Below are 57,671 nucleotides of genomic sequence, written 5' to 3' on the forward strand. Positions count from 1 at the left end.
CAGCCGTTTTTGCGCCATGACAACATTCTCCAATATCACTCTTGGAGCTACAACGCTTCAGGTGCTCAAAGGTTGTCATGTTTTACGGAAATATCAATAATCCAACGTGAATTGTGCGCTCACGTATGCGAGCAAACTCTGTAGGCTTTGATTGATATCTGTCATCGATGTATCGAGAACGAGTTCAGGCTCGAGGGGCTCCTCATAGGGTGCACTGATACCCGTGAAAGCGTGGATTTCCCCACGCCTGGCCTTGCCATAAAGGCCTTTCGGATCGCGAGCCTCGCAAACCGCCAGCGGCGCTGCAATATGGACTTCGTGGAACAAGTCGCCGGCGATCGCGCGCACGCGGTCGCGATCGGCGCGATAAGGCGAGATGAAAGCCGTGATCACGATGCAACCTGCTTGCGCAAACAGCTTGGCGACCTCGCCGATGCGGCGGATGTTCTCCGCCCGATCCTCGGCCGAAAACCCCAGATCGGCGCACAGTCCGTGACGAATATTGTCGCCGTCGAGAACAAATGTGCGCCAGCCCTTCTGAAACAGAAGCCGGTCCAGTTCGAACGCCAGCGTTGTCTTCCCCGATGCAGACAGCCCGGTTAGCCACAGAATGCCGCTGCGGTGACCATTGGCCTGACAACGGGCAGCAGTTGTGACGAAGTGCTCTGTATAGAGAATATTGCTGGAACGCACGGAGGAAGCCTTTATTCAGTAAGCATCAGACCTTGGTTGCCGACAAGTGGCACCACGGCTGGAACAAGGTGCCGCGAAACGGCAACCGCCTCCCGTCCGCCGCAGGCACCGTATAGGTGATGAGATCGCCTTCACCGCCGGTGGGCGGCAGGTCGATCGGAAGCGTAAACGGACGGAACACCGGCGTAGCGAACCCCGAACTAGCCAGCAGGGGTTCAACCTTGCCCATGGGGCGAAACCGGAGACGCAGCCCGGCAGGATGGCTTTTCGACATTTCGATGATGTGCAAGTCCTGCGGATAGGGATGGAAGAAATCGAACACGATCATGGTCCCGCCCGGCTTCAAGGCGCCCGCGATGTTTTTTATCGCTATTTCGAACTGGGCGTCCTCCATCATGTAAAGGACGGCATTGATCGTGATGACGTCGTATTCGTTCTTCTCGGGAAGATTCAAGAGATCCAGAATCTTGAAAGCAACGCCGTTGAGTTCCGGGTTGGCCCGGCACTCCTCCAGCGAAGACTCCGCCAGGTCCCCTCCGGTGAGTTCCACCTGGGGGAAAAGCTTTCTCATGTGCAACAGCAGGTTTCCCGTCGAACAGCCGACATCCAGCAGCTTCGGCTTCCCCTTCGCCGGTTCGTGCTTGGCAACGACCTCGCTGACCAGGCCGACCAGCACCTTGTCGCTTTCGCGCATCTGCTTTGCGTATTTCGCCTGATAGCTGTTGTATTCATCGAGGAAAGTCTTGTCGGTGACGTAGTCCTGATACGAAAAATCGTTGCTCATTTTTTTGCCTTTCCAAACAAATGGCTCATGCGCCGCATTGGCGCAGCGAGCCGAGAATACCGTTGAACAAAAAGCATCTGCGCACCAGGGACTCGTCCGGCTCGCTGCCTGTATCGAGCAACATATGGCGAATCATTTCTCCGCCGAAATCAACCAGCAAGTCGCCGCTGTCGCTGCGCCAGGACCCCGTCTCGCGTCCGGCTTCCTCAAGGTAGGCCAGGACTTCATTCGCCTTGGGCGAGGTGATGGGGCGATATGGGGTCAGGGCCATCTCCGGCCCACAAAGATAGTCCGCCGCCTGAACGACGCGGGCCGGCAGAACCTTTCGCCAGCGGTCCACCGTTTCTGCGTATATATCCTTGCCGCCATGGTCGAAGCTGCTGTTTCCTTTCCAGCCATCGGCCGACAGGCGAAGCATTTCCGGATGAAAATCGACATCGAGGGCGTCACAAAGCTGACGGGCCTCGTCTTCGGGGCGGGTGGCGAGCCGCTCGAAGGAGATGCTGCGGAATCGTCCGGCCAGCAAGGGGTCGGCCGCAAACCGGTGCGTCAGCGCTACCTGCTTGCGCCAGTGGCGCAGATACGAGGGTGCGTGAGCCGCCTGGGTCGGATCCTTCTCGGCCATTGCCAATAACGACGCCACGATGGCCCGCGGATCGCGTTCGAGGGCAAAAAAGCGCGCTTCCGGGAAAAGCCGCGCCAGCAGTGGCACGAACTCCAGCACCCAGACTTCCTTGCAGCCTGCCCAGCGCACACCGGTCTTCAAACCGGCGACGAGATCCAGGCCGCTGCGAAACAGTTGCCCGTAGTCCTTGCCTGCCAGTCCGGCCATTTGCGCACCGAGGGTCGGGGATTCCAGGCTCGCGCGTTCCCCTGTCTTCAGACGCAGCGCCTGCAATTCATCCTGGTCGAGCGGAAGGTCCGCTTGTCCGGCGAGCATCAAATCGAGCAGCGCCGGTCCATCGGAATCGAAGTAGTAGTCCTGGAACGGCGCAGACGGGGAAAACCGACGCCGAACCTCTTCCGCAGCCCTGGATGCCACGAGCGCGTTGCGCAGTGAACGGAACAGCGGCAGATAGGGGTCGAGCGCCACGGTTACGTCCGGATGGCGATCGAGCATCCGGGCCAGCAGGTTGGTCCCGGAACGCGCCAGGCCGAATACGAACAGCGGCTTGCAGGTCATGATCAGCGCGCCGGCACCGCCGCGACGATGATGTCGTCGCACTGCCGCCCGCGGTCCAGTGCCTGCTGGATCACCGGGATGAAGTCGGCCAGAACGTCGAACAGCCTGGGATCATCGGCCCTGAGCGCCGCCTGAACACAGGTTTCGTAGGCATCCATGCCGAAGTACCAGGCCGCCACCGGCACGAATCCTTCGTCGACCAATGCAGTGCATAGCGAAGCATCGGTAAAGCCATTGACGTGCGTCGTGGGATCCATGTGCCGCGCGATCACTGCACCCTCCATGCCCTGAACCATCGTGCCGAGCGAGTCGACACGCGGAACTTCGACGATCAGCATGCCGTCGGGACTCAGCCGCCGCAACGCGGCGACAATGAAATCGCGCGGTTGTGCCACGTATTCAAGCAGGCCCCAAAAGGTGATGAGGTCAACCGGTGCACCACCGGCCGACAGGAAATCGTCTTCGCGCAACTCCAGGCCGAAGGCCTCCTGCGCAAAGGCGCGCGACGCGCGCGATTTCTCGAACCCCTCCACCGCCAGCCCGCGGCGCTGCGCCCCGGCCAGGAAATGCCCGCCGCCCGCCCCGACATCCAGGACGGTCCGTGGCGATTTTCCAGTCCGCCGCTGGCAATGCTCCAGGCACCAGTCCAGCTTGGGAGCGATGATCTGGGTCATGCGGGTTTCGATCGCACTGTGATCGATGTAGGTCGACGAATGCGCCTCGGACTCGGCGAAAACTTCGTCCAGCACTTCGGGCTTGGGCCGCGCTCCGACGCCTACATGGCCGCAGCCGCCACAGCGCAGATACGGTACGCCGAACACGGCCAGTTCGACGGCTACCCCGTCGAGAAGCGCATGACATAGCGGACACTGCGTCATGCGCCGGATGTCGGCCCCGGCTCCGTACAGACGGGCCGCAGTAGTCTCGAGGAAGCCCGCATAGTCGCGCACCTCGCCGAGATCGATGCCCTTCAGCTTGAGCACGTCGAGCGGCTTGCCGGCGCGCACCTGCACGTCGAACATTCGGCGGGCGGCATCGCCGTGGGTGTACTCCCAGCGCTCCTCCCATTCGCGCCCGTGGTCCGCGCTGAAAGGGGTATGTCGGTGCCATTGCGTCATGATTTGGTCGCGAAAACGCGCAAGGTGAATTTGCCGCTCGGCTCGCGCAAGCGTTGCGTGAGCAGCGGATTGAATCCCGCGCGGCCGGCAAGCAGCGCCGCGGAGGCCGTGCTGAATACATGGTGATGCTCGATGAAAAACTCTTCGCGTCCGGGTCCCTCGGCGGATGCACTCTCGCCGTCGGGCACCTCGAAATAGACGAAGCCTTCCGGCGCCAGCAGTGTCTGCGCCCTGGCGAGCATCGCCACCGGGTCTTCGACGTGCTCGAGAACCTTGTTGAACGTCACCACGTCGAAAGGTCCGATCGACGACAAGTCGATTTTCATGAAATCGCCCTGGACGGCCTCGATGCCGATCACTTCGCGCGCATGCCGGGCCGCTCGCTCGTCGGGATCGAGAGCGGTGCAGCACCAGCCTGCTTCCTTCATGCGGCAGGGGAAAACCCCCAGCCCGGAGCCGACATCCAGCAGTCGCGGCGCAACGCCGACGGGGAAGTGTCGGGCGGCGAAGTCGACCAGGGCGGCAACGCGCCCCGCATTGTCGGAGCGCTCGGGAGGGAGCGCCAGAATACGCTCGAAGGTCTGGCGCATCCTGTCCCCGTAGGTATTGTCGACATAGGCGCCGCCATACAGTCCGCCGAGATCCATCTCGTTCTTGGAAAACCAGTGACCGCAGAGGCCGCAGCGCGAATAGGCGCGCCGGTAGGCCCCCTCGGCACACTCGAAGGCGGTTTCGCCTGCCGGCGGAGCATCGTACTGGAATGCCGGCTCGAGATGCCGGGATTCGCAGGGGCACTGCAGCGTGGGCTTTACTCTCACTTGGCCTCCAGGCGCGCCGCTAGCCCATCCAGCGCCGCGCTGCTGTCCAGCCAGGCGATCACGGCGAGGTTTTCCTGCTCGCAATAGGCGTCGAACAGGACTTCACGTCCGCGTTCGACCAGCAGGACGAAATAGCGCCCGGTGCCGCGATTGCGGATCAAAACCCCGCGCAGGCCGAACTGTTCCAGGCGACCGTTGAGAGATGGCGTGGCATAGAAGCCCCAGTCCTTGCGGGCGACGTCGTATTCGCCGCCGGACTCGGTGACGAACGTCACCTGTTCGTCCGGTTCCAGGCGGAGGGTGCCGCAGTCCTTCATCGGAAACTTGACGGCATTGCCGACGGCGAAGGTACGCGGTGGATTCTTCTCTTCGAACTTCATGTCCATTTCCATTCCGGTATCAGGAAATCCGGAATATTCCAGCGGCCCTGGCTGTCGCGCTTCCAGATGTCCGTATTGCGAAAGGTCTCGGCAATCGCCATGAAGCGCGATTCGTCGATGCCGGCGAAAGCGCAGAACCTGGCGATATCCGCACGCGGCGTTTCGTCGCCCGCGGCGCGCACGATCGCCAGCGCCTGGTCCCGCGTCATGCGGCCATTGCGAATCTCCAGCGAGAGGTTGTCGAAGGTGCGCGTAAAGCCGAACTTGTACCACTTCAGCCAGTGGTGCAAGGATATGAAATCATCGTCGATATCCGCATAGTCGTAGTAGCCGACCCGTGCACCCTCGGCATTAGCCTGAAAGCCGTGGGCACGCGCAACGGCATTCGTGACGTCCGGATCCCAAGGGAAGTAGTAGCCGAGAAAGACCGCGTTGACTCCGGCCTGGCTCAGGGCCGCCTCGGACGGGCCGAAGTATGCGGTCAGGTCTTTGCGCGTCAGCTTTGCGTCAACCCAATCGGCAGCCGTGGTGCCATGGGTTACGCCATAGTTGCGCAGCCATGCGTCATTCAACTGGAATCCGGTGTGCTCTTCGGTGGCGGAACCGTATTCGAAAGCCGAGTTTTCTCCCCATACCACCAGCGGTATGGCAAAACGGACGGCCAGCGAAAGCGGGATGTTGAACAAGGCCAGATGCATCGGAATTCCGGTCGAACCGAGGCGTTCGAAGGTCTGCAACATGAAGCGAGCTTCGACCTTGGGGTTGATCTGGTAGTCGATGTGGTCGACCCCGAGCGAGATCAGGTTTTCCAGGTTGCGGCGGCCGATCTCGGTCCGGCCCGGGGTCTTCCATGTCACGGCAAGCGGCTTCAGCCCGTACTCCAGGCACTTGATGGTCTGCCACGTGCTGTCCTTGCCGCCGCTGACCGGAATCAGGCAATCGTAGCCGGTGGAGCGGGCCTTCGCCGTTTCGGCCACGCCGCGGAACGCCGCCTCCCGGGCGGACCAGTCGATGTCGCGCTTGGTCGCGTGCGCATGACACGCGTTACACCGGCCGTCCGCCTCGATGCGAAGGTTGGGGCGGGTATCCGGCAGAAGGCAGTTGTTGCACCATTTCATGCGGCAGCCCCTTCGCCAAACTCCTCAAGGAACATGCGGGCATTGAGAAAGTAGAACAGAAACTTGCTCTGGCTGTTGGGCAGGTCCGGCTTGTCGATCAAGTCGGCGATGGGGCCACGGCGGACATGCTCGAAGATGGGACCGTCATCGAGAATCTGGGCGCGGACCTGCGAATCGGCGACATCGAGGTAGTCGAAGATCGGCACATTGAAGCCCACCTTGCGCGGATTGTCTATGACCGCGTCGGGCGCCAAACCGCGGACAGCTTCGCGCAGCACGGCCTTTGCCCTGGCGTCGCGGATCAGATGGCGCGTCGGTATCGACTGGCATACATCGAACAGGCGTCGATCGAGAAACGGCGAACGGTTCTCGATCGAGTAGTACATCGCGTTCAGATCGTCCTCGTGCAGGATCGGAGGGACCGATTCATGGAACAGTTCGTTGTTCATCCGGTTGCGCAGGGCAACCCGGCTGTAATTCTCCTCGGCAAACGCTTCGCTCCAGCGCGGCGACAGAAAACCCGAGAAGGCATCCGCATCCAGGTAGATGTGGTCGCGCAGCGCCGGGTTCTTGACGAAGCAATCCGGATCCTGCAGAAACGGGTTGCGTACGACGGGCGCAATTACCCGTTGCCAGTTGTCACGGGCTTGCGCCTGGGCAACCGGGTCTGCCGCGAGCGCCTGCAGGTAGAAATTCTGGTGATCGAAGTAGCCGCTGAACAGTTCGTCCGCGCCCGTGCCGCTGACGGAAACCTTGTAGCCCTCTTCGGCGACCGCTTTCATCAACTGCCATTGGGCATAGTAGGTGATGGTCGACACCGGAGAATCGTGGTACCTGATCTGCCGACGCAGATTCGACAGAAAGTCCTGGCGGGCAACGGGAATCGTGGTGTGCCGCAGGCCGAGTTCGGCGACAGCCGTTTCCACCATCTCCCGTTCTTCATAGCGCTCGTCGGTGTTCATGATGGTAAAGCCATGAACCTGAAAGCCCAGCTTGCGCTTGGCGATTGCTATGAGCGCATTCGAGTCGACGCCGCCGCTCAGGCAGAACGCAATCGGCACATCCGCGCGCAGGCGGATACGAACGGATTCGACCAGCGCGTCGCGGGCGCTCGCCACTGCATCTTCGAACGTCATCGACTCGTCGGCGACATCGAAGCGGGGTCGCCAGAACCGCTCATCCTGCCGTGCTCCCCGCCTGTCGAAACGCACCAGGGCGCCGGGACGTACCTCGTTCAGCCCGGAAAAGAAGGTGTCGCCGGTCTTGTAGAGAGCCTTGTAGCCATTCACCAGATAGCGACGCAGATGATCGAGATTGACCGGAAGACTGCGCCCGAGCAAGGCAAAAACGAACTTGGGTTCGGACCCGAAGTAAACGCCGGTATCGTCTTCGAATACATACAGCGGCTTTTCGCCGAACCGGTCGCGGCACAGCAGCAGCCCGTTGTCGTCGAGCCAGGCGAAAGCCCACATGCCTTCGCAGTTGTCCAGCCCGGCGACACCTTGTGTCGCCAGCACGCTGGCGAGCACTTCGGTGTCGCTTTCGGTGGTGAATGCCTCGCCCTGCCGCTGCAGCGCCGATCGAAGCTCGAGGTAGTTGTACAACTCGCCGTTGTAGCTGAGATGCCCGCCGCCCCGTGCGAACGGCTGGTTGGCTCGATCGTCGAGATCGAGGATGCGCAGACGCGAGTGCAGCAAATAGCCGTTGCGCTCGCCGCCTGTTACCCGATGGACCTGACCATGGCCATCCGGCCCGCGACGCCCCATGCGGTCGAGGCATTTTGCCAGGGCTTCCGGTGCCAGCGCGCGCGTTCCATAGTAACCGGCAATGCCGCACATGATCAGGCCACCATATCCGGCAGGAGCATTTCTCCGCGCACCACCGGGCGCAGCAGGCGATGCCCGAGAACGACGCTCTCCTGACCCGGCATCAGCCCTCCTCCGGGCCGCAGCCACTCAAGGTCATGCTCCGTCAGGACATGCCCTGCCGGAAGGTCGAGCCGCGCCACGATTGATCGCCGGGCGGCGGCGATCACCGGCGTTTCAGCTTCCTGCGGCGACTTTTCTCCGGTGCCGAGCAGTTCCTGAGCCAGACGAACGCGCCGGACCAGTTCCGTCATTTCGGCAGGATCGGCAGAAAGGGCGTGGTCCCTGAACTCGGACTGTGTCTTGGAAAGCGTGAAGTGCTTTTCGATGATGCGCGCGCCCAGCGCAACCGACAATACGGCCGCCTCGATTCCCAACGTGTGGTCGGAATAGCCGACAACGCGCCCGGTTTCATCGGCAAGAGTGCTGATGGCACGCAGATTGGCTTGCCCGGGTGGCGTCGGGTAGGCGGAAACACAATGCAGCAATGCAATCTGGGCGGAATGGCCACTTTCTTGCGCGGCCTTCTCGATGATCCGGCAGGCCTCACGGATTCCGGTCAGGCCCGTCATCCCCGTGGAGACGAGGACCGGCTTCCCCGTCGCGGCAACGGCGGCAAGCAGGGATGCGTAGTTGTTGTCGCCGGAGGCAATCTTGAAGGCAGGTACCAGTTCATCGAGCCAAGGCACGACTTCAGGCGAGAAGGGCGTGGAGAGAAAGACGGTTCCCGCCGCACGGGCGAACGCTGCCAACTCGGCAAACTGGTCGCGACTGAATGCAAATCGGCCTAACTGCTCCAGCCGTGCCGGCTGACTTGCCGACACGAGTTGATCAGGCTGAATGGTCTGAAACTTGACAGCATGCGCACCGGCGGCGGCGGCGGCGAGGATCATGTCCCTGGCGAGCCCGAAGTCGCCTTCATGGTTATTGCCGATTTCGGCAATAACCATGACTTCGCGCGACAGATCGATGTCACCTATATTCATTCGTGTTCCTTGGCAGCGCCGTGGAAGTGCATGACATATTGTGCGGACGTCAGGCGAAATCCCAATGACTCGTAAAGTCTGACCGATGGCGTATTGGCAGCCTGCGTGCCCACCTTCATTGCTACCGGAACACGGCCGTCACCCGTCCCGTGCAGGGCGGCATGCAAAATCATGTCGCGGCCGATGCCTTGACCCTGCCAGGCGGAGTCGAGGCCGATCAGGTCGACTACCAAGCAACCCGGCTCTGTCCACAGGAGCTGGAGAAAGCCGACGAGGACGCCGTCGCGTTCAGCAACCACCATGCCGTCGCCGCGCTTGCCCTCGAAGTAATTGCCCGCCCAAGAAGACTTGATGCCGTCCGCCAGATGCTTCGGAAAAGACGGATCCAGATGAAAGCGGGAGAAACGGAAAGAACGACTTGCTATCCGTGCCACGGCTTCGCGATCTTCCGGACGGGAAAAGCGGATGCCGGGACCGCGCGGACTCGACTGCGGCCCCGAGACGGGCCTGTCGAACGTGAGTGCGGTATCCACCACGCGGAATCCGGCATCGGCCAGTTGCGATACCTCGGCAATATCTCCGACCTTCAGTTTTGCATAGGCAAAAACGGGATCGCCCGTCCGGAGCTTCATCCAAGCCTCTCCGCCGCCTGACGCGCTCTCAACTCGCCAGGCAGGGCAACCCACTACACCCGACAGCCAGGAATCAGGCTTCAGGACATGGTTCGTTGCGACGTTGCCGGCCTCACTCCTCACGGAACAACTCGGGTTGAGCGGCTGCCAGTTGCTTGTACCACTGGATGTACTGAACGAAGCCTTTGTCCACCGGGTACTGCGGGTCGTAGCCGAGCAGGCGGCGCGCCTTCTCGACGCTCAAAGTCCCGCGCTCCGGCATCAGGGCGTCGCGGGGGTTGTAAGTCACCTGCAGACCGGGGAAATGCTCGATTACCAGATTGGCGAGGTCATTCAGGGCCCGGGCATTGCCATAGGTAATGTTGAATGTCTGATTGCGCGCTTCGGGCCTGGCAATGCAACGCAACACGCCCTGGCAGAAATCCTTTATGTAGGTGAAATCCAGAGCATCCGTGCCATCGCCGTTGATCGTCAGCGACTTGCCGCGGACCGCGTTCTCGATGAATGCCTGTCCGACGCGGCGGCTGACACAGCGCTCTCCATAGAGCGCTGACGGCCGGATGATCGTGTAGGGCAAATTGAACACCTGGTTGTAAGCGATGACCAGCTTCTCCGCACCATACTTCAAGGCGCCGTAGATGCCCATCGGCTCGCAATGCCTGTCTTCGGTAACCGCATCTCCCTCGAAGTTGCCATAAACCATGGACGAGGACAGATAGATAAAGTGCGGCTTTCGGTCCTTTACGGAATCCAGTGCATTTTCGAGCGTTCGCATGCTGTGATCGAAAGTGCTGAAGGGATCCTTGTTGGAACGGTTGGCATGCGATACCGCCGCCAGATGAATGACGACATCCGGTTTGATCGCGTTCAGACAGGGGCTAAGGACGTGATAGTCACGGGCGTCAACAACATGCAGGGGAATCTTCGCCTGACGCAACAAATCCAGCCTCAGATTGACGAACCCCACATACAGGTTGTTGTTCGGGCTCGGGTTGAGGCCGCTCGTGAAAGCACCGAGATTATTGACCTGAAGGCCGTCGATGACATGCGGCTCGGCGCCGAGGGCCTTCAGCTCCAGCGCAAGATTGTGGCCGATGAAACCGGCGCCGCCGACCAGAGCAACTACTTTGCCTTTGAATGCACTCGCGTCAATCATTTGATAGCTCCAAGAACTTGTTTAAGCATCCGGCCAACATAAATCATGTCTTCCTCGTCGAGGTGAGGCCCCACGGACAACGCGATGGACTGGTTGCTGATCCGTGCCGCATTGGGGTACTCCACTCGACCCAGGTCGTATTTGTCCCGGTAATACTTGAGATGCGGTACTGGTCCCGGGTAATAGACGCTCGTGCCGACACCCACGTCGCGCATGCCGTTGATGATGTCGTATCGCTTGTCGGCAACGGCATCACCCAGAACGGCGACGAGGCAGTAGTGTGCGTGTTCGAAATCACCTCCGCCCGGCGCAAGGCATGTGACTTCGTCGATGCCTTCGAGCGCCTTGCGCAAGGCTGCATCATTCGCGGCGCGCTTCGCAAGGAATCCGCCGACGCGCTTCAGTTGCTCGACGCCGATGGCCGCTTCGATTTCATTCATTCGGTAGTTGTAGCCGAGCAGATCGACATCGTACAAACCTGGAACCACCCGCTCGCCGACCATTTTGTCGTAGCCGAAGGCCTTGAGCCGGGCGACTTTGGCCGCCACTTCAGCATGACGCGTGGTAAACATGCCGCCCTCCGCCGTGGTGATGTGTTTCACCGGATAGAACGAGAACGAGCCGACATCACCGATCAATCCGGCGTGCACACCCTTGTAGCGGGCGCCCAATGCCAGGGCGGCGTCTTCCACGACAAACAGATCATGCTTCCTGGCCAGGGCATTTACCTTGTCCATGTCGACCGGCAGGCCAAGATAGTGCACCACGCTGATCGCCTTGGTGCGCGGTGAAATCGCAGCCTCGATTCCGTCGATGTCGATGTTGCCGGTAGTCGCGTCCACATCGACAAACACCGGGCGCGCACCCGTGTACTCGACCGAGTGGGCCGTTGCGACGTGGGTCTGCGCCGGTACGATCACCTCGTCACCGGGGCCGATACCGAGATATACGTAGGCAAGGTGAAGCCCGGCGGTACAGGACGCGACGGTATGCGCATGGCCGCCGCCGATAAAGCCCGCGAAATCCGTCTCGAATTTCTTTGCGAGCGGCCCATGCACAAACTGGCTGCCCTTCAGCACTTCCAAAACAGCATTTCGCTCTTCGTCGCCGATTATCGGCTTCCCGAATGGAATATTTCTCATAATATTTACGATATCAATAAGTTGCTACAACTTCCGGCTTCCCGGTTCTGAGGGACTTGTCGATTGCGAGGCAGGCCGACATCGTCCTGAATACGTCCGCTTCCTCGACCGCCGCCTTGCCCTTGCCGAGAATCGCGTCGATGAAGCCCGGAATCAAGTCGCCCTTCGCCGCTCCGGGATAGGCGGACTGGATGGATTGGGGAGTATCTTGCGGGTCACGGCTGCGAATCAAAACTCCACCTCCAATTCCGTTTTCGAATGTTCCCTCGGTGCCGTAGAGCGCTATCTTGTGGAAATGCGGATAGACACATCCGAAGTTGGCTCCGACTTTGCCGATTGTTCCATCGTCGAAGCGCAACCACGCCATGACCATGTCCGGGGTTTGAAAAGCTGCGCCGACGCTGCAGACCTTGTTGCCAACCGCACTGACTTCGATCACCGCGGATCCCACCATCCAGATCAACAGGTCGACCATGTGAATTCCGCCGCCAAGCATTACCGAGTAGTCGACGATTTCACCCCGCCAACCCGCCTGAATCTTGTGCAGCCGACCATAATTGTAATCCGCCTCGACGCAATATAGCCGGCCGAGCTCGCCGGCCCGGACGCGGCCATGGACATCGCGGAACCGCTCGCTCATGCGAAGAATCGTATTGGTCGACAGGCGAACGCCGGGGTTCCGCTTGAGCGCATCCCGAATCGCGCCGAGCTCGTCCTCATTCATGCATAGCGGCTTTTCCGAGAAGACATGCTTGCCTCCCGAAATTGCGCGAACGACCTGCGCCGCATGGTGATGGTCGTAGCTTGCGACCGAAACAACATCGACATCCGCGGCATCAAGCAGCGCTTCGGCCGATTCGACGATGCGGCACTCCGGATACTTTCTGCTCGCCTCGGCACGTTTGTCCGGGTTCATGTCGCACAGTGCGACCACCTCGACACCGGCGGCCCGATAGCCAAGGATATGCTGTTCGCCTACACCCAGCCCGATAACCCCTGCGCGAAGCGGCTTCATGCGCGGCCTCCATCCAGGCGCTTCTGCGCCGCGACGACTTCCGCCAGGCCGTGGCGCCAATAGGGTTCACCCAAAATGTCGAGCAAGGTTTCGAAGCGCGACATGTCTTCCGCCGAATCTACGGACAACTGCATGTCGCCGAGCGGCTCCGTATGCTCCACATTGACGATACGGGCGCCATCGGAGTGCTTGTAGAAACACTCGGTCACGTGCTCCTTTTCGGTCGCCGTCATCCCGTTTGCAACCCTGGTACGCAGAGCGCCGACGGATATGACCTCGATCGACTGCCCCTTGGGGAAGGTTCGCTTTGCGACGTTCGTGACGAGGTCGGGACGATCAGATTGCCGAAAGACCGATACCAGTCGGTCAACCAATGCGCTGTCGATCAAGGGGCTGTCGCCACTGATGCGCACCAGGCCCTGTGCGCCGGCTTCTTCGGCTGCGCCCAACAGGCGTGCGGCAACATCGTCCAGCGGCCCGCGATAGCACGGCAGGCCCGTTGTTTCGGCGAATGCCACGACCGGGTCATCGCTTTCCTCGTTGGAGGTGGCCAACACTATTCCATCCAGTTGGCGGCAGTGGCGCAGACGCTCCACCAAGTAGGAGAGCATGGGTCTTCCGCGCACGATTTGGAGAATCTTCCCTGGCAAACGCCTGGATGACATGCGCGCCTGGATGACCGAAACGACCTTCATCTCAATTCTGCACCGGAACCATCCGTCGTTCCGCGACGGATAGACGAGCTGCATCAAGAACCCGCCAAACCGATTCGCCATCCGCAAAGGACGGCAAAAGGGGGGAGCGGTCCTTTCCGCTGACCGCCGACACGAAATCCGCGGCGAGTTGCCGAAAACCATCAACGCGTTTGTCTGCGGAATCGATGTCGTCGGCGACAGTCATCGCTGTTTCAGCCTCTCCGGACAACTGCAGCGTCAACTGTCTGGTATCGGAAGTAAATGGGGGCGCATGATGAAAGCGGACGCGCCCCTTGTCTCCGTAGACTTCTACCCTGTGGCCGATTCCGGCAGGCTCTGCGTTCGAGACAACGAAGCGACCGACTGCACCGTTTTCGAAAACGCAGTGCATGTCGCAACTATCAGGCGCCGTCACGGGTTTCATGCCACCGAGGCCATTCGGACGCTGAGGAACCCGGGTAGCCGTCGAGCACCACAGTTCGCGTATGGACTCTCCGGTCATCGCGCGGGCATAGTCGATGACATGGCAGCACCAATCGATCAGAACGCCGCCTGCCGAATCAATGTCATGACGCCACGACCATGTGCGGGCCGGATTCAGGCCGGTCGCCACCAACCAGGTCACATCGATGCGGGACACGCGCCCGATCCGGCCCGCGTGAACCAGTTCGATCATTTCCCGCAAAGCCGTGTCGTATCTGAACTCGTAACCGAGAGCCGTTGTAAGCCCGTTTTCCCTGGCGATGCGATCCAGACCGGAAATATCCTTCAGGCCCGTACCGAAAGGCTTTTCACACAGGACGTGCTTGCCCGACGCAAGGGCCGCACGAACCAACTCCGACTGATGCAAGGCCGGCACGGCAATACTCACCGCATCCACGCCGTCCCATCTGGCCAGCTCATCGCCGCGATTGAAAACCTGCGCGTTCAATCCCAGCTCATCGGCAAGCTTCCGGGCACGGCCCGACCCGCCATCGGCAAGGGCGGTGACAACCACATCCGGATGGTCCATGAACGCAGGAAGATGCACGTTCGCGCCGTAGCCCATCCCGGCAATGCCAAGACGGATCATCGCCGCTCGCAACCGAAATTGTTCGGTTCAATCTTCATAGATGTGGACTTCGGGCAGCGGAACAACAATCTTCGACTTGAGCCCCTTTTCGCGCAGTTTGCGGATTATCGGTTCGGCATAGTGCCAGGAGAGCATCACGGCATAATCCGGCTGCTCGGCAAACATCCTCTTTTCGTCGACAATCGGAATATGCATTCCCGGCAGGAACAAGCCCAGCTTCAAGGAAGTCGACTGCTCGGCAATGTAGGGCATCAGATCGGTGTTGACCCCGGTGTAGTTCAGCAATGTGCTGGCCCGCCCGGGGCAGCCGATTCCTGCCACCGTCTTGCCTTCGCGACGGGCGTTTACCAGCAAGGCCAGCAGATCGCTGCGGACTTTGTGCACCTGGTTCGCAAACTTGTCGTACACCTCGGTCCCGTACAGGCCGGCGGCGGCTTCCTTTGCCAGCAACGCGGTGACATTGTCCGACACCGGAAGATTTTTGCCCTTGCATGCAAAGACCCGGATCGAGCCGCCGTAGTTTTCGATACGTTCGACATCCGTAACGGTGAAGTCATATTGGTCGAACATTCGAATCAGCGACTTCAGCGAGTAGTAGCGGAGGTGCTCGTGGTAGATGGAGTCGTACTGGAAGGTCTCCAGCAGATCCAGCAGGTAGTGCGATTCGGTGACGAAGACGCCGCCATCCTGGAGAAGCCTGCTGACGCCGCGCATGATGCTGCCAAGATCCGAGATGTGGGCAAAGACGTTGGTTGCGGCGATGGAGCCAGCAGGTCCGTGGCTCTTGAGGATCTTTCCTGCCAGATCTTCATTGAAAAAGGCTTGCAGGGTTTCGATCTCCGCTTCATTCGCTATGTTGGCGATGTTCGTTGCCTCGACGCCCAGCACGCGCATCCCCCGCTCCTTGAATGCCTTCAAGACCGTTCCGTCATTGGAGCCGATATCCATGCACAGGGTGCCCGGCGGAAACGGGAAGCGCTTCAACGTCGATACCGCCGTGGTGCTCAGCTTCTCTACCAGGGTCGGCGTGATTCCGCTGCGATAAGGGTACTCGGCGAAAAACAGGACTTCGGGAGCAACGATGTAGTCGATCTGGCCCAGTGAACAATCGCCACAGACCTGGAATCGCAGCGGGTAGGTGCGTTCCATCTCGTCAAGGTGCTTGGGCCACAGCAAGCTGTCGCATGGCGGCTGGTGCCCCAGATCAATTACGTCATGCACGTTCGTACCGCCACAAACTTGACAGTAATTGATCTTGCCCAACGGAAGGTCGTGATGGGTTGTCATTGCTTGACTCCTATGCTTGCTGATGGCTCGACAGTGGATTTGCCTGTTGCGCCGCCGAGGGCTTGCGCAATCATTTCTGCAAACGCCGGGGCCGCCCGATCAGGCGTGTAATGCTCCAGATAGGCTCGCTCGGCGCGGTTGATTATTTCTTCACAGGCCGCGGGCTGCTCGTAAGCGAACCGCATGCGATCCGCAAACTCCTGTGCATCCGTGGCCAACAAGGCAGTCTGCCCATCGAGCAATTCCGGGTTGCCCCGGGCGGCGTTAACGTGGGATACCACCAGGACTCGCTTGGCCCACGCTGTGATGATCCGGCTCCGATTGCCGACCGGCACGTCCAATGGCGTGATCACGGCATGGCATTCGGCCATGCGATGCAACAGGTCGTCGATAAAACCCTCGAACACAAATTCCGTACGCGCAGCGATTTCGCTCACCATCCAGTCTCTCGGCGAAGCGGCCCCACCGACAATGATGGTGAATCCGTTCGCCCCCCACATCGCGATCAAACGCGGGTAGACCTTCTCGAACAGGAAATGCAATGATGAGCGCGACCCGAGTCCAACCAGATTGCCGAAGAACAGGAAGGTAGGCTTTCCGGGCAGCCTGCGCTGGACATCGTGATCCACGGCGCCCTGATTCGGCCAAGGATAGGGGAGGAAGGTCGAATGCAGGCCAAGACTCTGCAATGCCGCCACCGACGAATGCGACGACACCACGACCCGGTGAAATGACTTCAATGCATGCTTATACACTTTCTTCCACTGAAGGCCCTGAAACCACGCATAGGGCAGCCAGCGATACGCTTTCCAGTCCTCGCGCATCGAATATCGATAGTTGTACCAATTCGATTCGAATTGAAGATCACCCAGCCATACCAGCTTCAGAGGAAGCTGCATTGGCGCGACTACCCCGGCCATGGCGACATCAAAAGCGAGTACAGCCTGAGGGTCGAATTCCTCCACGGTGCGCGAAAGCGAGGGAAACTGGTCAAAGCGCTTGATCAGCCCGAACCGCTCGGGAACCAGCGTCCGCTCTCCCTTGAGGCAGACAAGTTGAAACCGACCTGCGGACGCCAAGGGATCGCGGTACTCGGACAAAGACACCGATTCAACATCGTGCGTGGTAATTGCGATGGCGAGGATGTCATGACCCGCCTCGACCAACGCACGGACGTATTGAAAAAAAAGAACCGCACTTGCACCCTTTGTCGGATGCGGAATACCCTCGGTGATCACGACAACACGGCCATTCGAAATCATGCAGCGATCGCCCGTCGCTGCAGATCATCCACCACTCGTCGTGCAGTATGGCCGTCCCATAGAGAAATTGGCGCATTCCGTGGTCGGGCCTTTTCGGAAACCAGGGCGATTGCCACCTCGGCCAGTGCATCTGGTGCAACCAACTGATTGGTACCTTGGCTGATGGTGATTGGGCGCTCGGTAGATGAGCGCAAGGTCAGGCAAGGAATTCCCAGGTAAGTGGTTTCTTCCTGAACCCCGCCCGAATCGGTAATGACGATCGACGCATGCCGCGTCAGCGCCATAAATCGCAGGTATGACAAAGGCTCAAAAAGACGAACTCCCTTTGCCTGCAGGACCTGCGAAAGACCAAAGATATCGAGCAGCTTTCGCGTGCGGGGGTGAACCGGAAACACGAGCAAGGCGTGCTGTGCGACCGCACAAAGAGCGGCCACTATCGACCGCAGAGTCTTTTCGCAATCCACATTTGACGGCCGATGCAGGGTAACAAGTCCATATCCGCCCGGCTCGACGCCTAACTCGGTTTCGATATCCACAGCCTCAATCGTGGGGCGCATCAATTCGAATGCATCGATCATGATGTTGCCGACGCGCGTTATCCGTTCAGTACTGACTCCCTCCGATATCAGGTTTGCATCCGCATCGGATGATGGTGTCCATAGGACATCGGCAATGGAGTCCGTCACAATTCGATTGATTTCCTCCGGCATGGTTCTGTCACCGCTTCGCAAGCCGGCTTCCAGGTGCGCGACCCGTATTCCCGCTTTCACGGCGACCAGCGCTGCAGCAAGAGTCGAATTGACGTCTCCTACAACCACGGTCCAGTCCGGGCGATCATCCGTGCAAACCTTTTCATAGGCCAGCATGACCTTTGCAGTCTGTTCGGCGTGACTGCCGCTCCCGACGTCAAGATAATGGTTCGGTTGGCCCAGACCCAGATCCCTGAGGAATGCCCCGGACATGGAATCGTCGTAATGCTGCCCGGTATGTACCAGGCGCGGATCGCACCAACTGCATGTCCGAAGTGCATGCCAGAGAGGTGCGACCTTCATGAAGTTGGGTCGTGCTCCTGCAATCAAGTGAAGCTTGATGCGGTTCATTGTGCGTGCCGGCGGGGCGGTTTCACAAACGCCACTTTGTCCATCTCTGCGAGTTTGCATCCTCTGCGCCGTCTGGCAGGCAGGACTTCACGTCAATGACGACTCCGGAAGGCCTGAGCGAGCGCAAAAGGTCGTCCGGCGTCCTGGCTATGAATTCCGCATGAGCTACTGCGATCACAACGGCGTCGGCGCACCCTGCAGGGATCGAATCCCAAGAACAAAGGGACACACCATACTCGCGTCGCGCCTCTGCGCTATCCGCAATCGGGTCGTGGACGATTACGTCACAACCAAAGTCCCGCAATTCGCGAATTACGTCGATCACCTTGCTGTTTCGAAGGTCTGGGCAGTCTTCCTTGAACGTAAGCCCGAGTACGATCACTTTGGCGCCCCTGATGCTGGCCCCCTGTTGGATCATGAGCTTGATGGTCTTTTCGGCGATGAATTTACCCATACCGTCGTTGATCCGGCGGCCGGCCAGAATCACCTGTGGGTGATAGCCGAGCATCTCGGCCTTGTGCGTCAGGTAGTAGGGATCGACCCCAATGCAGTGCCCGCCCACCAGGCCCGGCTTGAACTTTAGGAAGTTCCACTTGGTTCCTGCAGCCGCCAGAACATCCGAGGTATCGATTCCGATCCGATCGAAGATTATGGCGAGTTCGTTCATCAAAGCAATATTCAGGTCGCGCTGAGTATTCTCGATGACTTTCGCGGCCTCGGCGACCTTGATGCTCGCCGCCTTATGAACGCCGGCCGCAATGATGCGTCCGTATAGCGCCGCCACCTGATCAAGCGTTTCCCCGGAGTCGCCGGATACCACTTTGGTGATCCGTGTCAGGGTATGTTCCCTGTCTCCGGGGTTGATGCGTTCCGGGCTGTATCCAACATGAAAGTCTTTCTGCCAGCGCAGGCCAGAGTGCTTTTCGAGGACCGGGATGCAAACCTCCTCAGTTGCCCCAGGATAGACCGTGGACTCGTAAATCACAGTCGCCCCCTTTTTCATGTGCTGGCCAACCGTGGTGCTGGCGCCGACAAGAGGGCTGAAGTCCGGGATATGGGCCTCATCGACCGGTGTAGGAACCGCGACGATCAGAAAGTCGGCACTGGCGAGGCGGCGAGGATCGGTCGTCGGTTCAAGCCCTGCGGGGCGAATGGCCGCGATGAGGTCTTCGCTGAGTACTTCGCCGGTAGGATCGACATGCCGATTGTAGGCGTCGATTTTGGTTTCGGAAAGATCAAAGCCGATAGTGTGGAACTTCTTGCCGAACTCCACAGCCAGCGGCAACCCGACGTATCCCAAACCGATAACTGCAACAATCGGTGCTGAATTTGTTTTACCCGCACTCATGTTGCGACCTCTTGCCGAAGCTGCTCGATCTCTTTCCGGATGGATTCGTACTCCTTTTCTTTCCGGGCAAGATAGGTACGCGTCAAGCGAATCTTCTCGGCAACTCCGCTGGGCGTCACCAAATAAAGATACGCCAGTTTGTTGCCATGCCGTCGGAAACCCTCCGCTTTTATCAGGCCCTTTTCCAGCAAGGCCCGAAGCAGGTAATGGGCCTTGCCAAGGCTCACCCCGAGTTCACTCGCCAATCGACGCTGGGAAATATCCGGACTCGCTGCAACGATTTGAAGCAATCGGAGACGGTAGGTATCTGGTTCGGACATGAAGGTCAGGGGAGTCGGGGTCTGTTCATTTGATGAACAGATTCTATCATGAGGGGTCGCGACAGCTATTTTCCTTCCTTCATTTTCGCGGAAGCACCGATCAGCAAGCCCACGATCAATGTGAACAAGGCGAGACGCCAACCGCTAAAGTGTCCATCAAGCAGGCAACGCAAGAAATATCCAGAAACGGTAAGTGCCAACAACAGCGAATAACCATCGCCGAGACAACGAAAACGTCGCCAGCCTGCCGCCACAGTTACGACGCCCAGTGCGATTACTAGCGCAAGACCAGGAACACCTATTCCAAGCGCGATATCGAGCCAACCGCTATGGCTGCTACCCATCCCTGCGTGACCATACTTCTCTGCGATTGCGCGCCCAAAGGCGTCATGACCATAGCCTATGCCCAGAGGCTTCCTCGCGATTGCTTCGACCGCCTGTCGCGCCCAGGCGGCACGGGCATATGCGGATTGTTCCAGCGGATTTCCGGATGGCGTGAAAGGCAACTGATTCGGATCGCCAGTCATCCAGAATAGGTTGTTCGATTCAATACCAATCACCATAGATTCGCTGAACCCTTGCCAACGAACATCATTGCGAACTGACATTCCGCCAAGGAGTACCGCAAATCCAACCACCAAAGCTATTCGCAACCCCCAACGCTTCCTGCACCGGGAGTCCGCTAGCAAGATAGCGACTGCAACAATCAATAGCACAATACATACTACGGTACCGTTGCGCGCCCTCAACAGGACATCGGCGCCCAAAGCGGAAATCAACAGGCCCCAAGCTGGTCCTGCGGAAAAGTTGAGTGGCGCAGTGCCGGCAATCAGCAACGACAACCGATCTGCCAACAGCAGCGCAATCAAGAACCCGTTCAGCGTACTGTGATAGTCGCGCTCAGCAAACGGCATTACCCCGAAAGGCCAGTGGCCAAGCGTCAGCCATTGCCAGCACTGGAAGATCGCTACCAAAACAATGTGAAGGGCAAGTGCTATCACAAGACCGCGCAGTGCGTCTCCGTTTCGAGACCGGATCGCGACGGTGGCGCCGGTTGCCAACAGCAGCAATGGCATTAGCCAATCGACTCGCACCCTGTCCAGTGCCATTGTCGGCAGCGGTGCGATGAGCAATGCGTGGATAACCATCCACACGGTCAGCGCTACGAGCAGCCATGCAGAAGCGGTTAGCCAGGTCGACCGCCGCCATAGAGTCGTTAGCGCTTGGAAGGTCGCACGCCAATGCCACGCCAAACCCAGCAAACCGATCAACAGCAACAAATTGCGTAGCGCAATAGTATGCGGGACAGGGTAAATCGCCACGAGGAGAAACAGCCAAACCGGCCAGATCTTCGAGCCGGAGCCCAAGGTGTTGACGTTCATCAACTGGCGCTCAGTCATGATCGCAGCTCAACTCGTCTCAAAGTCCATCACGTAGCCGCAAATACCTCGGGAAGCGCGGCATCCCGTGCGGCGTCAGTTCGCGATATCGATAGGTAACGAGCGCGCCAAGCGGCGGCGGCTTGCGCCGCAGGTCGTCGCTCAGGCCGCTACCGAGCGCAAAACGGCGGCCGTCGGGCATTTCCATGCGCAGCGCGCCGAGCTTGCCGGCATATTTGCCCTTGCCGGGCAGATGGGCGATGACGCGCGCTTCGGCGTCCAGCCACGGCGTCAGCTTGAGCAAGGCATCGCTGCGGCCGACTTGGTAGGTGGCATCGTCACGATGCAGCATGAGTCCTTCGCCGCCCTGGCGGACGATGTCGCTCAGTTTCTGCTGCAGCGATCCCGCATCTGACAGGCGGAATTGGGCAACGGCCTGCAGCCAGGGCAGCTTCACTGCGGCCGTGACGGCCTTGATCTGTTCGACGCGCTGGGAAAAGTTACCGGGGGCATTCGGCAATTCGAAAATCATGTAGCGCACGCGCCGCCATTCTGCATCGTCGGGCGACTGGCGGCGAACGATGGCCGAAAGTTGATCGAAGCTGCCGCGCCCAAGCCAAAGTTCGCCATCCAGCGGCTGCTTCGGCAGGGTGGCGACAAACCATTGCGGGGCGGGAACGCTGTTGCCGCTGCGAAAGCGGAGAGCCTTGCCATCCCAGACGGCGCGCACGCCGTCGAGTTTTTCGCTGACCCAGTAGTGCGAGACGTCGATCCCGCCGCTATAGCGTTCCGCCAGAAGCAGCGGCGGCGGCTCCTGCTCGGCGCCCGATGCCGAAAGGGACGTTGCGACCCCCGACAGGGCCAGCAGAATCAGGACAAGTCCATGGAATTGCCGCCACGGACTGCGGCCGTCAGCCGGCATGTCGCGCCGCGAAATCCTTATGCGCGAGTGCGATGCCCTCGCGCAATGGCACGCGAGCCTGCCAGCCGATGTCGCGCAGGCGGCTCACGTCGAGCAGCTTGCGCGGCGTGCCGTCCGGCTTGCTCGCGTCGAATACGATACGCCCGGTGAAACCAGTGACGGACATGACGGTTTCGGCGAGTTCCCGGATGGTGACGTCATCGCCGCAACCGACGTTGTAGATACCGTCGGAGACGTCTCGTTCCATCAGAAACACACAGGCATCCGCCAGATCGTCGACATAGAGGAATTCCCGCATCGGTTTGCCGCTGCCCCAGACCACGAGTTCGCTGTCGCCGCGCTGCTTCGCTTCATGCGCCTTGCGAATCAGCGCCGGCAGCACATGGCTGTTGGCCAGGTCGTAGTTGTCGTTGGGACCGTAGAGATTGGTCGGCATGACTGAGAAGTAGCGGGTGCCGAACTGCCGGTTGTAGCTTTCGCAGAGCTTGATGCCGGCGATCTTGGCGATCGCATAGGGCTCGTTGGTCTGTTCCAGCGGACCGGTGAGAAGGTAGTCTTCCCTGATCGGCTGCGGGCAGTCGCGCGGGTAAATGCAACTCGACCCGAGAAAGCACAGCTGCTTGACGCCGGCCTGCCAGGCGCCGTGGATCAGATTGGCCTCGACCATCAGGTTTTCGTAAATGAAGTCGGCGCGCAGCGTGTTGTTGGCGTGGATGCCGCCCACCTTGGCCGCGGCCATGAAAATGAAATCCGGCTTTTCCTGTTGCAGGAAGGCTGCCGTCGCCGCCTGGTTCAGCAGGTCCAGTTCGGCGCGCGTGCGGGTGCGGATGTTGCCGTAGCCGGCCTGCTGCAGGCGGCGAACCAGCGCCGAACCGACCATGCCGCGGTGACCCGCGACGTAGATACGGGCGTTCTTTTCCATGGCCGCTACTCGTTGCGGTCGAAGGCCTTGAAGCCGTGCTTCTTGACCAGCTCGTCGCGTTCGGCGGCCTTCAGGTCCTCGCGCACCATTTCGGCGACGAGTTCGGCGAAGCTGATCCTGGGCGTCCAGCCCAGCTTTTCACGCGCCTTGGTCGCGTCACCCAGCAGGGTCTCGACTTCAGTCGGCCGGAAGTAGCGCGGATCGACCTGGACGATGCAGTTGCCGTGCGCGTCGTAGCCCTTTTCATCGACGCCCGTGCCGCGCCATTCCACGGCGATGCCGATTTCAGCCGCCGCCGCATCGACGAAGTCGCGCACGCTGTACTGCACGCCGGTGGCGATGACGAAATCCTCGGGCTTCTCCTGCTGCAGCATCAGCCACTGCATCTCGATGTAGTCCTTGGCATGGCCCCAGTCGCGCTTCGAATCCAGGTTGCCGAGGAACAGGCACTCCTGCAATCCGAGCTTGATGCGCGCCAGGGCGCGGGTGATCTTGCGCGTGACGAAGGTCTCGCCGCGAATCGGGCTCTCGTGGTTGAACAGGATGCCGTTGCAGGCATACATGCCGTAGGCCTCGCGGTAGTTGACCGTGATCCAGTAGGCATAGAGCTTGGCCACCGCGTAGGGGCTGCGCGGATAGAAAGGGGTGGTTTCCTTTTGCGGTGTCTCCTGCACCAGGCCGAAAAGCTCGGAGGTGCTGGCCTGGTAGAAACGGGTCTTCTTCTCCATGCCGAGTATGCGCATCGCTTCGAGAATGCGCAGGGCGCCCAGGGCATCGGAGTTGGCGGTGTACTCGGGCTCCTCGAAGCTCACGGCGACATGGCTTTGCGCGGCGAGGTTGTAGATCTCGTCGGGTTGCACCTGCTGGATGATGCGCACCAGGCTGGAACTGTCGGTCATGTCGCCGTGGTGCAGCGCGAAGCGCCGGTTGGCGACGTGCGGGTCCTGGTACAGGTGGTCGATGCGGTCGGTATTGAACAGCGAAGTGCGGCGCTTGATGCCATGCACCTCGTAGCCCTTGTCGAGCAGGAATTCGGCCAGATAGGCGCCGTCCTGGCCGGTAACACCGGTGATCAAAGCGATTTTCTTGGTCATTGCTTGCGTCCGTAGTTGTCTTCAAAGCGCACGATGTCGTCCTCGCCCAGATAGCTGCCGGACTGCACTTCGATGATCTCGAGCGGTATCTGGCCGGGGTTTTCCAGCCGGTGCGTAACGCCCAGCGGGATGTAAGTCGATTCGTTCTCGCCGAGCAGCAGTGTCTCTGCGCCGCGCGTCACCTTGGCGGTACCGCGCACGACCACCCAGTGCTCGGCGCGGTGGTGGTGCATCTGCAGCGACAGCGTGGCGCCGGGGCGCACCACGATGCGCTTGACCTGGAAGCGCTCGCCGTTGTCGATGCTGTCGTACCAGCCCCAGGGCCTATGCACCTTGCGGTGCAGATCGGCTTCGTTGCGCCCCGCCGCCTTGAGCCGGCCGACGATGGTCTTGACCTCCTGGGTGCGGGCCTTGGGCGCGATCAGCACGGCATCGGCCGTTTCGACGACGACCATATCCTCGCAGCCGATGCAGGCGACCAGGCCGTGCTCGGCGATGACCAGGTTGCCGTGCGAATCCTCCAGCCAGACATCGCCCTTGACGGCATTGTCGTCGCTGTCGCGGTCTATGGCCTGCCACAGCGCATCCCAGGCGCCGACGTCGGACCAGCCGACATCGAGCGGGACGACGCGGCTGGGGATTCCCAGGTCCATGGCGGCAGGGAGTTTCTCCATCACCGCGTAGTCGATCGAGTCGGCCGGCGACACGGCGAAGGCCGCGGCGTCGAGCCGGACGAAATCGCCGTCGTCTTGCGCCGCTTGCACCGCCCGGCGGCAGGCCGCCAGTATCTCTGGCGCGAAATGCCCGATGGCCTTGAGCCACACCGAAGCGCGCAGCATGAAAATGCCGCTGTTCCAGAAATGCCGGCCGCCGGCGACATAGGTCTGTGCCGTCGCGACATCCGGCTTTTCGCGGAAACCCAACAGGTCCATGGGCGCGCCATGCGCCGTATCGCCAGCGCCAACTCTTGTCTCGATGTAGCCGTAGCCGGTCTCGGGACGATCCGGAACGATGCCGAAGGTCACCACGGCACCCGCCTCTGCCTCGGGCAAGCCGCGCAGCACAGCACCCCGGAAGGCGTCGACGTTGCGCACGTGATGATCCGCCGGCGTCGCCAGCAGCACCGGGTCGGCGCCGTCGCGAGTGGCATACAGCGCGGCGGCCGTCAGCGCCGGTGCGGTATTGCGCCCGCTCGGCTCGAGCAGCAGGGCCCACTGGGGCAGCCCGAGCTGGCGCAGTTGCTCGGCGGTGATGAAGCGGTATTCCTGGTTGCTGACGACGATAGGCGCGCCCAGCGGCAAGCCTTCGAGACGCCGCAGGGTGTTCTGCAGCAGGCTCTCGCCGCCCAGCAGCGGCTGCAGCTGCTTCGGGTGCTTCTCGCGCGACACGGGCCACAGGCGGGTGCCCGACCCGCCGCTGAGCACCACCGGAATAATCCGCGGATCAGGCATGGTAGCTCCGGTACCAGTCGACAAAGCGGCGCACGCCTTCGGTCACCGGCGTTGCCGGCGAGAAGCCGGTGACGCGGTTGAGTTCGGACGTATCGGCGTAGGTCGCCGGCACATCGCCGTCCTGCAGGGGCAGGAAGTTCTTGGTTGCGGTCTTGCCCAGCGCCTGCTCCAGCGCCTCAATGTAGGCCATCAGCTCGACCGGCTGATGGTTGCCGATGTTGAACACGCGGTAGGGCGCCCAGCTCGTTGCCGGATCGGGCACCTGCTTGTCGAAAGAAAGATCGGGTTGCGGCGGGCGATCGAGGACGCGGATCACGCCTTCGGCGATGTCGTCGATGTAGGTGAAATCGCGCCGCATCCTGCCGTGGTTGAAGACATCGATCGGGCGGTTTTCGAGTATGGCCTTGGCGAACAGGAACAGCGCCATGTCGGGCCGGCCCCAGGGGCCATACACGGTGAAGAAGCGCAGGCCGGTGGTCGGCAGCGCGAACAGGTGACTGTAGGTGTGGGCCATCAGCTCGTTGGCCTTCTTGGTCGCGGCGTAGAGGCTGACCGGGTGATCGACGTTGTCATGCTCGGAAAACGGCATGCGCTCGTTGCCGCCGTAAATGCTGGAACTGCTGGCATAGACGAAATGCTCGACGCCGTTGTGGCGGCAGCCTTCGAGAATATTGACGAAGCCGACCACATTGCTATCGACATAGGCATGCGGATTCTGCAGCGAGTAGCGCACGCCGGCCTGCGCCGCAAGATTGATCACGCGCTGCGGGCGTTCCGCCGCGAACAGGGCGGCAATGCCCTCGCGATCGGCGATATCCAGCCGCGACAGCTTGAAGCGCGGACTGGGCGTGAGCCGGGCGAGCCGCGCCTCTTTCAGGGCAACATCGTAATAATCGTTGAGGTTGTCCACCCCGATCACTTCGTCGCCGCGCGCCAGCAGTAGCTGGCAAACGTGCATGCCGATAAACCCGGCAGCGCCGGTGACCAGTACTTTCATGGGGATTTTCGCTGAAAAGTCAGCATTTTCGCATACTTGGCGAAGCTCGCGCCACAGCCGACGAGGATGTGCACCAGGCCGGGAAGCCCGTCGAGCAGGCCCAGGCGCAGGAAATAGAACTTGATGAAGCGCAGTGCCGGCGACAGCAGCAGGCGAAGCACGCTTGCCCGCTCTCCACGCGCCAGCGCGGCATCGGCGGCCAGGCTGCTGTAGCGGTTCTGCTTGGCGAAATAGGTTTCCAGCGACTCCGCCGAATCGTGCAGCAGATCGCCTTGCAGGGTGCCGATCTCGCCGCCGGCGATGACCTTCTCGTGCACCGCGTCGTCCGACCAGCGCGCGGCACGCCGGTCGAACAGGCGCAGGCTCCAGTCGGGATAACCCTCGCCATGTTTCAAATAGCGCCCCATGAATTTGTTGCAGCGGGCAAAGCGCCACGCCGTGCAGCCAGGGGCCTGCAATGCGGCGCGAATGCTCTCCCGCAGCGCTTCGCTGACCCGCTCATCGGCATCGATACAGAGCACCCAGTCGTGCTTCGCCTGTTCCACGGCGAACTGCTTCTGCGGACCGAAGCCGCGCCAGGCGGATTGGATCACGCGCGCGCCGTGGCGCTCGGCAATCGCCACCGTGGCATCTTCGCTGGAGGAATCGACGATGAGCACTTCGTCGCAGAAGGCCACGCTGGCAAGGCAGTCCACGAGCTGGGCAGCCGCGTTGCGGGTGATCAGGACAGCGGAAAGAGGCGTGCGGTGCTTTGTGGTCATGGGCTTTATAATTCAAGTCGGGATGCATTTTACGGCGCAAGGCGTCATCCCTATCCTACCGATGCGCATTCTCCTGATCAAAACCTCCTCTCTCGGCGACGTCGTGCACAACCTGCCGGTCGTCACCGACCTGCGCCGCAGCTATCCCGACGCACAGATCGACTGGGTCGTCGAAGAGGCGTTTCGCGAGATTCCACGGCTGCACCCCGGGCTCCACCGCGTCATTCCGGTGGCGCTCAGGCGCTGGCGCCGCGCTCTGCTGACACCTGCCACATGGCGCGAAATGCAATTCTTTCGCAGCACCCTGCAGGAACAAAGCTATGACTTGGTGATAGACACGCAAGGCCTGCTGAAGAGCGCGCTGCTCGCCCGCCTGGCGCGCGGCAGGCGCTGCGGCTATGGCGCAGCCTCGGCGCGCGAACCGCTCGCGGCGCGCTTTTACGATGTCCGCTTCGCGGTGGGCAAGGACCTGCATGCCGTGGAGCGCAACCGCCGGCTGGTCTCGCTCGCCGCCGGCTACAGCGCATCCTCCGCGCCGGACTATGGCATCGCCGTTGCCTGCCCGCGAAGCGGAATTCCAGGTACACAGAGCGAGCCGGCGCCAACTCCTGCAGGACCAAGCGCGGTGTTGCTGACCGCCACCTCGCGCGACGACAAGCTGTGGCCCGAAGAGCGCTGGATCGCGCTGGGCCGCGCCCTGCAGCAACGTGGGCTGAGCTGCCTGCTGCCGGCCGGCAGCCCTGCCGAGCGGGCGCGCGCCGAACGCCTGGCGCAGGCGATTCCGGGTTCCGTCGCCCTGCCGCCCCTGAGCCTGGCCGAGCTGGCCGCTCAGCTCGCCGCGGCGCGGATCGTGATCGGCGTCGATACCGGCCTGGTCCATCTCGCCGCGGCGCTGGGACGGCCCACGCTGGCGCTGTTCTGCGCTTCCGATCCGGCACTGACCGGCGTCTACGCAACCACACCGGCCCTCAACCTCGGTGCGCGTGGCCAGCCGCCCGGCGTCGAGGAAGTGCTGGCTGCGGCGGCGCCACTGTTCTGATGGCGCGCTTCATCTACACCCTGGCGGTGCTGGCGCTGCTGCCCTGGGCGCTGTTGCACCTGCTTTGGCGCGCAAGGCGGCAGCCGGAATACCTGCGGCACTGGGGCGAGCGCTTCGGACGTTTCGGCGGCGCTGAGGTAACTGCCACTGCCGCACCGACCCTCTGGCTGCACGCTGTCTCGGTCGGCGAAACACGCGCCGCCCAGCCCCTGGTGGCCGCGCTGCGCGAGCGCTACCCGGGGCACCGCATCCTGTTCACCCACATGACGCCGACCGGTCGCGCGACCTCGGAGGCGCTGTTCGGCGACGACGTCGAGCGTATCTACCTGCCCTATGACACGCTCTGGGCCATGCGGCGCTTCCTGCGCCATTACCGGCCGGCTTTCGGCCTGATCATGGAAACCGAGCTGTGGCCAAACCTGATCGCGGCCTGCCGCGAAGCCGGAATGCCGCTGTGCCTGGTCAATGCCCGCCTCTCGCTGCGCTCGGCCAAGCGCTACGCAGCCTTTCCCGCGCTGACGCGCGAGGCGTTGCGAGGCCTGGCGGCGATCGGCGCCCAAACGGCCGACGATGCAGCGCGCCTTGGCGCCCTCGGCGCGCGCGGCGTCACCGTGACCGGCAACATCAAGTTCGACATCGAGGCTCCGTCGGCGCAGCTCGAACTCGCGCGCGAATTGCGCGCCCGCTACGGCAGGCGACCGGTGTGGCTTGCGGCCAGCACCCGCGAGGGCGAGGAAGCGCTGATTCTCGATGCATGGCAGAGAGTTGGCGCTGGCAACACGGCGCTGCTGGTCATCGTTCCGCGCCATCCGCAGCGCTTCGACGAAGTCGCGCGGCTGGCGATGGAGCGTGGGTTTGCACTGCAGCGGCGCAGCGAAAATGCCTCTGTCGCGACGACGACTCAGATCCTGATCGGCGACAGCATGGGCGAGATGTTCGCCTTTTACGCCGCGGCCGACATCGCCTTCATCGGCGGCAGCCTGCTCGATTTCGGCAGCCAGAACCTGATCGAAGCGGCGGCCTGCGGCACGCCGATCCTGATCGGGCCATCGACCCGGAACTTCGCCGAGGCCGCGCGCGAAGCTATCGCCTGCGGCGCGGCGCGGACTATCGCCGGTGCCGACGATCTGGTGCGGCAGGTGCTTGGACTACTGGCCGACGACGCGTCGCGCCGGGCCATGGGCGAAGAGGGTCGCGCTTTCGCCGAGCGCCATCGCGGCGCCACGGCGCTGACGCTGGAGTTGATCAGTCGAGCAGTGCGTTGACGGCGGCAACGTCGTCTTCGCCCAAGCTGCCGGCGGCGGCCTTGAGCTTGAGCAGCGCGGCCAGCGTGTCGAGGCGGGCCTTGGCCAGCTTCTGGCGGGTATCGAACAACTGACTCTGGGCGTTCAGCACGTCGATATTGATGCGCACGCCGACCTCGTAACCCAGCTTGTTCGAATCCAGCGCCGATTGCGACGAAGTCAGCGCCGCCTCGTACGCCTTGACCTGTGCCAGGCCGGAGCTGACGCCCAGATAGGCCTGGCGCGCGTTGAGCGCCGCCGTGCGCCGCGCGTTGTCCAGATCGGCGGCGGCCTTTTCCTTCAGCGCAACGGCCTCGCGGTCGCGGGAAGCAGTCGCGCCGCCGGCAAAGATCGGAATCGACAATTGCAGGCCGAGCGTGCTGGACTTGCCGTCGAAACCGCCGGTAGTGCCGCCGCCGGCGCCGTTGCGACCGTTGGTGGCCACTAGGTCCAGCGTCGGGTAATGTCCGGCTCGCTGCTTCTCGATTTCCCGGGTCGCAATCTCATGCAGGGCCTCAAAGATTCGCACCGAGGCGCTGGCGGACTCGGCCATCTCCACCCATTTGCCGATGTCATCGGGTTGCGGACCCGCGAGCTGCACACCGAGCTTGAGATTCTTGAGGCCTTCCGGTTCCTTGCCGATCACCGTGCGCAAGACCTGGCGCTTGACGTTCAGGTCGTTCTGCGCGGCGATTTCCTGGGCGACGGTCAGGTCGTAGCGTGCCTGGGCTTCATGGGTGTCGGTGATCGTGGCGGTGCCGACTTCGAAATTGCGCTTGGCCGATTCGAGCTGCTCGGCAATCGCCACCTTTTGCGCTTGGGCCGTGGCCAGCGTGTCCTGCGCCAGCAGCACGTCGAAATAGGCCTGTGCCGCACGCACGATGAGTTCCTGCCGCGCCAGCCCGAACTGCGCTTCGGCCTGCGCGACCGCCAGTTCGGACTGCGTATAGGTCACCCAGTTCTGCCAGCGGAACAGCGGTTGGGTCAGGCGCACTTCCCAGCCGTTGCTGTTGTAGTCCCGCGACGTCGCCGTCGCGCCCGTGACGCGGGCAGTGGTTTCGGTGTCGTTCCACGTCGTGCTTGCCGAGAAGCCGACCGCCGGCAGCAGGCCGGCACGACCCTGCGGCAGCTTTTCGCGCCCGGCGTCGAGCGCGGCCCGCGCCGCGGCAAACTGGGCGTCGTAGGCGATCGCATCGCGATAGACTGCCATCAGGTCGGCGCCGTGGGCGAGGTTGGCAAATCCGCCGACAGACAGACAGCCGGCAATCATCAGGGGCACTGCTCTTCTCATCGCGTTCTCCGCGTTACGTCTCGGTTTCATTTCAATAGGTCGGCATCGACGGATCGACATCCCGCGCCCAGGCGGCAACGCCGCCCTGCAGGTTGATGATGCTGTTGAAGCCCATTTGTTCGAGAAACATGCCGGCCTGGAAGCTGCGCGCGCCGTGATGGCAGATCATGACGATATCCTGGTCGCGCCTGAGCTCCTGATATCGGGCGGGCACGCCGCGCATCGGCATCGACAGCGAGCCGGCAATGCGGCAGGTTTCGAATTCCCAAGCTTCGCGTACGTCGAGCAGCACCGGCTTGGCCCGCTGCGGATCGGCGAGCCATTCATTGAGCTGGGATGCGGAAAGCTGGCGCATCGGCTCAGAAGGCGAAAGCCGACGCCGGTTCGGCGTCCGTCAGGGGAGCCACCACGGTTTCGAACACGGCGACGCGCCGGAAGGCATCGCCCACGCGCGCGTACAGCGCCGCCTGCATGGCCGGGGCGGCACCCTCGATGGCGAACAGGCGGCCACCGGGCTTGAGCTGGTCGAGCAGTACCTGGGGCACCTTGGCCACGGCGCCCGAGACCATGATCACGTCGTAAGGGGCGTGGGCGGCCAAGCCTGCCAGACCGTTGCCAACCTCCACCGTCACATTGGTCACGCCGGCGCGACGCAGGTTCTCGCGCGCCGTTGCGGCCAGTTGCGGATCGATTTCCAGAGACCAGACCCGGTCGGCATGGACTCCCAGCAAGGCAGCCATGTAGCCGGAACCGGTACCGACCTCGAGCACGTTCTCGTGCTTTTTCATCGCCAGGGCCTGCAGGGCACGCGCTTCGACGATGGGCGAGAACATGCGGGCAGCGTCCCCGCCGCCGAGCGGAATCTCGGTGTCGGCAAAAGCCAGGCGGCGATGCGCCGGCGGCACAAACTCTTCACGCTTGACCACGAACAACACGTCGAGCACCTCCGGATCCAGCACCCTGGCGGGGCGCAGTTGCTGTTCGACCATGTTGAAGCGGGCTTGTTCGAAATTCATGACATCTCCTGTTTGCAATATTAGCATGCGCTAATATGTAGACAAATCCGACAAAAACAAGATTCTACGCCGCAGACGGCCCGGATTCTGGCGCCTTGACCCTGAACCACGCCGCATAAAGGGCGGGCAGGAACAGGCAGGTCAGCACCGTGGCGACGATCAGGCCGCCCATGATGGCGACCGCCATCGGCCCCCAGAACACCTGCCGGGTCAGCGGAATCATGGCCAGCACCGCCGCCGCCGCGGTCAGCACGATGGGCCGGAAACGGCGCACCGTGGAACCGACGATGGCCTCCCATTCGCTCTTGCCGTCGGCCTCGTCCTGCTCGATCTGGTCCACCAGGATCACCGAGTTGCGCAGGATCATGCCCATCAGCGCGATCACGCCGAGGTTGGCGACGAAGCCGTAGGGCACCCGGAACAGCAGCAGCGCCAGGGTCACGCCGATCAGGCCCAGCGGTGCCGTGAGCAGGACCATGATGGTGCGACTGATGCTCTGCAGCTGGATCATCAGCAGGGTGATGACGCCGACGATCATCAAGGGCACCACGGCCTTGATCGAGTTTTCGCCCTTGGCCGATTCCTCGGTCGAGCCGCCGACTTCGATGCGGAAGCCGGGCGGCAGCTTTGCGCGCAAGCCGGCCAGCTGCAGGTCGATCTGGGCCGAGGCAGCCTGCGGTTGCAGGCTGCCGACCACGTCGGCGCGTACCGTGATGGTCGGCATGCGGTCGCGACGCCAGATCAGGCCTTCTTCCAGCACCGGGACCAGGCGCGCGACCTGGGCCAGCGGGATGTGGCGCCCGCTGGCAGAGACGAGATCGAGATCGGGCAGGCGACTCAGGGTCCGTGGGTCTGCATGGCCGCTCTGGTCGGTTCCGTCGGCGCGCCAGACCACGTCGATCAGTTGGTCGTTCTCGCGGAACTGGGTCACCGTGGCGCCGACCAGCCAGCCCTGCAGCGTCAGCGCCACGTCCTGACTGGACACGCCCAGCGCGCGGGCGCGGGCCTGGTCGATTTCGACCCGCACGGCCTTGACCCGATCGTTCCAGTCGAAGTTCACGTTGCGCAGGTTGGGGTGGGCGCGCATCAGGCTCGATATGCCGTCCGCGTTATCGCGCAGGGCGACCAGATCCTCGCCCATCACGCGGAACTGCACCGGGTAACCGACCGGCGGGCCGTTTTCGAGCCGGACCACGCGCAGCCGCAGGTGCGACCAGGAGCCGTCGGCTGCGTCGAAGGCCGCCTCCAGCCGGTTCTTGACCACCTCGCGCTCCTTGAGGCCCTTGGTCACGATCACCATCTGGCCGAAGTTGTCGGCGAACAGTTGCTGGTCGAGCGAAAGGAAGAAACGCGGCGCGCCGTTGCCGATGTAGGACGACCACGAGGCGATGTTCTCGTCCTTGCCGAGCAGCGCCTCGACGCGCTTGACCTCATGCTCGGTGGCCTTCAGCGAAGCGCCTTGCGGCAGCCAGATATCGACCATGATTTCGGGCCGGCTGGCGGGCGGGAAGAACTGCTTCTGCACGGCCTTGTTGAACAGCACCAGCGAGAGAGCGAAGAAACCCACCGTGGCGAAGATCACCAGCCAGCGATGGCGCAGGCACCACTCGACCAGGGCGCGGATGCGGCGGTAGAAAGGCGAATCGTAGATGTCGCCGCCGTGCTTCTCGGCAATCGCGCGCAAGCGGGCTGGGTCGAGCAGCTTGTAGCCGAGCCAGGGCGTGAACACCACGGCGACGATCCACGACACCAAGAGCGCAATGGTCACCACGGCGAAGATCGAGAAGGTGTATTCGCCGGCACCCGACTTGGCGAAGCCGACCGGCGTGAAGCCGGCCGCCGTGATCAGGGTGCCGGTCAGCATCGGGAATGCGGTCGAGGTATAGGCAAAGGTGGCGGCCTTGAAGCGGTCCCAGCCCTGCTCCATTTTCACCACCATCATTTCCACGGTAATGATCGCGTCATCGACCAGCAGGCCCAGCGAAATCACCAGCGCGCCCAGCGAGATGCGCTGCAGGTCGATGCCGAAGGCCTGCATGGCGAGGAAGGTCATCGCCAGCACCAGCGGAATCGACAGCGCCACCACGGTGCCGGTGCGCCAGCCCAGGCTGAGGAAGGACACGGCGAGGACGATGATCATGGCCTCGCCCAGCGTCTGCACGAAGAGGTTGAGCGAAGTCTTGACGATCTGCGGCTGGTCGAACACCACATGCACGTCGATGCCCACCGGCAGATCCTGCTGCAGCTTGGCCATGGTCGCCGAGAGATTCTCGCCGAGGTCGATGACGTTGCCGCCGCGCGCCATGACCACGCCGAGACCGATCGCGTCGCGACCGGCGACACGCATCCGCGGCTGCGGCGGATCGGCCAGGCCGCGTGTGACGCGAGCGATATCGCCCAGCCGGAAGCTGCGTCCGCCCACCGCCAGCGAAGCTTCACGCAGCGCATCGACGCTGTCGAAGGGGCCGGAAACGCGCAGCCGCACGCGGTCGGTATCGGTCTCGACATGGCCGGACGGCACCACGGCATTCTGCCGCTGCAGCGCATCGAACACCTGGGTCGGCACCAGGCCCATGGCGGCGAGCCGCGCCGGGCTGACGTCGATGTAGATCTTTTCGTCCTGCACGCCGATCAGCTCGATCTTCTTCACATCCGCAACGCGGCGCAGTTCGCGCGCCAGGCGGTCGGCCTCGCGGCGCAGGTCGCCCATGCCGTAGCCGGCCTTGTCGTCACGCGACGTCAGGGCGAAGATCTTGATCTGCACGTCGCCGAACTCGTCGTTGGGGAAGGGCCCCTGCACGCCGGCCGGCAGTGTGTGGCGGATGTCGTCGAGCTTCTTCCTGACCTGGCGCCAGGCCTCCGGCACCTCGGTCTTCGGCGTGTAGTCCTTGAGGATCACGATGGTCAGCGATTCGCCGGGCTTCGATGCGGTGCGCAGCACGTCGACCCAGGGCGTCTCGGCCAGCTTCTTCTCGATGCGCTCGGTCAGTTGCTGCTCGACCTGCTGCGCGTTCGCCCCGGGCCACAGCGTGCGCACCACCATGACCTTGAAGGTGAAGTCCGGATCCTCGGCGCGACCGAGCTTGAGGAAGGCCAGCACGCCGCCGACCATGAACACGATCATCAGGTAGAGCACCATGGACTGGTGCCGCAGCGCCCACTCGGAGAGATTGAGCTGTTTCATCGCGAACTTGCCTGAGCCGCGACGCGAACCTTTTCGCCGGCGGTGAGCAGGTTCACGCCGGCAGCGACGATCTGCTCGCCGCCCGCCAGGCCACCACTCACCACGGCTCCGGCATCCGTGTAGGCCGCGACGCTGACCGCCTGCAGGCTCACCGTGTTGTCAGCACCAACTTTCCACACCGCCGGCTGCTTGCCCTGCTGGAAGATCGCCGTCAGCGGCACGATCAGATTTGCCGCACTGGACACGCCGGAAGGAAAGCGCACCGTCGCGCTCATGCCCAGCGGCAGCAGCGGGTCGGCGTCTTTCAGGCTGACGCGCGCGGCATAGGTGCGGGTGACCGGATCGGCGACGGGCGAGATTTCGCGCACACGTCCGACGAGCGGTTTTCCTGCCGCACCAGCCGCGGCCCAGAAGCTGACTTGCGCCGCCTGGCCGAGCTTGAAGTTGCTCACTTCGCCTTCCGGCAGGGCGATCGCGATTTCGCGTTCGCCGTCCGGCGCCAGGCGAAACACTGCCTGGCCGACGCTGACCACCTGGCCCGGTTCGGCCAGCACCTGGCCGATGACGCCGCTGCGGTCGGCCACCAGGGTCGTGTACGAAGCCTGGTTCTTCGCCAGTGCGGCCTGCGCTTCGGCCGCCTTGAAGGCGGTTTCGCGCGCGTCGAGCGCCGAGGCGCTGATGTAGTTCTTCGCCTTGAGGTCGCGGTAGCGCGCGACGTCGGCCGCTGCCAGCGCGCGCTGGGCCTCGGCCTGGGTCACTTGCAACGCCGCATCGGTCGGATCGAGCCGCGCCAGCACCTGGCCGGCCTTGACGGCCTGGCCGAGTTCGGCGCGACGCTCGACGATCTTGCCGGCGACGCGAAAGCCCAGCGTGGTCTCGATGCGCGCACGCACCTCGCCGCTGTAACCACGCTCGGCGCCTTCGGCCGCCGTAGCGCCAGCGCCAACTTTCAGGGTGCGCACCAGCTTGGGCGCGGCCGGAGGCGGCGGCGCCTCGCTGCAGGCGGCAAGGAACAGGACCAGCACGGCCAGGGTGGCAAACTTATTCATCGGGCAACTCCGGGAAAACGGCGCATGAACATCCAGTAGAGAAGGGGCATGACGAACAGCGTAAGCACCGTCGAGAAACCCAGGCCCCAGACGATTGAGGCCGCGACCGGACCCCACAGCAGCGACTTGCCGCCCAGGCCGACAGCGAGCGAGAACAGGCCACCGATGGTGGTGACCGAGGTGATCAGGATCGGCACCACGCGCCGGCGCGCCGCATACACGGCGGCATGCAGCACGCTCATGCCCGAGGCCAGGCGCTCGTTGGCCGCGTCGATCAGCACGATGGCCGAATTGACCGCGATGCCGGTCAGCGCGATGACGCCGTAGAGGGTGTAGAGCGAGAGCGGAATGCGCGCCACCAGCAGACCGAGGATCACCCCGGTGAAGGCCAGCGGCACCGTGACCAGGATCAGGATGGGCTGCGCATAGCTCTTGAACTGCGCAGCGAGGATCAGGTAGATGAGCCCCACGCCCATCAGGAACAACACGGCCATGGCGTCGAGGCTTTCCTGGATGTCGTCGAGCTCGCCGGAGAAATCGATGTCGGTGTTGGGGAACTGCACCGCGAGTTTCTTCCACTCGGCAGCGATGATCCTGTTCGCCGCCACGGTGTCGGTGACGGTCTTGTCGAGGTCGGCTTCGACCGTAATCGCGCGGCGCAGGTTGTAGTGCTTGATGACGCCCTTGCCGAGGCGCGTCTCCTCAGTCACCAGCGCGCGCAGCGTGGTGCTGCCGCCGGCAGGCAGAGCGATCGGATCGTCGAGCAGGCCGGTGATGTCGGCGCCGACGGTGCCGGCGGACTTGCCGGTTTTGCCATCTCCGGCACCATGTTTCGCGCGTACGCGCAGCTCGACCTTCTCGCCCTTGTCGCGCATCATCGCCACGATCTCGCCGTCGGCATGCAGGCGCAGCAGCCGCGCCACCTTGCCGGCATCGAGGCCGGAGGCGCGCAGGGCGCCGCGGTCCAGCGCCAGCACCAGTTCCGGGCGGCCGGGGATGTCGTCGTCGGCCACGTCCTTGGCGCCGGGCACCGCGCGCACAATGGCCAGCAGCGCGTCGCCGGCGGCACGCAGTTCCTGCGGGTCGTCGCTGCGCACCCGCGCCTTGACCGGCTTGGCCAAGGGCGGGCCGCCCGAGATCATGGTGAAGGTAATCTTGCCCGGCGTCGGCGTGGCTTCCACTTCGGCGCGCATGCTCTCGACGATGTCGGCCACTTCGCGGCCACCGTTCCTCGGATTCAGCGAGACCGTGACCTGGCCGTAGGATTCGCCGTAGAGCGGCTCGGTATCGGAAAACTTGACGCCGGCGTAGGACGCCAGATTGCGCGCTTCATTCGGCTTGAGGTGCTTGCGCACCACGGCTTCCAGACGCTCCGCATTCGCCAGCGTCTGTTCGATCGGCGCGCCGGCCGGCATGTCGACATTGACGTAGAACAGCCGGATCGGATCGAAGGCGAAGAACTGGATGCGCACCAGACCCACACCCACGGCCGCCACCGCGCCCAGCATCAGCGCGACGGCGATGACCAGCGAACGCTTGGGCCGGCGCATGACCCGCAGCAGCCAGCGCGAATACTTGACGCGCAGGAAATGGTTGAAACGGTCGCGCCAGTTGTTGAGGTGGCCGTCGCCGGGTTTGGGCGCCATCACCGCCATGTGCGCCGGCAGCATCCAGTAGGCCTCGAGCAGGCTGATGGTCAGGCCCAGCGTGACGACGAAGGGAATCACGAACATGAACTTGCCGACGATGCCCGGCAGCAGCATCAGCGGCAGGAAGGCGGCGATGGTGGTCAGCACCGAGGCCGTCACCGGCGCGAAGACTTCACGCACGCCTGCGATGGCGGCGGTGTGTACCGGCTCACCGCGCTGCATGCGGTAGTAGATGGTCTCGACCACCACCACGGCATCGTCGACCAGCATGCCGAGCACGATGACCACGCCGAGCAGCACCGAGATATTCAGCGTGTAGCCCAGCGCATGAAGAATGGCGAAGGTTCCGGCCAGCGAAAACGGAATGCCAAGGCCGACCAGAATCGCGATGCGGGTGCCGAGGAACAGCCAGCAGATCGCCAGCACCAGCACCAATCCCTGCAGCGCGTTGCGCTCCATGGTGGTAATCGCCTCGCGCGTCGGCACCGTCTGATCGTCGAGCAGTTGCAGCTGCACGCCGTCGTTGGTGAAGCGCGGATTCTGCTCGGCGATGTAGCTGTCGAGCCGCTCGATAAGTTGCAGCGTATTGGTGCGGCTCTTCTTGGTCACGGCCAGGATTACCGCGCCCTTGCCCTGATAGCTGGCCAGGCTGCCGGCCTTGGCGCGGCCGCGCGAGACCTCGGCGACGTTGCCCAGCGGTACCGGTTCCCTGCGCGTGGCGCTGCTGACCGGAATGCGGGCGATTTCATCCGGATCGGCAGTCTGGCCGACCACGCGCACCAGCCAGGCGGTGCGCTCCTGCTCGCCGGCGGTTTCGACCTTGCCGGCGAAGGTATCGCGGAACCAGGCCATGACCGCATCGGAAGCGTCGGTCGCGGTGAGCCCGCGGTTGGCCAGCGCCACCGGATCGAACTCGACCTGCAATTCAGGATCGCGCAAGCCGGTGGCGAACACCTGGTCCACGCCGGCGATGCGCTCGATGTCGTCCTTGAACTGCCGTGCCCTACCGCGCAGCAATTCGTCGGCGGCCTGGCCGGTGACCAGCACCATGGCCGTGGGGAAGCCGTTCGAGGTGGTGATTTCGAGCACGCGCGGGTCCTTGGCCTCGACCGGCAGCTCGCTCTTGGCCTTGTTCTGGATTTCGCGGCGCAGGTCGTTGATGCGCTTGTCGAAAACGCGCTCGTCGATGTCGCGGAAGCGCACCAGGATCGAGGCGATGTTCTCGCGCGAGGACGACATCACGAAGCGGATGTCGGCAACGCTCTTGATCGCGTCCTCCAGCGGTTTGGTCACGCGCTTTTCGACGTCCTCGGCCGAAGCGCCGGGCAGCACCGTGGTGATCATGACCCAATTGAAGTTGATTTCCGGGTCCTGCTCGCGCGGCATGGCGAGATAGGCCAGCGCGCCCATGACCAGCACCACCGCGAAGGCGATGTTGGCCAGCGGGTGGTTCTGGATCAGCCGCGAGTAGAAGTTCATTTAGCTGCCGGCGCTGGCTCGAGTGTGACAGCCATGCCGTGCTGCAGGGCATGGCGGCCGCGGGTGACGATACTCGCCTCAGGCGGAAAGTCGGCGCTGGCGGGACGCCCCTCCTGGGCCTGCGGCAGCTCGCGGAAGCTCGCCTTGCTGCCGTCGAGCACGAACACGCCGTAGCGGCCATTGCGCCGCAGGATGTAGTCGGCCGGGATGTGCGGTCGCGGGTCGCGCCAGACCAGGCGGCCCTCGCTGCCGGGCGCCGGCGCCGAACCGACGAAGCGATAGCGCGCCTCGACCGTGCGCGCCTCGCGGCTGATCGCGCCGGAGATGCGCAGCGGCGTCAGGGCATGGGTCTGGCCGGCGGCCGCGAACTCGACCTTCGCCGCTGTCGCCAGTCCCTCCGCATCGCGCGCCTGGACCTGGGCCACCACCTGCAGGTCGCTGGTATCGGCCAGGGTCAGCAACGGCGTGCCGGGCGCCGCGAGTTCCCCGACCTGGGCCGTGCGCGCCCTCACGATGCCGCTGAAGGGCGCGGTGATGATGCACTTGTCGACGCCGCGCCGCGCCGAATCGCGGTTGGCGCGCGCCGCCTGCACATCGGCCTGGGTCGCCGCGAGTTCGGTCTCGCGCAGCGTCAGCGCCTCGGCGGAAATGAAGTTCTTCTCGCGCAGGGTTCGTGCCCGCGCCATCTGCGCCTCGGCCTGGGCCAGGCGCGCGGCGCTTTGCGCCAGCCCGGCTGCGGCACGCGCCAGCGCCAGCTCGGCATCTTTCGCATCGAGCCGCACCAGCACCTGCCCGGCCTTGACGGCGTCGCCGCTATCGACCGCAATCGCCACGATGCGCGCGGAAGCCTCGGCAGCCAGTCGGGTTTCGTTCTTGCCCAGCACCGTCGCCGGCGCCTCGCGCTCGGGGTGGAAGCCGAGTTCGCCGAAACGGACGACGCCGACCGCGAGCGTCGCCGCCGCAGCCGGCGGCGCCTCGGCCGGCTTTTCGCCACAGGCCGCCAGCAGCAGCGACAGACTCGATGCAAGCAGGACCAAGGGTTTCACTTTGACGTTCTCCGTTTGCCGGGTGCGTTCGGCGCCGCCAGGCCGCGCAAGGCCAGGTCGAGATGGGTGTTCAGATAGACCTGCGGGTCATGCGCCGTACCGCAACAGGCGCCCAGCGAGTAGCGCCAGATCAGCAGCATCAGCACCGGGGCGAAGATCACGTCGATCGCTGTTTCGACGTCGACCGCACGGAACTCGCCCGTTGCAATGCCGCGCTGCAGGGTACGCCGCATCAGCTCGCGGCCGCGGGTGATCACGGTGTCGTGGTAGTAGATCGCCAGTTCGGGAAAATTGCCCGCCTCGCTGATCATCAACTTGGGCACGCCGGCCAGGTGCGTGCTGCCGATGCGCTGCCACCATTCACGGATCAGGGCGCGCAGCAGGTCCGCGGCGCTGCCCTTGAAGCCGTCGACCAGGCCCGCACCCTGTTCCAGAATCGGCAGGATGCCTTCCTGGATCACGGCCTTGAACAGCGCTTCCTTGCTGTCGAAGTAGAGGTAGAGCGTGCCCTTCGACACCCCGGCGCGCGCCGCGACGTCCTCCAGCCGGGTACCGACGAAGCCCTTTTCGACGAACAACTCCAGCGCCGCCGCCATGAGTTCGGCGGGACGCGCTTCCTTGCGGCGCTGGCGGGGGTGGGTGACGGCTTCCATGCGAAACCTCTAATTACTGACCGGTCAGTCAGTATATCGAAGGATAAGCGGGCGTCAAGCCCTGCGCCCGACACCGGGCGTCGCGCTGCATTTCCGCGGTATGCTCGCCCATGCTGCGTCCACGGTCAGCCCCCGCGCCCCGCCCGCGGCACCCACCAAGGAAGACCCCATGCGTATCGAAGAAGAGCTCAAGCTCGATTTTCAGGACGTGCTGATCCGGCCCAAGCGCTCGACGCTGACATCGCGTTCCGAGGTCGATATTTCGCGCGAGTTCGTTTTCCGCCACTCCGGGCGCCGCTACCACGGCGTACCGATCATCGCCGCCAACATGGATACCGTCGGCACCTTTGAGATGGCGCAGGCGCTGGACAAGCACCAACTGGCCACCGCGCTGCACAAGCATTACGAGGAGGCCGAACTGGTGACCTATTTCCAGGGCCTGCCGGAATCCGCGACGGTGTTCTATTCGATGGGTATGACGCGCGAGGACTACGACAAGTTCTGCCGCGTCAAGCAGCTGGCCGGCGATGCGATTGCGTATGTCTGCGTCGATGTCGCCAACGGCTACACCAAGTCCTTCATCGATTTCCTGCACAAGCTGCGCGCGGCCCATCCGGCAATCACCATCATGGCCGGCAACGTCGTCACCGGCGAGATGGCCGAGGAACTGATTCTCGACGGCGCCGACATCGTCAAGGTCGGCATCGGTCCCGGCTCGGTATGCACCACGCGCAAGATGACCGGCATCGGCTATCCGCAGCTCTCCGCCATCATCGAATGCGCCGATGCCGCCCACGGCCTCGGTGGGCTGATCTGCGCCGACGGCGGCTGCACCTCGCCGGGCGACCTGGCCAAGGCCTTCGGCGGCGGCGCCGACTTCGTCATGCTCGGTGGCATGCTCGCCGGCCACGACGAATGCATGGGTGAGGTCGCCGACGAGGACGGCGTGCGCAAGGTGCGCTTCTACGGCATGAGTTCTCGCACGGCGATGGACAAGCATGCCGGCGGCGTCGCCAACTACCGCGCCTCGGAAGGCAAGGAAGTCCTGCTCGACTACCGCGGCCCGGTGGACAACACGCTGCAGGAAATCCTCGGCGGCGTGCGCTCGGCCTGCACCTACGTCGGTGCGCACAAGCTGCGCGAATTGTCCAAGCGCACCACCTTCATCCGCGTCGCGCGGCAGTTGAATGAAGTTTTCGGCCAATCCTGACCCCATGCATGAAGTGACCCGGATCGCCCGCGGCCTTGCCGCCGTGTGCGTCGTGCTGCTGGCCTTCGCCTGCGGTGGCGACAAGAGGGAAGCAGCTCTCCCATCGGGCAGCAAGGTGCTGGCGCTGGGCGACAGCCTGACCGCGCCGCACGGCGTCAAGCCCGGCGAAGACTGGCCGACGCTGCTGGGGCAGAAGACCGGCTGGGTGGTGATCAACGCCGGCATCAGCGGCAACACCAGCGCCCAGGCCCTCGAACGGCTGCCGGCGCTGCTCGACGAACACCAGCCGCAACTGGTGCTGGTCAGCCTGGGCGGCAACGACATGCTGCGCAAGCTGTCGCAGGCGCAGACGGTGGCCAACCTCGGGCGCATGCTGGACCTGGCCAGGGCCAGCGGCGCCAAGGCAGTACTGCTGGCGACGCCGAAGCCCAGCATCGCCGGCGCGGTGTTCAACAGCCTGTCGCCCGCCGATTTCTACGCCGAAGTGGCCAAGGACAAGAAGGTGCCGCTGATCGCCGATGCCTTGCCCGAGGTGCTGTCCGACACCGCCCTGAAGGGCGACCAGTTGCACCCGAATGCGGCCGGCCATGCCCTGCTCGGCGAGAAGATCCACGCGGACCTGAAGAAAATCGGCTTCGCCCGCTGACGTTTCCACAATTTGTCCTTTCCGCGCGCCGGGTTGCATTCGCGCCGCCTTTCCAGTAGTTTCAGGCCCCTGCCCCACCCCTTCCCGAATCGAGCTTGCCCCATGAACGCCAACGAAAATTTCATCGCCGCGGACGCCCACGTCGACGCCGCCGCCATCGCCCCGCTGCCCAACTCGCGCAAGATCTACGTCGCCGGCAGCCGGCCCGACATCCGCGTGCCGATGCGCGAAATCGCCCAGAGCGCGACCGCCGACACGCCGAACCCGCCGATCACCGTCTATGACTGCTCCGGCCCCTATACCGACCCGACCGCCAGCATCGACATCCGCAAGGGCCTGCCCCAGCTGCGCGCCGCCTGGATCGCCGAGCGCGGCGATACCGAGGAACTGCCCGACCTGTCGTCCGAATACGGCCGCCAGCGCGCCATCGATGCTGAACTCGCTGGCCTGCGCTTCGACCTCGCGCGCCGCCCGCGCCGCGCAATGCCCGGCAAGAACGTGTCGCAGATGCACTATGCCCGCCAGGGCATCATCACGCCCGAAATGGAATACGTCGCGATCCGCGAAAACCAGAAACTCGACGGCCTCGAAGAGCTGCTGCGCCAACAGCATCCCGGCCAGAGCTTCGGCGCCTCGATCCCACGTGTGATCACGCCCGAGTTCGTCCGCGACGAGGTCGCCCGCGGCCGCGCCATCATCCCCAACAACATCAACCACCCCGAATCCGAGCCGATGATCATCGGCCGCAACTTCCTCACCAAGATCAACTGCAACATCGGTAACTCGCCGCTGGCCTCGACCATCCAGGACGAAGTCGACAAGATGACCTGGGCCATCCGCTGGGGCGGCGACACGGTGATGGACCTCTCGACCGGCAAGAACATCCACGAGACGCGCGAATGGATCGTGCGCAACTCGCCGGTGCCGATCGGCACCGTGCCGATCTACCAGGCGCTGGAAAAGGTCGACGGCAAAGCCGAGGATCTGACCTGGGAAATCTTCCGCGACACGCTGATCGAGCAGGCCGAGCAGGGCGTCGATTACTTCACAATTCATGCCGGCGTGCTGCTGCGCTACGTGCCGCTGACCGCCAAGCGCATGACCGGCATCGTCAGCCGCGGCGGCTCGATCCTGGCCAAGTGGTGCCTCTCGCATCACAAGGAGAACTTCCTCTACACCCACTTCGAGGACATCTGCGAAATCATGAAGGCCTACGACGTTGCCTTCAGCCTCGGCGACGGCCTGCGTCCGGGTTCGATCTACGACGCCAACGACGCGGCGCAGATGGGCGAGCTGGAAACTCTGGGCGAACTGACCAAGATCGCCTGGAAGCACGACGTGCAGGTAATGATCGAAGGCCCCGGCCATGTGCCGATGCACATGATCAAGTTCAACATGGACGAGCAGCTGCGCCTCTGCGGCGAAGCGCCCTTCTACACCCTTGGCCCCTTGACCACCGACATCGCGCCGGGCTACGACCACATCACCAGCGCCATCGGCGCGGCGATGATCGGCTGGTATGGCACGGCCATGCTCTGCTACGTGACGCCGAAGGAACACCTCGGCCTGCCGGACAAGAACGACGTCAAGGACGGCATCATGGCCTACAAGATCGCCGCCCACGCTGCCGACCTGGCGAAAGGACACCCAGGCGCCCAGGTGCGCGACAACGCGCTGTCGAAAGCGCGCTTCGAGTTCCGCTGGGAAGACCAGTTCAACCTCGGCCTCGACCCCGACAAGGCGCGCGAATTCCACGACGAGACGCTACCGCAGCACGGCGCCAAGCTGGCCCACTTCTGCTCCATGTGCGGGCCGCATTTCTGCTCCATGAAAATCACCCAGGACGTGCGCGAATACGCTGCCAAGCTGGGTGTCTCGGAGCAGGAGGCGCTGAACAAAGGGATGGAAGTCAAGTCGGTGGAGTTCGTCAAGGCGGGCAGCGAGATCTACAAGGCAAGCTGAGAGTTGGCGCTGGCGCTACGGCAAATAGACGGTAAATAATGGACTGCCGTCCCGGCTGCGGCGCCTGCTGCATTGCGCCCTCGATCAGCACCCTGGACAAGCCCGCCGGCCAGGCCTGCGTGCACCTGACGCCCGACTATCGCTGCACGCTGTTCGGCAGCTCGCGGCGTCCGTTCTGCTGCAGCGGCCTGCGGCCCTCGGCTGAGATGTGCGGCGCGAACCGCGAACAGGCGCTCGCCTGGCTCACCCATCTGGAACAAGCCACCTCGCCCTGACTGATCTGACAACCCAAGCCTGGGTTGCGCGTGGAACTGGAGCTTGCTCCAACCCACCGCGCCTCGCGGTGACTTGAAATTGTCATACATCCAGATAGAATGGCCCTACTAATTTTGGGTGCATTCTGACGGGAGCAAATCGTCGTGGCCGTTTATACCTCCAACTATCCTTCCTGGTCCGATTTTGAGTCACTGCTTGCCGCCACGCATGAGTTCGAATCGAGTGAAAGTTACGCGGCCGCAAAAACTTCCCTGACCTCGCTTCTTAGCAATCTATCCCAGCCCGCCTCGTCTTCGAGTATGGCCGGCAACAGCCTGACACTGTATTACCCTGGCGGAGTCACCGCCTACTTTTCCGGGTACAACTTCGGAACGACAAGCGCCGTCATCACCCATATTCAGGTGCAAGACAGTAGTGCCACCGTCAGTCTTGACGGGGCCCTCACGATAAACGCCAGCACGAATGCGCTCGAGGGAAGCCTTTCGTCGGTTGCATATTCGGGGTTTGGTTACTCTGAATACGGATCGGGCCTCATCCCCCTCGATGGAACGCCCTGGTCTTTGAGCAGTTGGTCGTCGACCGTTCCAACTGTCTTGGGAAATGTCTCGTTTTCCTCAACGGGAACGGCAACCGTAACCGGCGACACGGCACTGAGCACCTATTCATCGACCACGGTTGCGGACAACGCCGGTCACTGGGCGCAGATAACCGGATCGGACTACTCTGTATCCTCGAGCAAGTCGTCACCGGCCGATCCGCTGCTGGTCTTGTACGGAATACTGGCGGGGAACGACACGGCAAACGGCAGCACCGGCGCCGAAGAGCTTCGCACCTATGCGGGAGACGACACCCTCGACGGTAAAACCGGCGCAGACACCATGGTGGGAGGGGTCGGAAACGACAGCTATGTTGTCGATGATTCTGGCGACATCGTCATCGAATTGGCCGGTGAAGGACTTGACGTGATCCAGTCATCCGTGAGCTATACCCTGTCTGGCTATAGTGAAAACCTGACCCTGTCCGGTAGCAGCCATCTAAACGCCACCGGCAACGAGTCAGACAATGAACTCAGGGGGAATTCCGGCGACAACGTCCTGCACGGTAGAGCCGGCAATGACTCCCTTGTCGGCGGCGACGGCAACGACCGCCTCGATGGCGGCCGTGGCGCCGACCGGATGGAAGGCGGTAGCGGCAACGATCTGTATGTCGTCGACCACCGTTTCGACCAGATCACCGAAGTGGCCGACAGCGGATTCGACAGCGTCAGCGCCAAAGCCAGTCATGTCCTCGCCGACCATGTCGAGAACCTCTTCCTCACCGGTTCCGTCACGCTGCGCAGCGGTGGCGTCTTCGGCAGGAAAACCACCACCATCGACCTGAGCATCGACGGCACCGGCAACGAGGCCGACAACCTGCTGCGCGGCAATCGGGGCCACAACCAACTGGATGGCCTGGGCGGCAACGACACCCTGCTCGGCGGCGCCGGGGCGGACGTCCTGCAGGGTGGCACGGGGGCGGACCGACTGGTGGGCGGCGCCGGGGCCGATGTCTTCGTCTTTGCCGCCGGCGATGGCGGCGCCAGCCTGACCGCGGCCGATATGCTTTATGACTTCGAGGACGGCATCGACCGCATCGCGCTGACAGGCGGGCTCGACTTTGCCGACCTCGCCATCAGCCAGGGCAACGGCGCCGACACCGCTGCCGGCAATACGGTCATCGGTACCGATAGTGGGGAATACTTGGCCGTACTGCTCAACACCAGCGCCAGCACCATCACGGCGCTCGACTTCCAGTTGCTGGGCGTGTAGTACAGTTCGCTCGATCTATTCAAATCGACTCAACAAGGGAGAACCAAGGATGCAGGATATTTTTGCCGAACGTCTCGTCAATCTGCAAATTCACCAGGGCATCGCCAGGCTGGATTTCGCCCGACTCGAAACCATAGACGTCGAAAAGAACCAGGCCACCTTCGCGCCGGCATTTCGCCTGGCGATGCCGGTGGACGCATTCATGCAGATGGCCGAGCAATTCCAAAAAGTGCGCGAAACAATCCAGAACCAGGCCAAGGACAGGGCGAGCACACCAGCTGCTCCGTGACCGATTTCGCCGGCACTTGAGGCAGCACGCTTGATTCATTCATCCGAACGCGAAGCGCAATTCCGATGACATGACTACGACTACAGACCCGCTGGAAGGCTTGTTGGCGATTTTCGACGGCTACACGACAGCGCGCTGGAACTTTCCGGCGGCCGTAGGCAGCCAGGATTCCAATCCGGCCGGCATCGGCACGAGCGCAGTCGTCACGTTTTCCTTTCTCGAATCACTTCCAGAGTACGCCGCCGACTATTCATCGCCCATCATCGACTTCGCGGCATTTGACGAGACCTTGCTGGGCATGCGCACCGCAGCCCGGGCGGCATTGGCAAGCATTGCCGATTTCGTCGATGTCGTTTTTGTCGAGGCGCCCGACGGGCAAACCGGGCAAATCACCTTTGGCCTGAACAGCCAGCCCGGGTCGGCTGGCTACGCCTACTACCCGGCCTGGCAGTATTTCTATAACGAGGGCGCGATTCTGGAAGTTGCCGAAGCCGACGTCGGCGGCGACATCTGGATCGAAGGGCATGCCATCGACTGGGTGACGACCGATTTTCTTCCCGGCAACCAGGGTTATGCCGTTTTCTTGCATGAAATCGGCCATGCCCTTGGCCTGAAGCATCCCTTTGAGGGCAACATCACGCTGGACGCGGCGCACGACGTCGAAAGCTTCACGATGATGTCCTACACCGCGACGCCGTCATCGGTCATCGTTTCGAACCTGGAAGGTGGCTTCTACACCTACACCCATATCCCGGTGAGTTCGCTGATGCCGGGAGACATTGCGGCTCTGCAGTATCTCTATGGCGCAAATGAAGGCACGGCTACGGGCGATGACGTGTATAGGTGGGAGAACAACGCGACTTTCTACCAGACGATATGGGATGGCGGCGGCTGGGACACCATCGATTGCACCAGCCAGACCTTGGGCTGCACCATCGACCTACGGCCGGGCAACTACAGCTCGATCGGCATGCGCACCACGGAAACCGAGTTGCTGCTCTCGCAACCGCCCGAACTGAACATGGCTGACATCCTTGAAATGTTCGGCCCTTCGGTGTCCGGAGCCCTCTACGATGGACAGAGCAACCTTGCAATTGCCGCAGGGGTGGTCATCGAGCGCGCAATAGGAGGCAGCGCAGCCGATTCCATCATCGGCAACGACTTCGCAAACAGTCTCCACGGCGGCATAGGCAACGACACCCTGCTCGGCGGCGACGGCAACGACCTGCTCGATGGCGGCCGCGGTGCCGACCAGATGGAAGGTGGCACCGGCAACGATCTGTATGTCGTCGATCATCGCTTCGACCAGATCACTGAACTGGCCGACAACGGCATCGACAGCGTCAGCGCCAAGACCGGTCATGTCCTCGCCGACAACGTCGAGAACCTCTTCCTCACCGGTTCCGTCACGCTGCGCAGCGGCGGCTTCTTCGGCAGGAAGACCACTACCATCGACTTGAGCATCGACGGCACCGGCAATGCGTCCGACAACCTGCTGCGCGGCAACCGGGGCCACAATGAACTGGACGGCCTGGGCGGCAACGACACGTTGCTGGGCGGGGCCGGGGCGGACGTCCTGCAGGGGGGTACCGGAGCGGACCGGCTGGTGGGCGGCGCCGGGGCCGACGTCTTCACCTTTGCCGCCGGCGATGGCGGCACCGGCCTGGCGGCGGCCGACATGCTCTACGACTTCGAGGATGGCATCGACCGCATCATGCTGGCGGGCGGGCTCGATTTTGCCGACCTGACCATCAGCCAAGGCAACGGCACCGACACCGACACCGCCGCGAGCAATACGGTCATTGGCACCAGCAGTGGGGAATACCTGGCCGTGCTGCTCAACACCAGTGCCAGCACCATCACGGCGCTGGATTTCCAATTGCTGGGCGGCTGACCGCCGGGTCAGCGTTCTCCCAACGACTCCGAGAGTGTCTTGGTAATCGGCTTGGTCAGATACTGCAAGACGCTCTTCTGCCCGGTCTTGACCTCGACCATGGCCGTCATTCCCGGCTGAATCAGGATCGGTTCGTTCTTTTTGTTGACCAGGCCCTTTCCTGTGGTCTTGATCTGTACCCGGTAGTACGACTGTTCGGTCCCCTGGATGGTTTCGGTCAGCGTGTCCGCACTGATATAGCTGACTTCGCCATGAAGAATGCCGTAGATCGAATAATCGTAAGCGTCGAGCTTGATCGTTGCCGGCAGGCCCGGTTTGACGAAAGCGATCTCGGCGGGCTTGACCTTGGCCTCGATGATCAAGTCCTCGTCCGCTGGAACGATCTGCATGATTTCTTCGCCCGGTTTGGCCACCCCGCCCAGCGTGGTCAGACGCACATTGCGGACAATGCCATCCATGGGCGAAAGCACCTCGGTGAAACTGAGTTGTTCCTTGCGTTGGGTGACGATCTGCTGCACGCCCGCCAGGTCTTCCTCGGCCTTCACCAACTCGGCCTGGCAGTCCTGCAGGTACTTGTTGCGCTTGTTGGTGATCTGGCTGCGGACATCGACGACCTGCCGCTGCAGCTTGATGATTTCCGCGCGACTGACATCGCCGGCCTGGACCAGCGGCAAATTCATCTCAAGCTCTTCCTTGATCAGGGCTTCGGCTTTCTCCAGTGAGCTGACTTCCTCGCGCAATGCCCCCTGGCGCTTGGCGAACAAGGCGAGCTGGTTGGCACGAAACTCGGGGTATTTGGCCAGTTCGGGCGGAAAAACTGGCGCGCCGCCGAATATCTCGGCATTCAGGCGCGCCACCGTCCCTTTGAGCGCCGCCGACTTGGCCGCGCTTTCCAGATAGCTGGCTTCGGCCTTGGTGTGATCGAAGCGCGCCAACCGTTGCCCGCGCTTCACTACCGAGCCTTCGCGCACCGGGAGTTCCGATAACACGCCACCTTCCATGACCTGAATCACCTGATTGCGCGAACTGGAAATTACCTGGCCGCTGGCACGCGTGATCTGATCCAGTACCGCCCAGTCGGCCCAGACCAGGAAACCGATGATGGCCAGTGCGCTGCCCCAGATCAATATGCGACCGGTTCCCATTTTCAAATGCGTGATCACGCGGATGCCTCCTGAGGCAAAGGTTGCTGAGCGGGTCCCTTGCCGGAGATCCTGGCAAGCACGGCGTCGCGCGGACCGTCGAGTTGCACGCGCCCGCCATGCAGCACCACAAGCCGATCGAGCAGGGGCAGCAAAGCCGTCTTGTGCGTCGTCACCAGCAGGGTCGCGCCCTCGGCAGCCAGTTCGCGCAACAGATTGACCACGCGCGCCTCCGTTGCCGAATCCATCGCCCCGGTTGGTTCGTCCAGAAGCCAAACCTTCGGCTTGGCGAGCAGCATGCGGGTCAGCGCTATCAACTGCTTTTGTCCGCCGGAAACCCCGCGCCCTCCCTCGGTCAATTCAAGCGCCAGGCCGGCGGCTTGCCCCAGAATCAAATCGATCAGGCCGGTGCGCTTCGCCGCAACCAGAATCGCCTCTTCGCCGGGATCGGGCAGGCCGAGCAACAGGTTGTCGCGCAAGCTGCCGCTGAACAGGCGCGTGTCCTGCGGCAGATAGCCGATGACCTCGCGCGCCACGGACGGTGCCAGCGTCGCCAGATCGACGCCGCCGAGAAACACCTTGCCTTCGGCCGGGCGATACATACCGGAAGCCAGTTTGAGCAAGGTGCTCTTGCCCGAACCGATCGGCCCGATCAAGCCGACCCGCTCGCCCGGCTTGATTTCCAGGCGCTCGACTTCGAGCGCCGCGGTCTTGGCCATGCCATAGACGAAGCGTGCCCGCTCGAAACGGAAACCGCCTTCGAGGCTTTGCGGCATCAATGCCGCGTGCGCCTCGTCCGCCTCATTGGGCAACGCGACGATCTGTTCCAGTCCGTCCAGGGCGGCACGGGCAAGCGCCCACTGCACCATGACACCGGGTAGTTGCACAATCGGGGTCATGGCGCGGCTGCCTATGATCGAGCAGGCCAGCAGGCCACCCATGGTCAGCCGATTTTCAGTGACGAAATAAGCGCCTGCTGCCACCAGCGAGATATAGCTCAACTGCTGCAAGGCCACGGTGAGGTTCTGCGACAAGGCCGTATAACTGCGAATATTCTGTTCGGCGTCGCTGGTTTCGGCCACGAGGCGATTCCAGCGTGACTGGATCGCCCATTCGGCGCTGTTCGACTTCAGCGCCTCGGCGCCGTCGACCGCCTCGACCAGCAGGCCGGCCTTGCGGTTGCTGGCGGAAAGATTACGTCGGGTATGGCGCTGGATGGCGCCCTGGAACATGAGGCCGGTGGTCAGCGCGATGGGCAGGAAGATCAGGGGCACGACGACGACCCAGCCGCCGACGGCGGCGATGACCAGCAGGAAAACGATGGCAAACGGCACGTCGGCAAGAACGAAAAGCGAGGTCGATGCCAGGACCCCGCGCACCATTTCGAAACCCTTGACCTGCGAAGCCAGCGTGCCGACCGAAGCGGGCCGGACCTCCATGCGAATACCGAGCATGCGCTTGAAAAACCACTCCGACAATTCGTGATCGATGGTGTTGCAAGTGCGGTCGACGGTATGGCTGCGCACCTGTTTTAGCAGCAGTTCCAGCACCACCGACAGCGCCACGCCCACGGTCAGCACCCACAAGGTGTGGAATCCCTGATTCGGTATGACGCGATCGAAAACCTGCATCGCATAGAGCGACGTAGCGAGCGCCAGCAGGGAAACCAGGCCGGTGGCCAGCACCGCGTCGCCAAACACGCCCTTGCGCTGCCACAGCGCCTGCCGTACAAGTTCCAGCGCGCGCGGCCGGGCCTTCGCCTCGCGCGAGCGAGGTGGCAGTGAAAGACAGCTTGCGTCGGCAAGATCCGCCGAGGAAACGGCTTCACCGCCGATACCTTCGCCACGCCAGCTGCCGTCATGTGCCCGCGCCGTAATCAGGGCCCAGCCAAGGGTTCCGGTATGGATCACAAAAGGCAGGTTGGCGGGAGTCGGCGCGCTGATCGCCTGCGGCACGCCGTCGAGTTCGGCCAGGCGCCACGCCTCGACAAACAATTCCGCGGCAGTTCTGCCGGACGGCGCTCCTACCCGATCCGGCAGCTGGCTGAGGTCGCCCAGCCGGGCGCCCTCGACTCGCTGCCCGGACAGACGTGCCGCCCGATCCACCAGTTGCCCCATACAGCCTTGCGCGACGCCAGCCTGCTCATTGCTCGTTACTGCATTCAATGGGTCGCTCATTTCTTGGTCAGGGTTCCAGCGTGGGCCCGCAGTCGCAAGCCGGCAGCGATGGACTGGGCGCGCGCATCCTCGGCGGAAAATTGTGCCTGGGTGGCTTCGCGCACGGCATTGAGCACGTCGATCCAGGACTTGCGCCCGATCACATACTGGCGTTCATAGGAAGCGAACACCTCGCCCGACATGAAGCTGGACAGGCGCGCCGTTTCCAGCCGCGAACGGGCTGCCGTCCACTCTTCCCAATCCACCGCGATGCGTTCCCTGAGGTCGCGCTCGGCAGCGTCCCGGGCCTGCCGCGCGGCTTCACGCCGGGCGATCGCCGCATCCACCCCCGAGGCCGCAGACAAGCCCGCTCCCGGCTGAGCCAGCAGCACCAGCATCGCCCGGCTGTCGGCGGCCACGCCGCCGCCCGAGCTTCGTTCGAAGCGCAAGGCGACCTGCGGCATGTAGGCCGAGCGCCTCTGGTCGATTTCCGCAGTCGCCGCCTCTTCTTCGTGGCGCAGTCGGCGCAGGGTCGGCGAGGAAGCGAGCGCTGATTCCAGCGCCGCGTCGAATGTGGCCGGCACGCCCTTGTCGTCGAGATCCTGCCAGGAAACTTCCCGCACCGGCTGACCACTCAACTGCGCCAGCTGGGTCAAGGCATTCTTCAAGGACTGGGAAACCAGGGAAAGTTCATTCTTCGTCTGATACAGCCGCGACTCCGCCAGACGCTGGTCGGTCTGCGAACTGACTTCCTGCGTGACGCGACGGCGAATCATGGCAAGCAGCTTTTCATGAGCCTCCACGCCGGACGCGGCATGGCCTTCCCTGGCTTTCTGGCGCAGCGCTTCGAGGTAGGCGGTGATGACCCGCAGCGAGACCTCCAGCGTCGTTTCGTCCAGCCCGGCGCCCGCGGCGTCGAAACGGCTGCCGGCAGCCTCGATGCCCGAGCTGATACGCCCGCCCGTCCACAGGGGCTGATCGATGCGCAGCAGCCCGGCGGCCGGCCGCGCGTCACTGGCGGATGTCGCCTCGACACTGGGCGTCGGATAGCGCGCCCATTCGGCGCCTTCCTTGTCGGCCGAAGCGGCGTCCCGTGCCGAACGCTTGCCGAGAATCGCCGGATGCTGGGTCAGCGATGCCTCAAGGACACGATCGAAGGTTGGCAGCGAATCGGCATGGGCGGCACCGGCCGCCCATGCCAGGATGACCAGGCCTAGCGAAAGAATCTTCATACCCAAGCGACGTGGGTTCAGTGCTTCGTCGGCTGCGCGCCGGGCACGACCTGCGTCGCCGCAGCCTGCTGGGCCGCATGGCGGGCACGCAGGGAGCCGAGCTGTGCCTTGTGGCTTTCGCGCATCCCGTTCAGTTGCATTTCCTGCTGCTTTTTGACGCCGGCCAGTTGCGCTTCCTGCTGCGCAAGCATGGCCTGCAGCTGCTTTTCCTGCTGTTCCAGAACGGTGGCGAGTTCGCGCTCATGCGCTGCCTTCATTGATTCGATTACATCGGCCATGGTGAATGCATCCTTGCAGAATCTCATTAAAACAAGAAGCCGCCCTCTGATACGGGCGGCTCCTGCGGAAGTGCCTGAACGGGAGTTTATACAGGCTGAGTGTTAAGGGTAATGTAGTTGCCGAAAGTCATCAGGCCCGTTGCCGTAATGCCGCTGAGCACGACACCTGACATCGCTGCGCCGGCCGTCGAATCGCCATCATAAACGAGAAGGGTGTCGGCGCCTGCGCCCGCGGTGAACGACCCGGCGCCATAACTGCCCTGCACCACTTCGTACGACGAATCACCGAAGCTGCGGGGACCCTGAGTGGATACCTCCGGCATGTCAATCCAGATCGCGTCGTCCGCACCGAAATCGGTGATGACATCGGCGGCACCACTGGCAAAACTGTAGACGCCATTGTTCAGAGTCACCAGGGGCGAATCCCCCTGGAGGAACGCGAATCCGTCCGGCCCGCTGCCTCCCGTCATCGTGTCGGCGCCCGTACCACCGTCGATCCAATCCTCGTATGCCGAGCCAACCAGGATATCGTTGCCCGCCCCGCCGCTCAGGTCGTAGCCGCCGGTGGCGGTGAATGCACTCAGATCGATGGTGTTGTTGCCGCTGCCACCCTCGGCCGAACCGCCGTAGCCGGGGTCGGGTGTATCGACCATGACATTGCCGAGCACATCGCGGAAGCCATTGCTGATGGTGCTGCCGCTGTAATTGATCAGCACCCAGTCTTCCTGCGTGAATGCCCGATCAGTCTGCACTGTCCAGTTGGACGTACCATCACCAGCAAGGCCGGTGAACACAACGTCGATCGTGCCGCTCAGCTTCATCGTCAGGGCCAAGCTGGTGGGCATATAGGCGTTTTCCGTGAAGTCGAGCTGGAAGCCGGTACCGGTGTTGAGTCCGAAGCCGACCACCTCGGGCCCCTGGGTATCGACAAGCTGCACCACATTGGCACCTTCCGTGGTACCCAGCGTGGCAGCAGCCAGTCCCCTCAGGCCGTAGCCGCCCTGCCCGCTCAGGGTGATCAGCGTGTCAAGCGGGGCGAAGCCGCCTTGCGTGACCAGGGTACCGACGTCCTGGAAGATCACCAGAGAGTCGAGGTTGTCCAGGCTGCCATCGTTATTGAGGTCCACCTTGAAGGCGACGGTGGCGCCAACTTCATGGAAGTTGGTTGCCAGGTAGCCCACGGCGTCGCTCGAGGTGACGCGCACTCCGGCACTGGCGTCCGCCACGTTGTAGACGACACTCAGGAGTGTGCCACTCGCGTTGTAGAAGCTCGCGATGCCTCCGGCAATGCTGTGCGAAGCGATCCCGCCGGCGGAGTCGGTGCCGTCTACCAGCCCCGCCGTATTGCCGGCAATGAGCGCCGAGGGCAGACTCAGCTGGTCGTGCTTGGTCGTATCGCTCGAAACGATATCGAAGCCTGTGTTGCTGGGGGAACTCGCCGAACCGACGACGATGTCCCGGTTGGCGGCGCCGACCACGCTGTCGCCGGGCTGGATATACACCACGTCACGGGAATAGCCCGGCTGGCCGTCGAGCCCGCCGTTCTCGACCAGGACGATGGTGTCCGATCCCTCGCGACCCATCAGCGTATCCGCCCCGCCGCCATCGATCAGGACGTCCATCGCATTGGTACCGAACAGCAGGTCATTGCCGCCGTTGCCGCGGATCTGGATCGGCAGCCATGTGCCGTAGTTGTCCAGGTCGATGGTGTTGGCGACATTGCCCCCAAACCAGACTTCCCCTGAGGTCAGCTCATTGCCTGCGGCATCGCCCATGTTGCCCCAACCTGCGTCGTAGGTAGCCTGCACGACATCGTTGGTGCCCAGCGCTGTCGAGGTCTGGAAGGTGTAGGCATTCCCAGAAACAGTGAAGCCCGTGACCTGGATGCTGGTTCCCTGGTTGCCACTTGCGGGGTCAGGATTCTGGAACAACATTAGACCTTGCGGCTGTGGCGATCCATCCAAGGTGACCAACGCTTCACTGAAGGTCAGCGTGATCGAGTTTGTGGCGAAATTAGCGCCAACCACAGTAGGTGCTGTCGTGTCTCCACTCGGTGGCGGGGTGCCTCCGGTGGTCGTGTTGCTGACGGTCTGGTTCATCAGAACGCCGGCATCGTTTCCGGCCAGATCCTGAATCGGCGTGGTCATCTGCGGCCCCACGCTGTAGTCCACGGTGACCGTCGCTCCCTCGGTCACGGCGGATTGCAGCACGAGAGTAACTGTGCTGCCGCTGATGGCGACGTCGCTGACCATGGCGGGACTACTGTTGACGTTAACCATGAAGGCCATTGCCGGTGGCTCGCTCACGCCGTCCAGTGCCTCATCGTAAGTCAGCGTGAGCGTCGCGCCGTTCACCACTGCGCTTAGCAGTGTCGGCGCCGTCGTGTCGGCCGGCGGTGTGCCGCCACCCAATTGACTGGCCAAGGTAGCCATATTGACGCTCAGCGCCTGAATGCCGCCGGCATCCTGGTCGAACGTCAGATACTCGACGTTGCTCACGAAATCTGTGCCGAAGCCTGTTGCGGTCAAATCGCTCAGGTCGGTAACCGTCCAGATGCTGTTCGCGGCATTCCAGACGATCTGCGCCAGATCAACACCTTCCTGGCTGACCTTGAAGCCGCCGATCGAACTGTCGTAAGCGCCGATAACCGGTGTGGTCGTACCCGATGCATGGACGACGAAACCCGCATAATCCGTTCCCGCACCACCGTCAAGCACGTCGTTACCAGTGCCACCGACGATCCAGTCGTAATTTCCCGCGCCGGCGTTAATCTGGTCGTCACCGGTACCGCCATACAGCAAGTCGCGAGCGGTGCCGCCGTTGAGGCTGTCGTTGCCGCTGCCGCCCATCAGCATATCGTTGCCAAGATTGCTTGCGGCAAGCGTGTCGCTGCCAGCGCCGCCGCTGAGCAATGCGGACACTGTGCCGACGTTGGCAAGGTTATCCGCGCCGCTCGTGCCAAATAGCAGCGGAATGCTGGCGCGGCCGTCCCACTGGTCGAAACGGAACTGCAGCGTTTCCATGTTGGTGGCCGTCATCAGCGTCGCCAGCGTCGTGTAGTCCTTGACGACGATGGCGCCACTGTCGTCCGTGTCGAGGCGATAGGCATTCGTCGTGCCGTTGGCCACGAAGCCGGTCGTGCCCCAGGTTCCGACCTGGCTCTGGATCGCCGGACCCATGATGCGGCCGGCGATGGCCATCTGCTGTCCGCCGAGCGTGAATACGAGATGGTCCGTCCCGGCGCCGCCGTCGGCCACGGTGTTGTTGCCGTTGTTGGCGACGAAGATCGCGTCGTTGCCCGCGCCGGCAGCGATGACATTGGCGCCACCATCGCCGAGAATCGCATCCTTGCCGGCGGAGCCGGTAATGGTGTCATTGCCGGCACCACCTCGCACGGTGTAACGCGCGGCCGCGTCGACGTCGCTCGATAGATCGATCACGTCGGCACCCAGCGAGCCGCGCACGAAGTGCTCGTTGGAGGCCGCTGCATCGGTGTAGGTGGCAACCCCGTTGGCCAGCAGAATATCCGTGGCGTCGGTGTATTGATACGCCGTACCGTCAAAATACATGATGTGGTAGCTAAACTGTT

At 62.9% G+C, this 57,671-nt stretch carries 49 protein-coding genes (1 of these 49 running past the window's edge); 9 read left to right on the forward strand and 40 right to left on the reverse strand.

The window, feature by feature from the left end:
* Window positions 1-93 precede the first annotated feature (93 nt).
* The 27 genes from cysC to RMO95_RS14810 all read right to left on the reverse strand — a co-directional run bounded on the left by cysC (window position 94) and on the right by RMO95_RS14810 (window position 27,500).
* Complete coding sequence (gene cysC / locus RMO95_RS14680) at window positions 94-693, reverse strand: adenylyl-sulfate kinase (RefSeq protein ID WP_310451387.1); 600 nt, start codon at window positions 691-693, stop codon at window positions 94-96.
* A gap of 25 nt (window positions 694-718) precedes the next feature.
* Window positions 719-1,477 (reverse strand): class I SAM-dependent methyltransferase, encoded by a 759-nt coding sequence (locus tag RMO95_RS14685; protein ID WP_310451388.1) that lies wholly within the window; start codon window positions 1,475-1,477, stop codon window positions 719-721.
* A gap of 25 nt (window positions 1,478-1,502) precedes the next feature.
* The gene (locus RMO95_RS14690) at window positions 1,503-2,660 is read right to left on the reverse strand and encodes a sulfotransferase (RefSeq protein ID WP_310451389.1); all 1,158 of its coding nucleotides are present in this window, start codon (window positions 2,658-2,660) and stop codon (window positions 1,503-1,505) included.
* 2 nt (window positions 2,661-2,662) lie between these two features.
* Window positions 2,663-3,682: a class I SAM-dependent methyltransferase gene (locus tag RMO95_RS14695; protein ID WP_310451390.1), complete on the reverse strand. Its 1,020-nt coding sequence runs from the start codon at window positions 3,680-3,682 to the stop codon at window positions 2,663-2,665.
* 92 nt (window positions 3,683-3,774) lie between these two features.
* Window positions 3,775-4,596 carry a class I SAM-dependent methyltransferase gene (locus RMO95_RS14700; protein WP_310451391.1) on the reverse strand — a complete coding sequence of 274 codons (822 nt, stop codon included), beginning with the start codon at window positions 4,594-4,596 and terminating at the stop codon, window positions 3,775-3,777.
* A complete protein-coding gene (locus tag RMO95_RS14705) occupies window positions 4,593-4,976 on the reverse strand; it encodes a hypothetical protein (protein WP_186411613.1) in 384 nt (127 codons plus the stop codon). Before RMO95_RS14705 ends, RMO95_RS14700 begins: the two co-directional genes overlap by 4 nt.
* On the reverse strand, window positions 4,973-6,094 hold the full coding sequence (locus tag RMO95_RS14710) for an N-acetyl sugar amidotransferase (protein ID WP_310451392.1): 1,122 nt from the start codon (window positions 6,092-6,094) through the stop codon (window positions 4,973-4,975). The genes RMO95_RS14705 and RMO95_RS14710 overlap by 4 nt, the downstream gene beginning before the upstream one ends.
* The gene (gene asnB / locus RMO95_RS14715; protein ID WP_310451393.1) at window positions 6,091-7,932 is read right to left on the reverse strand and encodes an asparagine synthase (glutamine-hydrolyzing); all 1,842 of its coding nucleotides are present in this window, start codon (window positions 7,930-7,932) and stop codon (window positions 6,091-6,093) included. The genes RMO95_RS14710 and asnB overlap by 4 nt, the downstream gene beginning before the upstream one ends.
* A 2-nt stretch (window positions 7,933-7,934) precedes the next feature.
* Window positions 7,935-8,945, reverse strand: a complete 1,011-nt coding sequence (locus RMO95_RS14720; RefSeq protein ID WP_310451394.1) for an N-acetylneuraminate synthase family protein — start codon at window positions 8,943-8,945, stop codon at window positions 7,935-7,937.
* Window positions 8,942-9,577: a GNAT family N-acetyltransferase gene (locus tag RMO95_RS14725; protein WP_310451395.1), complete on the reverse strand. Its 636-nt coding sequence runs from the start codon at window positions 9,575-9,577 to the stop codon at window positions 8,942-8,944. Before RMO95_RS14725 ends, RMO95_RS14720 begins: the two co-directional genes overlap by 4 nt.
* Before the next feature lie 112 nt (window positions 9,578-9,689).
* Entirely contained in the window at window positions 9,690-10,733 is a 1,044-nt protein-coding gene (locus tag RMO95_RS14730; RefSeq protein WP_310451396.1) for an NAD(P)-dependent oxidoreductase, read from the reverse strand.
* The gene (locus tag RMO95_RS14735; protein ID WP_310451397.1) at window positions 10,730-11,875 is read right to left on the reverse strand and encodes a DegT/DnrJ/EryC1/StrS family aminotransferase; all 1,146 of its coding nucleotides are present in this window, start codon (window positions 11,873-11,875) and stop codon (window positions 10,730-10,732) included. Before RMO95_RS14735 ends, RMO95_RS14730 begins: the two co-directional genes overlap by 4 nt.
* A gap of 13 nt (window positions 11,876-11,888) precedes the next feature.
* Window positions 11,889-12,890 (reverse strand): Gfo/Idh/MocA family oxidoreductase, encoded by a 1,002-nt coding sequence (locus RMO95_RS14740; protein WP_310451398.1) that lies wholly within the window; start codon window positions 12,888-12,890, stop codon window positions 11,889-11,891.
* A complete protein-coding gene (locus tag RMO95_RS14745; RefSeq protein ID WP_310451399.1) occupies window positions 12,887-13,585 on the reverse strand; it encodes a cytidylyltransferase domain-containing protein in 699 nt (232 codons plus the stop codon). Before RMO95_RS14745 ends, RMO95_RS14740 begins: the two co-directional genes overlap by 4 nt.
* Window position 13,586: 1 nt before the next feature.
* Complete coding sequence (locus RMO95_RS14750) at window positions 13,587-14,657, reverse strand: Gfo/Idh/MocA family oxidoreductase (RefSeq protein WP_310451400.1); 1,071 nt, start codon at window positions 14,655-14,657, stop codon at window positions 13,587-13,589.
* Between the two features lie 27 nt (window positions 14,658-14,684).
* Window positions 14,685-15,944 (reverse strand): class I SAM-dependent methyltransferase, encoded by a 1,260-nt coding sequence (locus tag RMO95_RS14755; RefSeq protein ID WP_310451401.1) that lies wholly within the window; start codon window positions 15,942-15,944, stop codon window positions 14,685-14,687.
* Window positions 15,941-17,206 (reverse strand): glycosyltransferase, encoded by a 1,266-nt coding sequence (locus RMO95_RS14760; protein ID WP_310451402.1) that lies wholly within the window; start codon window positions 17,204-17,206, stop codon window positions 15,941-15,943. The genes RMO95_RS14755 and RMO95_RS14760 overlap by 4 nt, the downstream gene beginning before the upstream one ends.
* Entirely contained in the window at window positions 17,203-18,306 is a 1,104-nt protein-coding gene (wecB, locus tag RMO95_RS14765) for a non-hydrolyzing UDP-N-acetylglucosamine 2-epimerase (protein WP_310451403.1), read from the reverse strand. The genes RMO95_RS14760 and wecB overlap by 4 nt, the downstream gene beginning before the upstream one ends.
* A gap of 22 nt (window positions 18,307-18,328) precedes the next feature.
* A complete protein-coding gene (locus RMO95_RS14770; RefSeq protein WP_310451404.1) occupies window positions 18,329-19,654 on the reverse strand; it encodes a nucleotide sugar dehydrogenase in 1,326 nt (441 codons plus the stop codon).
* On the reverse strand, window positions 19,651-19,974 hold the full coding sequence (locus RMO95_RS14775; protein WP_310451405.1) for a MarR family EPS-associated transcriptional regulator: 324 nt from the start codon (window positions 19,972-19,974) through the stop codon (window positions 19,651-19,653). Before RMO95_RS14775 ends, RMO95_RS14770 begins: the two co-directional genes overlap by 4 nt.
* A gap of 65 nt (window positions 19,975-20,039) precedes the next feature.
* Window positions 20,040-21,374, reverse strand: a complete 1,335-nt coding sequence (locus RMO95_RS14780; RefSeq protein WP_310451406.1) for an O-antigen ligase family protein — start codon at window positions 21,372-21,374, stop codon at window positions 20,040-20,042.
* 19 nt (window positions 21,375-21,393) lie between these two features.
* Window positions 21,394-22,275 carry a DNA ligase gene (locus tag RMO95_RS14785; protein ID WP_310451407.1) on the reverse strand — a complete coding sequence of 294 codons (882 nt, stop codon included), beginning with the start codon at window positions 22,273-22,275 and terminating at the stop codon, window positions 21,394-21,396.
* Entirely contained in the window at window positions 22,265-23,197 is a 933-nt protein-coding gene (locus RMO95_RS14790; protein ID WP_310451408.1) for a GDP-L-fucose synthase, read from the reverse strand. Before RMO95_RS14790 ends, RMO95_RS14785 begins: the two co-directional genes overlap by 11 nt.
* A gap of 5 nt (window positions 23,198-23,202) precedes the next feature.
* A complete protein-coding gene (gene gmd / locus RMO95_RS14795) occupies window positions 23,203-24,291 on the reverse strand; it encodes a GDP-mannose 4,6-dehydratase (RefSeq protein WP_310451409.1) in 1,089 nt (362 codons plus the stop codon).
* Window positions 24,288-25,742, reverse strand: coding sequence for a mannose-1-phosphate guanylyltransferase/mannose-6-phosphate isomerase (locus RMO95_RS14800; RefSeq protein WP_310451410.1), 1,455 nt, complete (start codon window positions 25,740-25,742; stop codon window positions 24,288-24,290). The genes gmd and RMO95_RS14800 overlap by 4 nt, the downstream gene beginning before the upstream one ends.
* Entirely contained in the window at window positions 25,735-26,739 is a 1,005-nt protein-coding gene (locus tag RMO95_RS14805) for an NAD-dependent epimerase (protein WP_310451411.1), read from the reverse strand. The genes RMO95_RS14800 and RMO95_RS14805 overlap by 8 nt, the downstream gene beginning before the upstream one ends.
* Window positions 26,736-27,500 (reverse strand): glycosyltransferase family 2 protein, encoded by a 765-nt coding sequence (locus RMO95_RS14810; RefSeq protein WP_310451412.1) that lies wholly within the window; start codon window positions 27,498-27,500, stop codon window positions 26,736-26,738. Before RMO95_RS14810 ends, RMO95_RS14805 begins: the two co-directional genes overlap by 4 nt.
* A gap of 61 nt (window positions 27,501-27,561) precedes the next feature.
* On the opposite strand from RMO95_RS14810, the gene waaC reads away from it, so the two are divergent.
* Window positions 27,562-28,539: a lipopolysaccharide heptosyltransferase I gene (gene waaC, locus RMO95_RS14815; protein ID WP_310451413.1), complete on the forward strand. Its 978-nt coding sequence runs from the start codon at window positions 27,562-27,564 to the stop codon at window positions 28,537-28,539.
* Window positions 28,539-29,804: a lipid IV(A) 3-deoxy-D-manno-octulosonic acid transferase gene (gene waaA, locus RMO95_RS14820; protein ID WP_310451414.1), complete on the forward strand. Its 1,266-nt coding sequence runs from the start codon at window positions 28,539-28,541 to the stop codon at window positions 29,802-29,804. Before waaC ends, waaA begins: the two co-directional genes overlap by 1 nt.
* On the opposite strand, the gene RMO95_RS14825 is transcribed toward waaA, so the two are convergent.
* The 8 genes from RMO95_RS14825 to RMO95_RS14860 form a co-directional block, all read right to left on the reverse strand.
* The gene (locus RMO95_RS14825; RefSeq protein WP_310451415.1) at window positions 29,785-31,113 is read right to left on the reverse strand and encodes a TolC family outer membrane protein; all 1,329 of its coding nucleotides are present in this window, start codon (window positions 31,111-31,113) and stop codon (window positions 29,785-29,787) included. The two genes, waaA and RMO95_RS14825, sit on opposite strands and share 20 nt — an antisense overlap.
* A 31-nt stretch (window positions 31,114-31,144) precedes the next feature.
* Window positions 31,145-31,468 carry a rhodanese-like domain-containing protein gene (locus RMO95_RS14830; RefSeq protein ID WP_310451416.1) on the reverse strand — a complete coding sequence of 108 codons (324 nt, stop codon included), beginning with the start codon at window positions 31,466-31,468 and terminating at the stop codon, window positions 31,145-31,147.
* A gap of 4 nt (window positions 31,469-31,472) precedes the next feature.
* Complete coding sequence (locus tag RMO95_RS14835; RefSeq protein WP_310451417.1) at window positions 31,473-32,129, reverse strand: protein-L-isoaspartate O-methyltransferase; 657 nt, start codon at window positions 32,127-32,129, stop codon at window positions 31,473-31,475.
* Window positions 32,130-32,193: 64 nt separating this feature from the next.
* Window positions 32,194-35,313, reverse strand: a complete 3,120-nt coding sequence (locus tag RMO95_RS14840) for an efflux RND transporter permease subunit (protein WP_310451418.1) — start codon at window positions 35,311-35,313, stop codon at window positions 32,194-32,196.
* Window positions 35,310-36,362, reverse strand: a complete 1,053-nt coding sequence (locus RMO95_RS14845) for an efflux RND transporter periplasmic adaptor subunit (RefSeq protein ID WP_310451419.1) — start codon at window positions 36,360-36,362, stop codon at window positions 35,310-35,312. Before RMO95_RS14845 ends, RMO95_RS14840 begins: the two co-directional genes overlap by 4 nt.
* On the reverse strand, window positions 36,359-39,490 hold the full coding sequence (locus RMO95_RS14850; RefSeq protein ID WP_310451420.1) for an efflux RND transporter permease subunit: 3,132 nt from the start codon (window positions 39,488-39,490) through the stop codon (window positions 36,359-36,361). Before RMO95_RS14850 ends, RMO95_RS14845 begins: the two co-directional genes overlap by 4 nt.
* Window positions 39,487-40,536 carry an efflux RND transporter periplasmic adaptor subunit gene (locus RMO95_RS14855; RefSeq protein ID WP_310451421.1) on the reverse strand — a complete coding sequence of 350 codons (1,050 nt, stop codon included), beginning with the start codon at window positions 40,534-40,536 and terminating at the stop codon, window positions 39,487-39,489. Before RMO95_RS14855 ends, RMO95_RS14850 begins: the two co-directional genes overlap by 4 nt.
* Window positions 40,533-41,189, reverse strand: a complete 657-nt coding sequence (locus RMO95_RS14860) for a TetR/AcrR family transcriptional regulator (RefSeq protein ID WP_310451422.1) — start codon at window positions 41,187-41,189, stop codon at window positions 40,533-40,535. The genes RMO95_RS14855 and RMO95_RS14860 overlap by 4 nt, the downstream gene beginning before the upstream one ends.
* A 169-nt stretch (window positions 41,190-41,358) precedes the next feature.
* On the opposite strand from RMO95_RS14860, the gene RMO95_RS14865 reads away from it, so the two are divergent.
* The 7 genes from RMO95_RS14865 to RMO95_RS14895 all read left to right on the forward strand — a co-directional run bounded on the left by RMO95_RS14865 (window position 41,359) and on the right by RMO95_RS14895 (window position 49,274).
* A complete protein-coding gene (locus RMO95_RS14865) occupies window positions 41,359-42,399 on the forward strand; it encodes a GMP reductase (protein WP_310451423.1) in 1,041 nt (346 codons plus the stop codon).
* On the forward strand, window positions 42,377-43,045 hold the full coding sequence (locus RMO95_RS14870) for an arylesterase (protein ID WP_310451424.1): 669 nt from the start codon (window positions 42,377-42,379) through the stop codon (window positions 43,043-43,045). Before RMO95_RS14865 ends, RMO95_RS14870 begins: the two co-directional genes overlap by 23 nt.
* Window positions 43,046-43,147: 102 nt before the next feature.
* Window positions 43,148-45,007 (forward strand): phosphomethylpyrimidine synthase ThiC, encoded by a 1,860-nt coding sequence (gene thiC / locus RMO95_RS14875; RefSeq protein WP_310451425.1) that lies wholly within the window; start codon window positions 43,148-43,150, stop codon window positions 45,005-45,007.
* A gap of 38 nt (window positions 45,008-45,045) precedes the next feature.
* On the forward strand, window positions 45,046-45,282 hold the full coding sequence (locus tag RMO95_RS14880; RefSeq protein WP_310451426.1) for a YkgJ family cysteine cluster protein: 237 nt from the start codon (window positions 45,046-45,048) through the stop codon (window positions 45,280-45,282).
* Between the two features lie 144 nt (window positions 45,283-45,426).
* Window positions 45,427-47,091: a calcium-binding protein gene (locus RMO95_RS14885; RefSeq protein WP_310451427.1), complete on the forward strand. Its 1,665-nt coding sequence runs from the start codon at window positions 45,427-45,429 to the stop codon at window positions 47,089-47,091.
* Between the two features lie 49 nt (window positions 47,092-47,140).
* Window positions 47,141-47,380 (forward strand): hypothetical protein, encoded by a 240-nt coding sequence (locus RMO95_RS14890; RefSeq protein ID WP_310451428.1) that lies wholly within the window; start codon window positions 47,141-47,143, stop codon window positions 47,378-47,380.
* 70 nt (window positions 47,381-47,450) lie between these two features.
* Complete coding sequence (locus RMO95_RS14895; RefSeq protein WP_310451429.1) at window positions 47,451-49,274, forward strand: M10 family metallopeptidase; 1,824 nt, start codon at window positions 47,451-47,453, stop codon at window positions 49,272-49,274.
* Window positions 49,275-49,282: 8 nt separating this feature from the next.
* On the opposite strand, the gene RMO95_RS14900 is transcribed toward RMO95_RS14895, so the two are convergent.
* From RMO95_RS14900 to RMO95_RS14920, 5 genes are all read right to left on the reverse strand, one after another.
* Window positions 49,283-50,437: an HlyD family type I secretion periplasmic adaptor subunit gene (locus tag RMO95_RS14900; protein ID WP_310451430.1), complete on the reverse strand. Its 1,155-nt coding sequence runs from the start codon at window positions 50,435-50,437 to the stop codon at window positions 49,283-49,285.
* Window positions 50,434-52,593: an ATP-binding cassette domain-containing protein gene (locus RMO95_RS14905; RefSeq protein ID WP_310451431.1), complete on the reverse strand. Its 2,160-nt coding sequence runs from the start codon at window positions 52,591-52,593 to the stop codon at window positions 50,434-50,436. The genes RMO95_RS14900 and RMO95_RS14905 overlap by 4 nt, the downstream gene beginning before the upstream one ends.
* Window positions 52,590-53,804 carry a TolC family protein gene (locus RMO95_RS14910; RefSeq protein ID WP_310451432.1) on the reverse strand — a complete coding sequence of 405 codons (1,215 nt, stop codon included), beginning with the start codon at window positions 53,802-53,804 and terminating at the stop codon, window positions 52,590-52,592. Before RMO95_RS14910 ends, RMO95_RS14905 begins: the two co-directional genes overlap by 4 nt.
* A 17-nt stretch (window positions 53,805-53,821) precedes the next feature.
* Complete coding sequence (locus tag RMO95_RS14915) at window positions 53,822-54,082, reverse strand: hypothetical protein (protein ID WP_310451433.1); 261 nt, start codon at window positions 54,080-54,082, stop codon at window positions 53,822-53,824.
* A gap of 86 nt (window positions 54,083-54,168) precedes the next feature.
* Window positions 54,169-57,671, reverse strand: the 3' portion of a protein-coding gene (locus tag RMO95_RS14920) for a SwmB domain-containing protein (RefSeq protein ID WP_310451434.1). The gene runs 4,324 nt beyond the window's last position; only the last 3,503 of its 7,827 coding nucleotides appear in the window; its start codon lies off the right edge, out of view; the stop codon is at window positions 54,169-54,171.

It is taken from the genome of Sulfuritalea sp. (assembly GCF_031426875.1).
GTDB lineage: Bacteria > Pseudomonadota > Gammaproteobacteria > Burkholderiales > Rhodocyclaceae > Sulfuritalea.

Coding starts and splice junctions, on each gene's coding strand:
- RMO95_RS14685 (WP_310451388.1), bottom strand. CDS start 1,477: ATGAGCAACGATTTTTCGTATCAGGACTACGTCACCGACAAGACTTTC.
- RMO95_RS14690 (WP_310451389.1), bottom strand. CDS start 2,660: ATGACCTGCAAGCCGCTGTTCGTATTCGGCCTGGCGCGTTCCGGGACC.
- RMO95_RS14695 (WP_310451390.1), bottom strand. CDS start 3,682: ATGTTCGACGTGCAGGTGCGCGCCGGCAAGCCGCTCGACGTGCTCAAG.
- RMO95_RS14705 (WP_186411613.1), bottom strand. CDS start 4,976: ATGAAGTTCGAAGAGAAGAATCCACCGCGTACCTTCGCCGTCGGCAAT.
- RMO95_RS14710 (WP_310451392.1), bottom strand. CDS start 6,094: ATGAAATGGTGCAACAACTGCCTTCTGCCGGATACCCGCCCCAACCTT.
- asnB (WP_310451393.1), bottom strand. CDS start 7,932: ATGTGCGGCATTGCCGGTTACTATGGAACGCGCGCGCTGGCACCGGAA.
- RMO95_RS14720 (WP_310451394.1), bottom strand. CDS start 8,945: ATGAATATAGGTGACATCGATCTGTCGCGCGAAGTCATGGTTATTGCC.
- RMO95_RS14725 (WP_310451395.1), bottom strand. CDS start 9,577: ATGAAGCTCCGGACGGGCGATCCCGTTTTTGCCTATGCAAAACTGAAG.
- RMO95_RS14730 (WP_310451396.1), bottom strand. CDS start 10,733: ATGATTGACGCGAGTGCATTCAAAGGCAAAGTAGTTGCTCTGGTCGGC.
- RMO95_RS14735 (WP_310451397.1), bottom strand. CDS start 11,875: ATGAGAAATATTCCATTCGGGAAGCCGATAATCGGCGACGAAGAGCGA.
- RMO95_RS14740 (WP_310451398.1), bottom strand. CDS start 12,890: ATGAAGCCGCTTCGCGCAGGGGTTATCGGGCTGGGTGTAGGCGAACAG.
- RMO95_RS14745 (WP_310451399.1), bottom strand. CDS start 13,585: ATGAAGGTCGTTTCGGTCATCCAGGCGCGCATGTCATCCAGGCGTTTG.
- RMO95_RS14750 (WP_310451400.1), bottom strand. CDS start 14,657: ATGATCCGTCTTGGCATTGCCGGGATGGGCTACGGCGCGAACGTGCAT.
- RMO95_RS14755 (WP_310451401.1), bottom strand. CDS start 15,944: ATGACAACCCATCACGACCTTCCGTTGGGCAAGATCAATTACTGTCAA.
- RMO95_RS14760 (WP_310451402.1), bottom strand. CDS start 17,206: ATGATTTCGAATGGCCGTGTTGTCGTGATCACCGAGGGTATTCCGCAT.
- wecB (WP_310451403.1), bottom strand. CDS start 18,306: ATGAACCGCATCAAGCTTCACTTGATTGCAGGAGCACGACCCAACTTC.
- RMO95_RS14770 (WP_310451404.1), bottom strand. CDS start 19,654: ATGAGTGCGGGTAAAACAAATTCAGCACCGATTGTTGCAGTTATCGGT.
- RMO95_RS14775 (WP_310451405.1), bottom strand. CDS start 19,974: ATGTCCGAACCAGATACCTACCGTCTCCGATTGCTTCAAATCGTTGCA.
- RMO95_RS14780 (WP_310451406.1), bottom strand. CDS start 21,374: ATGACTGAGCGCCAGTTGATGAACGTCAACACCTTGGGCTCCGGCTCG.
- RMO95_RS14785 (WP_310451407.1), bottom strand. CDS start 22,275: ATGCCGGCTGACGGCCGCAGTCCGTGGCGGCAATTCCATGGACTTGTC.
- RMO95_RS14790 (WP_310451408.1), bottom strand. CDS start 23,197: ATGGAAAAGAACGCCCGTATCTACGTCGCGGGTCACCGCGGCATGGTC.
- gmd (WP_310451409.1), bottom strand. CDS start 24,291: ATGACCAAGAAAATCGCTTTGATCACCGGTGTTACCGGCCAGGACGGC.
- RMO95_RS14800 (WP_310451410.1), bottom strand. CDS start 25,742: ATGCCTGATCCGCGGATTATTCCGGTGGTGCTCAGCGGCGGGTCGGGC.
- RMO95_RS14805 (WP_310451411.1), bottom strand. CDS start 26,739: ATGAAAGTACTGGTCACCGGCGCTGCCGGGTTTATCGGCATGCACGTT.
- RMO95_RS14810 (WP_310451412.1), bottom strand. CDS start 27,500: ATGACCACAAAGCACCGCACGCCTCTTTCCGCTGTCCTGATCACCCGC.
- waaC (WP_310451413.1), top strand. CDS start 27,562: ATGCGCATTCTCCTGATCAAAACCTCCTCTCTCGGCGACGTCGTGCAC.
- waaA (WP_310451414.1), top strand. CDS start 28,539: ATGGCGCGCTTCATCTACACCCTGGCGGTGCTGGCGCTGCTGCCCTGG.
- RMO95_RS14825 (WP_310451415.1), bottom strand. CDS start 31,113: ATGAGAAGAGCAGTGCCCCTGATGATTGCCGGCTGTCTGTCTGTCGGC.
- RMO95_RS14830 (WP_310451416.1), bottom strand. CDS start 31,468: ATGCGCCAGCTTTCCGCATCCCAGCTCAATGAATGGCTCGCCGATCCG.
- RMO95_RS14835 (WP_310451417.1), bottom strand. CDS start 32,129: ATGAATTTCGAACAAGCCCGCTTCAACATGGTCGAACAGCAACTGCGC.
- RMO95_RS14840 (WP_310451418.1), bottom strand. CDS start 35,313: ATGAAACAGCTCAATCTCTCCGAGTGGGCGCTGCGGCACCAGTCCATG.
- RMO95_RS14845 (WP_310451419.1), bottom strand. CDS start 36,362: ATGAATAAGTTTGCCACCCTGGCCGTGCTGGTCCTGTTCCTTGCCGCC.
- RMO95_RS14850 (WP_310451420.1), bottom strand. CDS start 39,490: ATGAACTTCTACTCGCGGCTGATCCAGAACCACCCGCTGGCCAACATC.
- RMO95_RS14860 (WP_310451422.1), bottom strand. CDS start 41,189: ATGGAAGCCGTCACCCACCCCCGCCAGCGCCGCAAGGAAGCGCGTCCC.
- RMO95_RS14865 (WP_310451423.1), top strand. CDS start 41,359: ATGCGTATCGAAGAAGAGCTCAAGCTCGATTTTCAGGACGTGCTGATC.
- RMO95_RS14870 (WP_310451424.1), top strand. CDS start 42,377: ATGAAGTTTTCGGCCAATCCTGACCCCATGCATGAAGTGACCCGGATC.
- thiC (WP_310451425.1), top strand. CDS start 43,148: ATGAACGCCAACGAAAATTTCATCGCCGCGGACGCCCACGTCGACGCC.
- RMO95_RS14880 (WP_310451426.1), top strand. CDS start 45,046: ATGGACTGCCGTCCCGGCTGCGGCGCCTGCTGCATTGCGCCCTCGATC.
- RMO95_RS14890 (WP_310451428.1), top strand. CDS start 47,141: ATGCAGGATATTTTTGCCGAACGTCTCGTCAATCTGCAAATTCACCAG.
- RMO95_RS14895 (WP_310451429.1), top strand. CDS start 47,451: ATGACTACGACTACAGACCCGCTGGAAGGCTTGTTGGCGATTTTCGAC.
- RMO95_RS14905 (WP_310451431.1), bottom strand. CDS start 52,593: ATGAGCGACCCATTGAATGCAGTAACGAGCAATGAGCAGGCTGGCGTC.
- RMO95_RS14910 (WP_310451432.1), bottom strand. CDS start 53,804: ATGAAGATTCTTTCGCTAGGCCTGGTCATCCTGGCATGGGCGGCCGGT.
- RMO95_RS14915 (WP_310451433.1), bottom strand. CDS start 54,082: ATGGCCGATGTAATCGAATCAATGAAGGCAGCGCATGAGCGCGAACTC.